Raw genomic sequence first — 55,186 nt, forward strand, 5'->3', positions numbered from 1 at the left:
ATGCATGCAGCAAGAACAATCGCAAGCTGATGGTCGCCTACAGAAGCCAGTACGAGCCAATGGATCGCATGATCGCGAACATGGCGAAGGAGAACAAGCTGGGTCCATTGCGCGAATTCATTGCCGGCAACTCGCAGAACCAGAGCGGTCCTTCGCAGTGGCGGTTGAACAAGGCGCTTGCCGGCGGCGGTGCACTGCCGGACATCGGGCTTTATGCGCTCAACGCTGCACGGTTTTTCAGCGGCGAAGAACCCTACGAAGTCTCGGCCTCGCTCACGCAACCCGCAGCCGATCCACGCTTCAAGGAAGTCGAGGAATCGGTGCACTTCATCATGCGGTTTCCGAGCGGTTTCACAGCGACATGCATGGCGAGTTACGGATGCCACGAGTCACGGTTTTTCCGCTTGCAAGGGACCGACGGCTGGGCAGAAATGGACCCGGCTTTCGGCTACAACGGTTTGCGCATGCGTTACGGCATGCTTGTCGACGGCAAGTCGGCGAACACGGAAATTACCACCGATCCGAATAACCAGTTTGCCCGCGAGATCGATCACATGTCGCTTTGCGTGATCAATGACAAGATCCCGCATACGCCCGGTGAAGAGGGTTTGCAGGACCAGCGGATCATGGAGGCGATCTACGAATCCGCGCGGACCGCACGCGTAGTGAAGATATCGAAACCACAAGCTTCGACCCGCGGCCCCGATCCTGAAGAAGAAACGTTTTGAGCGTTGCCTAGCCGTTCTGCGTGCTGCTCTTCAAAGTTCCCGTTGCGGTAAGTCCCTTGAGGACCAGCATCAGATGGAAATAAAGGCGTTTGTTGAGTCCATAGTCGTACGCATACAAATGTGAAAGCGCGATACCAAGCGCCAGTGCCGGTTGATGATTTCGCGCATATACCGAAACCACAATCGGCACGATCCGCTTGAGCGCGAGTTCGCGCGCCGGCTCAAGTTTCTTGTCAAGCTTGAGCGACTTGAGGAAGTCATAAGCGAGGACGGCGGCCGCTGTCGTTGAGCGCGCGGTCGTCTTCGACATCGATACATCCGTCTTGCGGTAATACGACACGTATTCCTTGAGGTAGAACACCTGCGCGGCCGCAATGCAAATCTGTGCGCCGAAGACGTATTCGCAACCAATGCCGTATTGCTTTCTATAGCTGATCTTCTTGACCAGGTCCGCGTTCGCGAGCCAGCCATTGTTTGGCATCATCTGAACCAGACCGGTTCTGCCGGGATCGGTTTGCAATCCGACTACTGCGTCCGTGCGATGGTAGTCCGTGTTGAGCTTCTTGCTGGCTTCAATATCCACTACGCCGTGGTCATTCATCTGATATTGATCGCCGAACGCAACATCGAGATCGGGATGGAGATCCCACGCCGAGAGCAGGCGCTCTATGCAATCGGTCTTGAGGGCATCGTCGTCGTGGATCAGCAGGATCTTGTCGCCGGTGGCGCGATCAAAGAGGCTGGCAATGTTATCCGCCTGTCCGAGCGCGGGTTCGTTGCGGACATAGATCACGCGCGGTTCATGCAGGTAAGTCGAATCGATCAACGCCTGCGTGCGGTGATCCGACGAATCATCGCCAATCAATATCTCTATGTTCTCGTGCGTCTGCGCAAGGCACGATGTGAGCGATTCGACCAGCAACTCGGGCCGGTTGCACGTCGGCAGGCATATGGATATTTTCGTCGTTTTCATGATGTCGTCACCGGAGGTTGCTTGGTGCAACTTTTATACGGACGGTGATTTTTTTCGTCAACGCGATTAAATCAAAGCAAGCCGGCAGCGATTTATTTTATTTATTATCCCGTGTCCGCTTAAAACTGGATGCGCTCATTCGCCTTCGAGGTTGTAGCCGCTAAAGCCCATCAGCGCCGACAATTGCGACGCCATGTCTCCCACCATCCGGCAGACATCGTCGAATACGGGATTGAGCTTTTGATCGATGCGTTCAAGATAAGGCACGTTCACCGCGGCGATTGCATCGCCGTTACTGCCTATCACGGGGAACGCAACGTTGGTTACGCCACGCATTTGCCGGCTCGGCACGATCTCGTGTCCGGTGGCGCGTATTTCATCGAGTAAAGCGAGCAAGGCCGATGGCTCTACATCGTTTTCGCCTTCCACGCGCGTATGCGCGGCGAGCATCCGTTCGCGCTCGGCGGGATCGCGAAACGCCATCAGCACGTGACCCGATGAAGTATCGGTCAGGCCCATGACGGCGCCCACTTTCAAGCCGAATGACCATCGCTCGGGGCTGTCGACTTGCGCGATCACCGCCACGCGCCCGCTATGGTAAATCGATAAATGGCACGACTGCCGCGTCACGTTCGCAAGATCGCGCAACAGCGGCAGGGCCATGGCGGTGAGCGAACGGATCGGCTGCTGCCGGTGCGCCATTTCGAACAGCTTGAGCGTCAGGGTGTAGCGGTCGTTGTGGTCGCCTTGCACGTAACCGCGCCGCTCGAGCGTCACGACCATGCGAAAGATTTCGCTGACCGTGCGCCCGAGCTTCACCGACAGTTCGTTGAGCGTATAGCCTTCGGCGGTATCGACCAGGACGTCGAGAATATCGAGTCCCTTCTCGAGCGCGGGGGCCGCGTAACGGGGGCTCTCGGCATTATCGGCGGATGCGTTCTTCGGTGGCTTCAGTACTGTGTTCATGGCAGGTCAAAAAAATTTCAAAGCGCTTGATCCCGGTTCGCGATCCGCGCCGGCAAGCCGAACAGAATCAGCAATGCAGCGAGGATCAGGACGGTGGCGATGGCATACAGGCCGCCCGACGTGGCGCCGGTGAGATCGACTACCTTGCCGACCAGATACGGACTGATAATCCCGCCCAGATTGCCGATGGAGTTGATCAGCGCGATGCCGCCCGCCGCTGCCGTACCGCTGAGAAACGCGGGCGGGAGGGTCCAGAAGACGGGCAGGCAGCCGATCGCGCCAACCGACGCAATCACAAGCGAGATCATGGCGAGCGTGGTGTCGTGCGCGAAGTACGCGCTCAGCGCATAACCGATACCGCCCACCGCCACCGCCAGCCCGAGATGCCAGCGGCGCTCGCCGTGCCGGTCCGAACTCTTTCCGAGCGCGACCATGCCGATGCCGGCCACCGCATACGGAATCGCTGTGAGCAAGCCGATGGTCATGGGGCTCGTGATGCCGGTGTTCTTGATGAGTTGCGGCATCCAGAAGGTGAGGCCGTACAAACCCATCAGCATGAAGAGATAGGTCAGCGAGAGCAGGAGGGTGCCGGGCTGGCGCATCGCATCGATGAATCTATGCGACGTGCCCTTGTCCTCACGATCGATATTCGCCTGCATGACGGCTTTTTCTTCGGCGCTGAGCCACTTTGCGTTGCTGATACGGTCATCGAGGATCGCGAGCACGAGCAAGCCGAGCAGCGCCGTCGGCAAGCCTTCGAGCACGAACAGCCATTGCCATCCGGCAAGTCCGCCGACGCCCGCGAAGCGCGTCATGATGAAGCCCGACAACGGGCCGCCGATCACGCCGGAAATGGATATCGACGTCATGAAAAGCGCATTGATTCGTGCGCGCCGCTTTGCCGGAAACCAGTACGTGAAGTACAGGATGATGCCGGGCAGAAACCCGGCTTCGGTCGCGCCAATCACGAAGCGCAGCACGTAGAACCATGTCTCCGATGTCACGAACATCATCGCCGCCGACGCAATGCCCCACGAGATCATGATCCGCGCAATCCAGACCCGCGCGCCGACGCGGCTCAGGATCAGGTTGCTCGGGATCTCGAAGATGAAATAACCCACGAAGAAGATGCTCGCGCCGAAACCATACGCAGCGTTCGAGAGGCCGAGATCGCCCTGCATCTGGAGTTTGGCGAAGCTGATGTTGACGCGGTCGAAGTACGCAAAGATGAAGCAGACGATCAGCAAGGGCACGATCCGCCAGACAGCCTTGCGATACGCGTTTTCTTCGAGCGCGCTGGCTTCTGCCGCGCTCCCGGCGAGTGGAATCGATCCCGACATGGGGCGGTCTCCTGAGGTGTGTAGTTGTTATCGGCAGGAGCGCGGATCAGTTCGACCAGCCGCCGTCGATCATATGGATTGTGCCGGTGGTGAATCCGGATTCGTCGGAGGCGAGATAGGTGACGAGCGCCGCCACTTCCTCCGCACGACCAACGCGTCCAATAGGCTGGCGCGCAACAAACGCTGCCCGAACCTTCTCTTCGTCCACGTTGGACGCCGCCGCCTGCGTCGCGATACGCCCGCGCAGCGACGGCGACTCGATGGTTCCCGGGCAGATCGCGTTGCACCGGATCGCCTGGCCGACGAAATCGGCGGCAACGGACTTCGTCAAGCCGATCACAGCCGCCTTCGATGCCCCATATGCGAAGCGGTTCGGCACGCCTTTCACGCTCGACGCCGCCGATGCCATGTTGATGATCGACGCGCCTTTGCCGCTTGCCAGCATGCCCGGCAGGTAAGCGCGAATGGTCCGGTACATGGCCTTGACGTTCAGGTCGAAGCTGAAATCCCAGTCCTTGTCGTCGCACTTCAGGATGTTGCCGTCGGCCACGAACCCGGCGCAGTTGAACAGCACGTCGATAGGGCCGGTCTTCGCGGCGAACGCGGCAATATCGGCGGCATCGAGCACATCCAGACGCGCGGTGCGCAAGGTCGAGCCCGCGCCGGCGTCACGCGCGAGTTCTGCGAGCGCTTCTTCGTTGATGTCGGTAGCCCAGACAGTTGCGCCCTCTGCCGCCAGCATCAGCGCTGAGGCCCGCCCAATGCCGTTTCCAGCCGCCGTCACCACCACATTCTTGCCTTCGACCCGCTTGACCATTGCCGCTCCTTTCACGTTGTCAGGTTCCATCGAACGCAGCATTCCGTTCGATTCCAACGCTGATTTTCACATATGAAAATGTTTTTTATAAGTGAAGGTAAACGCGGAGTTACGGCTTCTTCCCGAAAATCCGGCTTTTCCCGCCGATCCCGAACAGACACCATAATGTCGTTCGCCCGTTACTTCGCCGGACCTTCTGAATGACTGAAATCAAGCTGAACGCCAACCCGTCGCCGCGCCTGACAAGCCTTTCCCATGGCGGCGGCTGCGGCTGCAAGATCGCGCCGGGGCTCCTTGCCGACCTGCTCAAGCGCAGCACGCCCATGGCCTTGTTTCCCGATCTGCTGGTCGGCAACGACACGGCGGATGACGCGGCGGTTTACCGGTTGAACGACGAGCAGGCGATCGTCGCGACGACCGACTTCTTCATGCCGATCGTCGACGACCCCTACGATTTCGGCCGCATCGCCGCAACCAACGCGCTTTCCGACGTCTACGCGATGGGCGGCAAGCCGATCCTGGCTTTGGCGCTCGTCGGCATGCCGATCAACGTTTTACCGCACGACGTGATCGCAGCCGTCCTCAAGGGCGGCGAATCCATTTGCGCTGAGGCGGGCATTCCTGTTGCCGGCGGCCATTCCATCGATTCGGTCGAACCTATATATGGTCTTGCTGCAATCGGACTGGTGCATCCGAAGCGGGTGAAGCGCAACGCGGCGGCGCGCGCCGGCGACGTGCTGATCCTCGGCAAACCGCTGGGCGTGGGGGTTTTATCGGCGGCGCTGAAAAAGGATCAACTCGATGCCGCGGGGTACGCCGCCATGATCGCCGCCACGACCAAGCTCAACCGGCCGGGCGCGGATCTCGCGGCGCTGGACGCAGTCCATGCGCTGACCGATATCACCGGCTTCGGCCTGCTCGGCCATACGCTCGAACTCAGCCGGGGAGCGAGGCTGACCGCGCGGATCCGCTACAGCGATCTGCCGTGGCTGCCGGGCGTCGAGGCTTTCGCGAAGGCGGGGGTGTTCACGGGCGCATCGGGGCGCAACTGGGCGGCGTATGGCAAGGACATCCGGCTGGCGTCGTCGTTGCACGATATGGCACAAACCCTGCTCACCGATCCGCAGACTTCGGGCGGCCTGCTGGTATCGTGTGCGCCTGAAGCGGTTGACGAAGTCCTTGCCATCTTCCGCGCGGACGGCTTCGACGAAGCGGCTGTGATCGGAGAAATGATCGACGGCGAAAGCCGCGTCGAAGTGGTCTGAATCCGCGACTTCCACCCAAGTTCATCACGTTCAAAAAACCTGAACACTCGCCGGGAGCCCGATGAAAGAAGAATCGCCGAAGGCCATTTTTTACGCGCTCGCCGCCAACTTCGGCATTGCCGTGTGCAAGTTCGGCGCGGCGGCGTTCACGGGCTCCGGCTCCATGTTCGCCGAAGCGATTCACTCGACCGCCGATTGCGGCAACCAGCTTCTTCTCCTGTTCGGCCTCAAACGCTCGCAGGCGCCCGCCGACGTGCTGCATCCGCTCGGCTCGGGCCGCGAGATCTACTTTTATTCGATGCTCGTTGCGTTGCTGCTGTTTTTTGTCGGCGGCGCGTTCTCTGTTTATGAAGGCGTGCATCGGATCTCGGCGCATGAGCCGGTCACGAATCCCATTGTTGCGCTGGTCGTGCTTGGTATTTCCGTCGTGCTCGAAGCGTTTTCACTTGCCGGCGCGTTGAAGGAGATCCGCAAGACCTCCGGCAACAAATCGCTCTGGCGATGGTTCCGCGAAACGCGTGAGTCCGAACTGATCGTCGTGACGGGCGAAGATGTCGCGGCGCTGGCCGGTCTGGCAATCGCGTTCTGCGCGGTGCTGATGACCATGATCACCGGCAACTCCGTTTATGACGCAGCGGGTTCCATCGGCGTGGGTGTGTTGCTGATGGTGATCGCGTATCTGGTCGCACGCGAAGTCAAGTCGATGATCGTGGGTGAATCAGCAAGTCCGGAAGTGCGCAGGGCGATCGATGCACATCTGCGCGCGCGTCCGGAAATCGTCCGCGTGCTCAACCTGATCACGCTGCAGTGGGGCAAGCAGATCGTGGTCGCGGTGCAGGCCGAGATGGTGGAATACGAAAGCGGCCGCGCCATGGTCGATGCCATCAACGTGATCGAAGAGGACCTGCAGCGCGCGTTTCCTGAAGCGCGCTGGGTGTTTTTCGAACCGGACATTGCACGCGCGCCGGGAACGAAAACCGAAGACCGCACAGAAGCGCAGGCCTGACGCGACGGGCCTGCAAACGATCACGGCAAATGCGCCGGAGGGCGATCGTGGTGCGGCCGCGGCGTGTCCGGTGTATCGGGCAATTGCGTGTTGCCGGTTGCCGGAAGCTGCGTGGTGCCTTCATCGAGTGTCATCATGCTACCGGGGTCGCTTACCGACGCCCCCGCCGGCGGCGCGGTTTTCAGGTCCCTCGCGCTACCCGGGGTGTGGGCGGCAACTGCACGTCCGGGCGTGAGAAGTGCTAGCAGCAGCCCGGCCGCGGCAAGCGCGGCGGCCGTCAGAAGCCTGGCAGTTGGCTGGTTCTGGACTCGCATGCGAAGGTCCGGTAGTTTTGATCAGACCTTTCATGCACGAAGTATTCCAGCTTGTACTGCGATGACCGCAGGTTCAATCGTGCTCGAGGCCGAGCGCATCCGTTGCGGAATCCATAACAGAGTTCCTCATCCCGCCTATGCGCAAAATTGTCCTTTCCATTTCCCTTCTTTTCGCGTTTGCCCTGAACGGTGCTTTGTCTTTTCCGGCAATCGCCGCAACCAGCGCAAGCAGCGCTGCAAAGCAGGCGCCCGTGGCATTGACACCCGAACAGGCGCGCACCGCGCTGGCGGTGCTCAACGATCCCGCACGACGCAGCCAGATCGAAGATACCCTGCGCGCCGTCGCGGCGGCGGGGGCGCTTGCCGTGCCGATATCGGCGAGTGATGCCGCGGCGGCCTCCGGCGCAACCGCTGCGAGCGACGCGTCCGCAGCGTCCGGTGCATCGGGCGCGGCGGGCGTCCTGGCGAAGTCGCTGACGAGCAACGGACTTGCGTCGCAGATCACGCACCAGGCCAGCTCCTGGATGGTCGAGATCAGCACTGGCTTGCGCCGCTCGGTGACGGCGCTCCTCGACTATGGATCGGTCATCCAGTGGTGGCGTCAGCGCACCGCGACCGAAAGCGGCCGGGCGCTCGTGGGCGAGGTGTTTTGGGCCATCCTCGTATCGCTGTTGCCTGCATTGCTGCTCGAATACCTGAGCGCCCGGCTCGTGCGCGGGCAGCGTGCGCGGATTGCGGCGAGGGGAATCGTCGATGTCGATGACACCCAGCCCGAGCTCAAGAAGGACGAACGCGCGGCCGTGCATGCGGAAGCCGTGGCGGAACGCTCCGGCAACGAGGTTGCCATCCAGATTGCAGAGCAAAAGGCCGATACCGCCCGTGGCGTGCGCCACGCCGCGCGTCACTGGACCTTGCTGCAACGTTTGCCGAGCGCGATCCTGCACAGCCTGCTCGCGCTGCTGCCGCTGGTCGTCTTCACGATTGCGGCGACGGTGCTGATGTCCATCTTCATCGATGAGGGCACGCCCCAGGGCCGCTCCGTCGCAGCGCTCGTCGATGTCTATCTGATCTGCCGCGGCATCGTGATCGCGAGCGGGTTCTTCTTCGCGCCGCGTGCTCCGGGTCTGCGCCTCATTCAGATGAGCGATGAATCCGCCGCTTTTACACATCACTGGCTGGTCGCGATCGTCTCGGTCGCGGGTGCGGGCATTGCGCTTGCCGAGGGCGCCGCGCCACTGGGACTGACCAACGTCGCACATGATTCGATCATCAAGGCGGTTGCGCTGGTGGTCCACGTGCTGATTGCCATCGTGATACTGAAATGTCGCGTGACCGTCGCGCAATGGATTCGCGACAGCATGCGCGGACGCCGTCCGTTTGTGTTGTTCGGCAACTGGATCGCCGACATGTGGGCCGTCGCCGCCGTGTTCCTGGTGATGGCGCTGTGGTTCGTCTGGGCACTCGACGTACACAACGGTTACCGCACGCTGTTTCATCTTTTCGGGGTGTCGCTGCTCGTGCTCGTCGCCGCGCGCGTGATCGCGATCGTGGTGTTCGGCGCGCTTGGACACATGTTCCACACGGCCGCCGAAGAAGAGGATCTCGCAACGAAGTCGATCGCGCACCGGCATGCATACCGCTACTACCCGCTGCTGCGGCGCGTCCTGCAAACATTGATCATCATAGGGCTCGTCCTGACGCTGCTGCAGGTCTGGGGCCTGCACGTCTTCTCGCTGTTTTCATCGGGCGGCGTGGGACACAGGCTTGCTTCGGCGCTGATCACGATTGCCGTGGCTGCGCTATTCGCCGTGATCGTGTGGGAAGGCGCCAACGTGCTGGTCGAGCAGCGGCTCGAGCGCTGGACCGCGAGCGGCGACCGCTTGCGCGCGGCGCGGCTCCAGACCCTCCTGCCGATGATGCGCACGGCGCTTTTCATCGTGATCGCGATGGTCGTTGTCATGACCGGACTCAGCGAGATCGGCGTGAACACGGGGCCGTTGCTCGCGAGCGCGAGCATCTTCGGCGTGGCGCTTGGTTTCGGTTCACAAAAGCTCGTGCAGGATCTGATCACCGGTATCTTCCTGTTGATGGAAAACGCCATGCAGGTCGGCGATTCGGTCACGCTCGCGGGCGTGTCGGGAACGGTCGAGTATCTGTCGATACGGACCGTGCGTCTGCGCGGCGGCGACGGGTCGCTTTTCACCGTGCCGTTCAGTTCGGTATCGACGGTGAACAATACGAATCGCGGCATTGGCAATGCGGCGGTCCGCGTGAGCATTGCGCTCGGGCAGGATATCGGACTGGCATCGGATACGCTCAAGGAGATCGGCGCTTCGCTGCGTGAGGACGATGCATTCAAGGACGGCATTCTCTCGGACTTCAGCCTCTGGGGCGTCGACGCGGTCGATGGCTCGACCGTCACGCTCGCCGGCCAGATCCAGTGCCGCGATACCGCGCGATGGGGCGTGCAGCGCGAGTTCAACCGGCGCATCGTGGATCGCTTCACGCAAGCCGGTATCGAGATTGCCAATCCGCAGCGCAACTTCCTGATCTTCAACAGCGCGGACGGCGAGGAACTGGCCGCGCGCTCGAAGGGCAGCGAAGAGGGCGAGTTGCTGAATGCGCCCGCACAAGCGCAAGCAACGGACAGTGCAGGGCGTGATCCCTACAACGACGCGGCCGTCGACAGCGAAGCCGATCAATCCACTTTGCGCGGCGCACGTACGAGTACGGGCGAGCCTTCGAACTCGCCGCCTGATCGCTCGAAGCCGAGCCGCTCGTAGAACGCCTCGAGCGCCGCGCCGTCCGGCGCGGCGCGATCCACGCCATCGCCTTTCAGCGCCAGCGGCTTTGGCACGAGCGACAGCATCACGCCATGCCGGTCGGCCAGCGCGACCAGCCGTTCCATTGCCGCACGAGCATGTCCACGGTGATGCTCCCCCTCCGACCACACCGCTTCGAGCGCGACGGCGCAATCGCCGTTCGTCTCCAGCCACATCTCGACCTCTTGCCGTTCCTCTACATGACTCGCGTGAAACGCATCGATCATTTTTGAAGCCGCGGTGGCATGCATGGAGATCCTTGAAACCCGTGGAAGATGCCTTGCAGGGTAGTGCGTAATCCGTACTTGCAGCAATTTGTATTGCACGCGGCGCTTCTATAATGCTTTCGGCGAGTGATCCTTACAGTGTCTTACCTGGCATGCGCGTTACACGTCAACAATTCACCTCGCGTTTCACCTGTGTTTCCACATCCTCTTATGGTGCCGCCCAGATGAAATCAAATGTCCGTTCCTCGTGTCTTCCTCGCATCTTCAAACATTTCCCCGCATCGAGCTTGACCGCCGTCGCCGCGACGCTTGCTTTCAGCGCGTGTGCGTCAACGTTTGCGCAGGACTCCGACGACTTTCGCAGCAGCAATCATGGAGGGCAGGACGTCAAGGTCATGATCGTTTCCATGTTCGGGCCGGAAGGTCAGGTCTGGCTCGACAAACTCGGTCCTTGGAAGACGATCAGCGTGCCCGGCCTCTCGCCGGACTACCCGGTCGTGCATTGCAACCGGCAGGAGATTTGCGTCATGACCACGGGCATGGGGCACGCGAACGCCGCGGCATCGATGATGGCGCTGACCTTCTCCGATAAATTCGATCTGCGCCGCACGTACTTCATGATCGCGGGCATTGCCGGTATCGATCCAATACAAGGGACGGTTGGTTCGGCGGCGTGGGCGAAATATCTCGTCGACTTCGGAATCCAGTGGGAAGTCGATGCCCGCGAGAAGCCGGATAGCTGGCCGAGCGGTTATCTCGGCATCAATACCAAGAGCCCTGCAGAGAAGCCACCGCTCGACTACAAGACCGAGGTGTTCCAGTTGAACCCGGCACTCGCCGATGCGGCGTATGCGTTATCAAAGAATGCCGTGCTCTCCGACAGCGCCGAAGCCCAGGCTGCGCGCGCGGAGTTCGGCTATGCGCCGGCCAACCAGCCGCCAAAGGTGATCCAGTGCGACACGCTCGCTGGAGACACGTGGTGGTCGGGGAAATATATCGGCGAACGGGCCCGCGACTGGACCAGGCTGCTCACTGACGGCAAAGGCGTCTATTGCACGACGCAGCAGGAGGACAACGCGACGTACGAAGCGTTGAAGCGCGCGGCGAGCGCCCATAAGGTGGATTTGAACCGCGTGGCGGCGGTGCGGACAGGCTCGGACTTTGACCGGCCCTATGAAGGACAGACTGCCTCGGACAATCTGCTGAACTATGCCGCGCAAGGCGGTTTTACGCCGGCTATCGAAAATCTGTATCGGGCGGGTAATCCGCTGGTGCAGGACATTGCCATGCACTGGGGAGAGTGGCGCGAAGGCGTGCCGCAACGCTGATCAGCGTCAATTGTTTCAACGGCGCGGACGCATCATGCGTCGGCGCCGCTCAAGCCGGATAAAAAATTCCCGTCGATCCGGGACTGCCCTGTTGTTACAAACCGCCCGTAACAAGTTCGCCCATTCCCGTTTCGGTAATTTTTTTCTGCGAATCGAGCCCGGCAAACTGAAAGGCGGACGACAGAAGCGCCATGCGGGTTTTCCTTGTGGCGCATTCCTAAAATCCTGAGTCCAGTTGTAACAAATCCCGGCTAAACATAAACCTGTTAATTGTGAAATCGTGTCAACCGAGTGAATGGGGTCTGCGTTTTTTCCTTAATAAAATCAAAAGCCAAGCAATTTATCTGGCAAAAGCAGCGGCGCAAAAACAACGCTAAAAACCGGTCACTTTTTCCTGTTACAAAGTTAAGAAAAAACTACCGATCCGCAGTGTTGTTTTATGGAAATTTATTATTGAGATGAGCTTGATTTCCCGATGCACGCTACTTACAATCCGTTTCACAGTGTTGTTACAAGATGTAACTCGCTGAAACAAGTTTGAATGTAGCCCGACAGAACAAACGTTTGGCTAGGCAAAGAAAGCCGGTAAAAAATTCGGCACGGTGCTCGGGGTTTATATCGAACGCAGGAACATCATGAACGGTCGCGAAACGCTGGACTCGATTCGAGAAATCAACTTGTCGTACATCATGCTTGCGCAGCGCATGCTGCGTGATGACCGTGCTATCGGGATGTTTCGACTCGGGTTGTCAAAAGAACTCGCCGATCTTCTGTCAGGCCTCACGCTGGCACAGGTCGTCAAGCTGGCGTCTTCAGACCAGTTGCTGTGTTTCTTCCGCTTCAATGATCACGCGATGTTGACTGCACTGACGGCGCCCGCGAAGCATGCGGATATTGCGCCGACACACGCAGCCATCTTGCTGGCCGGCCAGCCGGCAGAACAGTTCGTTTAAGCACGAGAGCGCGCCATGCTTAAGAAAAGCCTCACCGAAGATGCACAAGAAGTTTTCCGCGCGATCGCATTGATCGAACTCGGGGCGCGGATGCAGGTGCTCGAAAGTGAACTGACACTGTCGCGTGACCGGATGATCCGGTTGTATCGCGAAGTGAAGGGTGTTTCGCCACCGAAGGGCATGCTGCCTTTCTCGGCGGACTGGTATATGACGTGGCTCGCGAACATCCATGCTTCGCTTTTCTACAACACATATGTGTTCCTGAAGAAAGAAGCAGGCTGCTCGCACCTCGATGCACTGACCAAGGGGTATCGGCTGTATCTCGAACATTGCAGGAATAGCGATGTCGAGGCGGTACTCGATTTGACGCGGGCCTGGACCCTTGTGCGCTTTTTCGATGCAGGCATGCTGCAGTTGACCAAATGCTGCCGCTGCACTGGAAAGTTCATTGCGCACAAACATGATTTGCAAGAAAACGTGGTGTGCGGGGCCTGCCAGCCGCCGTCACGCGCGGGGAAGACCAAAAAAGCGGCGGCCGCCAGACAGGCGAGCGAGCAGACCGCGCTGGTGGAGTTGAGTGTTGTGTCGACCAATGAAGTGCCGGAACCGACGGTACTCGAAAACGCGGCGATGCTACAGCCGCGCACAGAAAGCCTGATTGCACAGGCTGCTTAAGGTAGCGTCGTTGCAGTCCCGAGGACCGTCCTTGACGGTGTGGCTGCCGGCTTGCTGCTGATACATATAAAAAGAATTTTTGGGCTGCCGAGGTTTGGCAGCCCTTTTACTTTTCAGGCGTTCGGTGTGTCATTCGCATCCTTTGCATCCTTTGGGAAGGGCTTGCTGAGGAACTTCGATCCGGCGAGGCCAAAACGCCAGGGCACATCCATCGCTTTGGTGATGCCAATGCGCGGCCCCGCGATAACCGGACCTTCTTCTTCCGGCATTTCGATGTAAAACGGCGCCTCGAGCAGCGACATGCCATTGTTTCTATGAGTAATGCTGAGCGCCTGCGCCAGGCGGCCCGGTCCCGAACACAGCAATTTCGCCGGCTCCATACCGCGCCGTTGGCGCATCGCATCCAGTCCGGTCAGCGGTTCGACCGCGCGAATCAGCACCCCCGCGCCATGTCCGGCTTCCCGGCAAACAAAGTTCAAGCACCAGTGAATGCCGTAGGACCGGTATATATAAGCGTACGCGGGCGGACCAAACATCACGGCGTTGCGCGGTGTGGGCCCGGAGAAACTATGCGATGCCGGGTCCTCGCGATCGTAGGCTTCCGTTTCCACGATCCTGCCGCCCACGCCATCGACGCTCAGGATCGCGCCGATCAAACGGCGTGCGACCTGCTCGGACGGTGCATTGAAATCGTCGGGCGTCGCGGCGCGCAAGGTAGTCGATGTCATGAGCGATGAATTGGTCCGAGCGGATTCGACCGTCACATTAACAAGAATCGCGCCGCTTCATTGGTTTTCGCTTTTAGATTTCAACGCATTCACCGAAAAGTCACCGTCTCGAAGTCAGCCGATGTCCCCGCCGCCTGGCTCGCAAGGTCCCGGATCGCGATGGTCCGCGTGCTCGCCTCGTTCCATGGATTGGTGTACGTCAGCATCATGTTCGCCTTGTCGATACGAATGATCGCGAACGCGTGTCCGTCGCCCTTGGACCAGTCGCCGTTGCGCGCGGGTTTGCCGCCAAAGACCATGGCGTAGCGGCTGCCGGCGCCATTCGCGTGTTGCAATAAGTAGCCGGTGATCTGGTCGGGTGTGCTGTGGGCATCGGCGAGACGATCGTGATCGCCCGCATGGCCGGCGAGCAATTCCATGACCTTGTTCGTCGGCAGCGCGCCTTGCTTCGGGTCCTTGTGGAAATACTGGAACATTGCGCCGACCACGGCCGCCGCGCCCGGATCGCCTTTGCCGAATTGATCGAGCTCGCCCGGATTCAACCGGTAAACCGTCGCGGGATCGCCCGGCAGGCTGACGTTGTAGCTGCCATCGGAAGTCAGGGTGACTGCCCGGCGCAAGATCGTCGCGCCGGTTTGCGTATTGGAGAACGCCTTCACGACGGAAATGCCGACGCAATCGCCTTCGCTGCTTTGATTCAAATGCGTGCCGATGGGACTCGTGATCTGGCTTCCCGGCATCGACACACTCCACTTGCCGAACTCGATCACGCTGCCCTTGGCGTCGCGCCGAAGCGCATTGACGCTTGCGCCGGCGTTGAATGTTCCATCGGATAATGACGCGATGACGTTGTGCGCGTCCGTCATGAGGTTGTCCCGCGCGCCGCCGTCACGTTGCATGGCGTCCTGGAAATTCTTCGCAGCCTGGGTGATTTGCGTGCGCCCTGCGTTGCCGATGGAACCGTTACGGCTCTGCTGAAGCGCTTGAACAAGCTGGCGATACGTGCTTTCCATGTCGCCAGACTCCGCATGCGCGATGCCTGCAGCGCCGAAGGTCAGCGCGCACGCCAGGAGTGAAAGTCGCGACAGTGCAGCTCGGGTCATTGTTTCCTCTCAGGGACAGTGGTTCGTTGAGAGGGACAACAGTCTATGCCCGGGCTTTATTCCGTCGGTTCAGCCTTGGCGTCGCGATGATACGCGCGTTGATCGTCGCGGCTGATGACAAGCAGTTCGAAGTGACGACGGATGGCGTTCAATGGTTGAGCATCGATAAGCGATCCGTTCACTCAGCCCTGTAATTCCTACAACGAACTCAATGCTTCAGCTCGTTCTTCGTCAGCGCACCTGAACGCGGATCGACGTGGATGTCGTAGAACTGGCCTTGTTTCGTGGCTTCGCCTTCCCAGTGTCCATCGTCGGCTTCGAGGCGCACCGCGTCGTAACCCAGCGCCTTGACCTTCGCGATGGCCGCATCCTTCGATATCCAGTCGGCGCCCGGCTGGTCGTGCGCGAAGGCCGCACTGCTTGTTGCAAACATGAAAATACATGCGAGTGCAATACCTGCTTTCTTCAACATTGGCTGTCCTTAATGAATCAAATATGATGGCCTGCAAATCTAACATAAGGCTTACGTGCGAGTGTGTGATTCATTGTCGCGACATTCGGCCAGGGCGTTGGCATAGCCATTGCAAGGTTTTCCTCGTCGGACCAACGACGGTCTTTCATAGGAGTCCATCATGCCGGAGAAGAAAACCATCGAACGTGCGCACGCGGCGAAGCGCGCGGGTAAATCGTCGAGCACGCAGGCCGGTGCGTTCGTGAGGGAGCAAGTCGATCACGTTCGCGAAGGCAAGCATGGCGCGAAGTCCGCGAAGCAGGCGATTGCGATCGGGCTGTCGGAGGCACGCAGATCGGGTGTCGGCGTGAAGGCGCCGAAGAAAGGTACGACATCTGAAGGCGCACGCAAGAAAGCGGCGAAGGATACGCAAGCAGTTCAGCACAAGACGAAACGCAGCGCGAGCACGGAATCGAAGGCGAAACGCTCGGCCACGTCCACGCGCGTGCTCAAGCGCGAAAGCACAAAGGCGGCTTCGCGCACTGCGCTGTCCCGCCAGACGCATGCGAGCGCGAGCCGGCGTTCGGCGGCTGACCGTTCCGCATCGGCGAAAAAGGGCTGGGCCACGCGGCGTAAAGCGGCTTCATCGAAGGCGAGCACTGCAAGGCCCGCGCGTTGAAGCGGGTTTTTTGATGCGAAAAAGGCCGTTCCGGTCAATGCTGGAACGGCCTCTGTACTGTCACGCCAACCGCGTTACTTGACCGTTTCCAGTACCTTGCGAACCGTGCTGAAAATCTGCTCGATCTGGTCGTCTTCAATGATCAGCGGCGGCGAGAACGCCAAAATATCGCCCGTGTAACGCACGAGAACGCCTGCTTCGAAGCACTTCACAAATGCCTCATACGCACGCGCGCCCGGGGCGCCATCGCGAGGCTGCAACTCGATACCCGCAACCAGTCCGAGATTGCGGACGTCCTTCACATGCGGCGCGTCGCGTAACGCGTGGGCTGCTGCTTCGAACTTTCCGGCCTTCGATGCCGCGCGTTCGAACAACTGATCGCGGGCATACAGGTCGAGCGTGGCGATGGCGGCAGCGGCTGCCATGGGGTGCGCGGAATAGGTATAACCGTGGAACAACTCGATGCCATTCACCGCGCCCGCGTTGACGACCGTGTCGTGCACGTTGCGATGCGCGGCCACGGCGCCCATTGGAATGCTTGCGTTGTTGATGGCCTTGGCAAGCGTCATCAGGTCCGGCGTTACACCGAAGAACTCAGCGGCGGTTGCCTTGCCGAGACGGCCGAAGCCGGTGATGACTTCATCGAATATCAGCAGGATGCCGTGCTTCGTGCAGATCTCACGCAGCTTCTGCAGATAACCTTGCGGCGGCACGAGTACGCCGGTCGATCCCGCGAGCGGCTCGACAATAACAGCCGCAATGGTCGATGCGTCGTGCAGCGCGACAATGCGTTCGAGTTCATCGGCAAGATGGGCGCCCCATGCCGGCTGACCCTTCGAGAACGCATTGTGATCCGGCGCATGAGTATGCGGCAGATGATCGACGCCCGGCAGCAACGCGCCCGAGAACGTCTTGCGGTTCGGTCCAATCCCGCCGACCGAAATACCACCGAAACCCACGCCGTGATAACCCCGTTCGCGACCGATCAGCTTCGTGCGCTGTCCTTCGCCTCGCGCGCGGTGATAGGCGAGGGCGATTTTCAGCGCGGTATCGACTGATTCGGAACCGGAGTTCGTGAAGAAGATGCGGTCGAGCCCTTCGGGCATGATCGCCGCGACTTTCGTGGCTGCTTCGAATGCAAGCGGATGGCCCATCTGGAAGGTTGGCGCGAAGTCGAGCGTGGCGGCCTGATGCTGGATGGCGGCGACGATTTCGTCGCGGCAGTGGCCCGCATTCACGCACCAGAGGCCGGCGCAACCGTCGAGGATTTCGCGGCCATCGGTCGATTTGTAGTACATGCCCTTCGCACCTTCGATCAGGCGCGGCGCCGCTTTGAATTGCCGGTTCGAGGTAAAGGGCATCCAGAACGACGAAAGGTCGTCGATGACGGGGCGCGAAGTCATGTGAAATCTCCTGTTAGAACACGCAATGTAGTCCTCGATAAAAACCCGCGGCATAGACAGTTGTCCTGTCGCGCGAAGAACTGTGCTGGCAGAATGATGGAAACTGTATTGGTGACGCCGCCGCATGTGCTTCACACTGATCCGGCTGGTTCACTTCCTTGATCATCCTCTTTTCAGCGATTCATGATCGAACTTCAACTGGACCGCGACCGGGCGCAGGCGACGCTCGTCGAGCAGCTCGTGACTGCGTTCTCCGGCGCGATCGAACAGCAGACGCTGCGAGCCGGGGCGTTGCTGCCGTCGGTACGTCAGCTTGCACAAACCGAACGCCTCAGCACGTTCACGGTCACCGAGGCATATGGACGGCTTGTGTCGATGGGACTCGTCGTCGCGCGGCGCGGTTCCGGCTACAGGGTGGCGGCGCGCACGGCGGCCGCGCCCAGGCGCAGCGTCGCGTGGCAACCGCCGAGCCTGACCGCAACCTGGCTGCTGTCCGATGTCTTCGCCGATCACTCCGTGCCGATCAAGGCTGGCTGCGGCTGGTTGCCCAATGAATGGGTCAACGAAAGCGGCCTGCATCACGCGTTGCGGTCGGTGAGCCGCGTACCTGCCGCACGCATGGCGGACTACGGGCATCCGTATGGTTTCGCGCCGTTGCGCGAACGCATCGCCGAGCAGCTCGACAGGTACGGCCTGCCGGCGGACCCGGCCGCCAACGTGCTGTTGACCGCGGGCGCGACGCAAGCGCTCGACCTCATCGTGCGCACGCTTCTACGGCCCGGCGACAAGGTGATCGTCGAAGATCCCGGTTATTGCAATCTGCTGCAGATCCTGCGGCTCGCAGGGCTGACAGTGCTGGGCGTGCCGCGCACGCCGGCGGGTATCGATACCGATGTCCTCGAGCGGCTCGTCCTCGAACACAAGCCCAAGGCGATCTTCGTCAATACGACGCTGCAGAATCCGACCGGCGCGACCTTCGGCATGGCGGCGGCGTTCCGTCTGCTGCAGATCGCCGAACGCCACGGCTTGTGGGTGGTGGAAGACGATGTCAGCCGTGAACTCGTACCGCCCGGCGCACCGCTGCTGGCGGCGATGGAAGGCCTGAACCGTGTGCTTTATATAGGCGGATTTTCGAAGACCATCACGCCGGGATTGCGCTGCGGTTACGTAGTCGCGGAGCGCGACGTGTTGCGCGAACTGGCGCGCACGAAGATGGCGGTGGGGCTGACTTCATCGGCGGCGACGGAGCGCATTGTCGAGAAGGTGCTGACCGAAGGACGCTACGCGCGGCATGTCGAAGCGGTGACCGAGAAGTTGAAAGATGCGCACCTGGACGTGGAAGAACGCATGGATGCGCTCGGAGTGGAGGTGTTTTGCAGGCCACGCGCCGGGTTGTTCTTGTGGGCGCGCCTGCCGGTCGAAGCGGAACACGCCAATGAACTGGCCACGCAGGCGCTGGAACATGGCATCTGGCTCGCTCCTGGCTCCTACTTTCGTCCAGACGATGCCGCCAGCGAGTGGTTTCGGTTCAATGTGCCGTATTCAATGGAGGATGCGTTGTGGCGGTTTATCGAAGGGTGGAAGGGGAGGTCGCGCTGATCTCTGCCCACGCCACACGCAAAAAAGCGCGGGCATCCCCGCGCTTTTTTGCGTCTGTCACAACGGTGTTCCCGGTTCAGGAACACCGCGGCTTCATCGCCTGAATACGCCGAGCAGCAACGTAGCCAGGAAGATCACGATAAAGATGAAGAACAGGATCTTCGCGATCTCGGTTGCGCCACTTGCGATACCGCCGAAGCCGAAAAATGCCGCGATGATCGCGATGATGAAAAAGATGACAGCGTATCGAAGCATGAAGCCCTCCAAAGGGTCGATTTATCGGATTGGTTTGCGTGCTGGCTTGACGCCCGGCCGCTTTGATTGCTTGAAATGCCGCTGTGTCCTGCAGCGCGGTACTTAGAGCAACCCTCGTGCCCAAAATGCGCATCCCGCTAAAAAAGGGCGCGATAAACAACCAGGCCGCAACGGAGCCGCAAAAAAACCGCACTGCGTTGCGCAAGTGCGGCTGATAGGGAGCGCCGGCAGGCGCTGCAAACGTGAGAGACGTGTTATCGGCGGGGCGTGCCGGAGTCGGGTTCGTCGTCGAGATCGTCCTCGTCGGCGTGGTTTAGCGCGTCCGGCAGGTTGTTCTCGAGTTCATCGCGTTCAATCTGATCGGCGAGGTCGAGGGACTTGCGTGTTGCGGGACCGGACGGGCGGTTAGCTCCAGACATGGCGACTCCTTGGGAGATTTCAAAGCCGCGCCAACAGGGCGCGAGTTGATCGGGAAGCAAGCTTCATACGTGCCTGTCGATCCCCCGGTAGGGCGGAATGAGCGCAGTTCTTGCCGCTTTGAACGGCTAAAGTTGCAATGAGGCTGCATATTTTGCGCGGCGGCAGGCAGGTCCAGTATGCGCCGCCTTGAGCAAAATAGGCTGAATACGAAAACGCGAAGCGTCAAATACGGCGTCCTCTGCGCAACGTATGGCTCGCTGATTACACGAACTAAGCCAGCGCGCGCTCCACGATCGGGTACAGGGACAACACAAGCAAGGCGGCCATCGTCCAGTTGAAAAACCGTAGCGAACGCGGATTCGTAAGCACCTTGCGCATCGACGTGCCGAACGCCGCCCACAAGATAATGCAGGGCATCCCGACCACGATGAACACCAGCGCCATGAGCACGGCGTTCATGGAGATGCTCGAATGCAGATGGATGGTCGTTGCGGCGGTCAGTACCATCATCCACGCTTTCGGGTTGATCCACTGGAACGCGGCGGCTTCGATGAAGCGCATGGGGCGGCGCTCGCCTTCACGGACTTGCACGGCCGATGAAGTCGCGATCTTCCACGCCAGGTACAACAAATACGCCACGCTGAGCGTTTCCAGCAGCGTGTAAGCCCAGGTGAAGTGCGCGAATGCCTGCGCCACGCCGAGTCCAGCCAGAATCATCAGAATTGCCACGCCCACGCTGATGCCCAGCACGTGGGGCATGGTGCGGCGCAAGCCAAAGTTCACGCCCGATGCAAGCAGCATGGTGTTGTTCGGGCCAGGTGTGATGGAAGTGACGAGCGCGAACAACAACGCGGCGGGCAGTGCGGTCATCAAGGCGGCATCGAGATGCATGGCATTCCTGGTCGGACGGTTCTCAGGTTCAGAGCACGAGTGTATGAGGACTGATCGGTACAGTACCGGTACAGAACGGCAGTTCGTTCCCTGTACGGTGTTTTCCGGAACGCCATGCTGTTTTGCCGCGCTGCAGCGCCAGGCACGGTGCTTGCAAAAATCTTTCGATGAGCCTCGACCTATCTTGTCGTGCCCTATCGCCAGGCCAACGCATGACAGACGACGCGTTTTTCCAGCCGGGCCGCAATTGCGACAGTGTTCGCCATGCTGACCGATTCAGTCTGCTGATCGACGGCTCGGATTATTTCCGCGTGCTGCGTGAAGCGATTACGCGAGCGCAGCGGACCGTGTTCATTCTCGGCTGGGACATCGACAGCCGCATGAAGCTCACGCCCGAAGGCGCCGACGACGGTTATGCCGACGCCCTCGGCGATTTCCTGCACGATGTCGCGGCGACACGAAAGCGCCTGCGCATTTACATTCTCGCGTGGGATTTCGCGATGCTCTACGCGTTCGAGCGCGAGTGGCTGCCGGTCTACAAAATGGGTTGGCGCTCGCATCGGCGGGTCGCGTTCCAGATGGACGGCAAGCATCCGATGGGCGCATCGCATCATCAAAAGGTCGTGGTGATCGACGACAAACTGGCGTTTGTCGGCGGCATGGACCTGACGCGTTCGCGTTGGGACACGCCGCGGCACGACGCCAATGATCCGCTGCGCCGCGACGCGAACGGCGAGCCCTATCAACCGTTTCACGATGTCCACACGATGTTCGACGGCGACGCCGCGCGGTCAATCGGCCTTCTGGCGCGCGAGCGCTGGCAACGTGCATGCGGCCGGCGTTTTGCGATCCGCTCGCATCGATCGATGAGCGAGAACGACCCGTGGCCGCCGTCGCGCAAGGTGGATCTGCAGAACGTCGAGCTCGCGATTTCGCTGACCGAACCCGCGTTCGACGGACGGCCTGCCGTGCAGCAGATTCGCCAGCAGTATCTCGACGCCATCGAGCGCGCGCAGCGCTCTATCTATATAGAGAACCAGTATTTCACTGCAGGTTCTGTCGGCGGGGCGTTGAAGGGAATGCTCGAGAAGCCGGATGGCCCCGATATCACCATCGTTTCCCCGCGCATGCAAAGCGGCTGGCTGCAGGAAATGACGATGGGCGTGTTGCGTGCGCGATTACATCGGATGCTCAAGGGCGCGGACGCGCACGACCGCTACCGGCTGATGTCGCCTTGCGTGCCGGGGCTGGAAACCGGTTGCGTGAACGTGCACAGCAAGCTGATGTTCATTGACGACGATTTGCTGCTGGTCGGATCGGCGAACCTCAACAACCGGTCGATGGTGCTCGACACTGAATGCAACATCGCCATCGATGCCGACGGCGACCCGCGCATCCAGGCCGCGCTTGCCGGCATGCGCAATACGCTGATTGCCGAACATATCGGCTGCGAGACTGCCGAGTTTGCCCGCGAATTCGACGCGCGCCACAGCATGAACGACGCAATCGCAGCATTGATGAAAGATGCTGGCGAACATCGCACCCTGGAGCGTTTGAACCCGACCGTGACGCCGGATGTCGACCGGCTCGTGCCGCCGGAAGCGTTGATCGATCCGGAGAAGCCGGTGGAGGCTGATCAGCTCGTGGGTCAGTTCGTGCCGATGGAAAAGCCGCATCGGCTGATCGGCAGGTTTGCGTTGCTCGGCGTGCTGGCATTCCTGATTGTCGGATTCGCGGCCGCCATGCATTGGACGTCGCTTGGCGACTACCTCAATCTCGCCGCGCTCGCACGCCAGACGCGCCGAATCGATACGCTGCCGCTCGCGCCGCTTTGGGTCCTGCTTGCGTATGTGCTGGCGGCGGTCGTATCGATACCCGTCACGCTCCTGATTGCGACTACCGGCCTTGTTTTCGGCGCGGCATGGGGCAGTTTTTACGCGCTCATTGGAACGCTGGCCGCGGCGGCCGTGACGTATCTGTTGGGCGAATGGCTTGGCCGTGATGTGGTGCGGCGCGTGGCCGGTGCGCGCGTGAACAAGCTCAGCGAACGCGTCGCGAAACGCGGGCTGGTCGCGGTCGTCATCCTGCGGATCTTGCCGGTTGCGCCTTTTACGATCGTGAATCTGGTTGCGGGCGCATCCATGATCGGCCTGCGGGATTTCATGCTTGGTACATTGATTGGCATGGGGCCGGGTATCTTGCTGACAGTCGCGTTCGCGCATCAACTGGTGGCGTCGCTGCGGCATCCGACCGCCGGGTCCTTTGGCGTGCTGATTGGAATTGGCGTGGTGCTGGTGGCGGTATCGGTGTTGCTGCAGCGGTTCCTCGGCCGCAAAGAGCGTGCGGAGGAAGGCGAGCGCCAGCGCCAGCGTGACGCGCAACCGCCGCATGAACGTGTTGTGGATGTCGAAGTCGAGGCGCCCAAGGAAGCGGCTCGCGAGGTAAGCCCATGACGTCGATGCACGAAGTTCGCATGGAACCGCCTTCGCCGTTGTCGTTGTCCCCGCTCTCTTCGCGCGGTCTCCGGATCGCCACATACAACGTTCATGGTGCGGTCGGCGTGGACGGCAAGCTTGCGCCGGAACGGATCGCGGCGGTGCTTGCCGAAATCGATGCCGATATATTCGCGCTCCAGGAAGTGCCGTTAGGCGGCAGCGCCGCGCCCGATGTGCTCTCGATCCTGCAACGTTTGACGGGTCTTCATGCCGTGGAAGGTCCCACACTCGATACCCCTGCGCGCCGTTACGGCAATGCAGTGCTCACGCGCTTCCCGGTGCGCGCGGTCCGCACGCTCGACCTTTCGTTCAAGAGCCGCGAACCACGCGGCGCCCTCGATGCGGATATTGATTGCGGCGGGGAAACATGGCGCGTTGTCGCGACGCATCTCGGGCTGGCATCGAGTGAAAGACGCGCGCAGGTCGAGCAGGTGCTGCAACGCTTCGATACGCCGGATCTTCCCGTGATCCTTTTAGGCGACCTCAACGAGTGGTTCATTTACGGCCGGACGCTGCGCCGGCTGGTTTCGCATTTTTATCGCGCGAGTTCGCCGAAGACTTTTCCCACGCGATATCCCCTGTTCGCACTGGATCGCATCTGGGTGCATCCGGGCGAGCGGCTCATGAAGGTCGAGGTGCATAGAAGCGCGCTGGCGCGCGTGGCGTCGGACCACTATCCGCTGATCGCATATTTGTCGGCGCCGCTTCATGCACATACTCTCGCGCCAAACGTCAGACCGAATCTTCCAGAATGACACTCGTTGTTCCTGGCTCGCTTTGAAAGCCGGCCTCGTAATTGACGGTATGCGCATCGAAATGCTGGATCGCACGAAGCAGCCGCGGCGAGAACGTGGCGCCGAAATGAGCGATCAGCTTCTGGCGTTCGGCGGCGTCCGCATGGGCCACGGCTTTCAGCTCCGCAAGCGGAATGCCGACAAAAAGATCGAGCGGGAAGGGCGGAGGATTATCGTCCGGGGAAGGCGGCATGCGGATACGCAGACCGGGCAGGAGATGCGACTCGAGTTCCATGGAGAAAACAAAATCCTTGTTCTCGGGCGACGCAGTTTTGGCTTCGCTCAGAAGGCTCGGTACGACGTCTTGAAGTGCGGATATTTCTTGTTCGCTAAGCATGACAAAATCCTTTCAGAACGCGGGGAAAAACGAATTGCCGTTTGTAAATCCGGTAATCGCAGCATCCCGGATACCAATGAAAAGAGCACGAAAACCGGAGGCATGATGTTTGCTGCAGCACTCCGCTTGCGCTGAACCGCTTGCGGGTAAGACACCATCGGCGCCCGAACCCCTATCTGTCGACCTCTTGCCTGGCGTGAGGAACTGGTCCTGCGCGCTTCAGGCTTGAACGAGTGAGAGAAGCCTGATGCCTGATCAAGACGAAAAACCTGACCACGACGCCGAGCATTCCGACGATAAAAAGGAAGACTCAAAAAAAGACGATGCGGGCGACGACAAAGACAAATCCGGCGACGATAAAAAACAGGGCGATGACAAGGACAAAAAGACGACAAGAAGAAAGGCCCTGGAAAAAAGCCGCTCATCATTCTCGGCGTCATCGTCGTCCTGATCATCATCGCGGGGCTGATCTGGTGGTTCGCAACCCGCAATCAGGTGAGCACGGACGATGCCTACACCGACGGCGATGCGGTCACCATCGCGCCGAAGGTTTCGGGTTATGTCGTGGTCATGAATCTCGGCGACAACAAGTTCGTCCATAAGAACGACCTCCTGATCAAGATCGATCCCCGCGACTACCAGGCGCAACTCGATCAGGCAAATGCGCAACTCGGCCTCGCCAGGGCGCAGCTCAACGCGGCGCAAGTGCAACTGGCTATTGCGCGAGTGCAGTATCCGGCGCAACTCACGCAGGCCAAGGCACAGCAACAGTCTGCACAAGCGAATCTCACGCAGAGCCGGGCCGCGTATGAACGCCAGCATTCGGTGGACGTTCGCGCAACGTCGCAACAAAACATCGATACCGCCAACGCGCAGCAACAAAGCGCGCTTGCCAATGTCGCGCAGGCTCGCGCGCAGGTGAAGACTGCGAGCCTCGTGCCGCAACAGATCAGTCAGGCCCAGGCTACCGTCGACGAACGCCGCGAGCAGGTCCACCAGGCAGAAGCGCAAGTCGAAGCGGCCGCGCTCAATCTCTCGTACACCGAGTTGCACGCCCCCGCCGATGGCTGGGTCACAAAACGCAATGTGCAATACGGGACCTTCCTGCAGGCAGGCACGTCGATCTTTTCGCTCGTGACCACGACTGTCTGGGTTACCGCCAACTTCAAGGAGTCGCAGCTCGAGCGCATGCGTCCGGGCGACGCGGTGGACGTTGCCGTCGATGCCTATCCGGACCTGAAACTGCATGGTCACGTGGACAGCATCCAGCTTGGCAGCGGCTCGCGCTTCTCGGCATTCCCTGCGGAAAACGCGACGGGTAATTTCGTGAAAATCGTGCAGCGCGTGCCGGTGAAAATCCTGATCGATAACGGCCTGCAACCCGACTTGCCGTTGCCGCTTGGTCTTTCCGTCGTGCCGAAGGTGATGCTGAAATGAGCGAGCGCGCCGACTGGAAGCCGAAGTCCAACCCGTGGCTGATCGCGGTGGTGGTCACGCTCGCGGCGTTCATGGAAGTGCTCGACACAACGATTGTCAACGTCGCGCTGCCGCACATTTCGGGCGCGATGTCCGCAAGCTACGACGAAGCCACGTGGACGCTGACCGCGTATCTGGTGGCGAACGGGATCGTGTTGCCAATCTCCGCGTTCTTCTCGAAACTGCTGGGACGCAAGCGCTATTTCCTGATTTGCATAGCGGCTTTTACAATGTGCTCGCTGCTGTGCGGCCTCGCCACCAACCTGTGGCAACTGATCATTTTCCGCGTGCTTCAAGGTTTCTTTGGCGGCGGTTTGCAACCCAACCAGCAGTCCATCATCCTTGACACGTTTCCACCCGAGCAACGGGGGCGCGCGTTTTCGATATCCGCCGTGGCGATCGTGGTCGCGCCCGTGGTCGGCCCGACGCTCGGCGGGTGGATTACCGATAATTTGACCTGGCGCTGGGTGTTCCTGATCAACGTGCCAATTGGCGTGATCACAACCATCGCGGTGATGCAGTTTGTTGAAGACCCGCCGTGGGAGAAGAAAAAGGATCGTAAGGAACTCGGGCTGGATTACATCGGCATCGGCCTGATTGCGCTGGGCCTGGGGTGCCTGCAAGTGTTCCTCGATCGCGGCGAGGATGACGACTGGTTCAAGTCCGGCTTCATCACCACGTTCGCGATCCTGTCGGCGATCGGCATTGTCGGCGCGATATTCTGGCTGCTCTACGCGAAGAAACCGGTCGTCGATCTGCGCGTGCTGAAGGATAAAAACTTCGCGCTGAGTTCCATTTGCATGGTCGGCTTCGCCAGCATTCTCTATGGCAGTGCGGTGCTCGTTCCGCAGCTTGCGCAGCAGCAACTCGGGTACACCGCCACTCTTGCAGGGCTCGTGTTGTCGCCCGGGGCGATGATGATCGTCGCCATCATTCCCATTGTCAGCAAGCTCATGCCGATCATACAAACGCGCTTCCTGGTTGCGTTCGGTTTCTTCCTGATGTCGTGCGCGTTGTTCTTCACACATCACCTCGTGCCGAATATCGACTTCAAGACGCTGACCATCATGCGAAGTTCGCAATCCATTGCGATTGCTTTCCTCTTCGTACCAATAACAACCCTCGCGTATCTGACGCTCAAGCCGTCGGAGAATGCGGACGCTTCCGCGCTCTTCACAATGTTTCGCAACGTCGCGGGATCGATCGGCATTTCGCTTTCCACCGCGATGATCGTCGAGCGCACGCAGGCGAACATGGCCCACATGTCCGTGCACATGACAACGCTCAATCCCAATTACAACGATTCTGTACAACGCATGACGCGCACACTGATGGACATGGGCCAGACCATGCAACAGGCCATGACGACAGCAACCGGCCTCATGTACAAGCAGTTCATATCGCAGTCCACGATCCTGGCTTATCTCGATGTGTTCGGCGCCGTCGCGATCTTTGCGTTGTGCTTCGTCCCGGTGACGTTCTTCTTTTCACCGGTGAAAGCTTCGGGCGGCGGAGGAGGGCACTGAGATGAACAAACGCCTGACTTCGTTATCGATTGCATTGCTTGCGCTTTTTACGAGTGCCTGTTCCGTCGGCCCGAATTTTACGGAGCCCGACGCAAAAGCGCCTGATAACTGGCGTGATTTGCAACGCGTGCAAAATCCGCCGGACGATATGCGCATCCCGCACGCGGGCGTGCCGACCATCATCGATACAAACGCCGATCCCGATCCGCGCTGGTGGCGCGGATTCAACGACGCCACGCTCAACTCACTGATCGATCGCGCCATTGCGGGGAATCTCGATTTGCAGAGCGCGGTGCTGCGCATCACGGGGGCGCGCGAACAAGCCGTGGCTGCAGGCGCACAAGGTTTGCCGCAAGTCAGCGCAAACGCGAGTTATATGCGTGAGCAACTCGGTCTCAAGGGCATCCTCGAATCGCAAGGTGCGTTCGACCAGATCAATGGGCTCGGGGCGAACGCACCGCGTGTTCGCAACGCAATCGATTCCGCGACCGGGCCGGTCAATCTCTTCCAGGACGGCTTCGATGCATCGTGGGAACTCGATCTGTTCGGCCGCGTGCGACGCTCGGTGGAATCGGCCAATGCGCAGACGCAGTCGGCTATCGAAAATCGTAACGATGCGCTCGTCTCGCTCGAAGCCGAAGTCGCGCAGACCTATTCGCAACTGCGCGGCGCGCAGTTGCTCAAGCAGATCACGCTGGCAGAAATCGATTCCGAGCAACAGATTCTAGACCTCACGCGGGAACAGGCACGCGTCGGCCTGACGAGCCAGAGCGATGTTCAAAGCGCAACGGCGCAAGTCGGCTCGCTCCAGTCGCAGCTTCCCCAATTCGATGCGCAGATCGCGCAAGCCATGAACGGTCTTGCCGTGTTGACCGGCAGCGTGCCGGGCGCGCTCGATGCCGAACTCGAAACGCCCGGCGCAGTGCCGCCAGCGCCGCCGAGCGTGCCGATCGGCTTGCCATCGACACTTGCTCGGCGGCGTCCGGATATTCGTCGCGCGGAAAGCGATCTGCATTCGGCGACGGCGGAAGTCGGCGTGGCGGTCGCGCAGATGTACCCGGATATCTCGCTGACGGGCAGCGTCGGGACGCGTGCCACGCGCGCCCGTTATCTCGCGCACTGGTCGAGTCTTTTCTATTCGGTGGGCCCGAGCATTTCCCTGCCGATCTTCGAGGGCGGCGCGCTGCGGGCGAACGTGCGGATCGCGAAATCGCAAGCCGCGGAGGCGGCGCTGCAATACCGGTCGACCGTGCTGAAGGCGCTGCAGGACGTGGATAATTCGCTGGTCTCATATAGGACCGATCAGGACCGGCGCGAGGCTCTCATGCGAACCGTGGAGGCAAACCGCATCAGCCTGCAGCTCGCCACCGACAGCTACAGGAAAGGGCTCGTGACGTTCATCACGGTTCTCGATGCCGAACGGCAACTCGCCTCCACGCGCCAGCAACTCGCGCAATCGACGGTCAGCGTGACGACCGATCTGATCGCGGTGTACAAGGCACTCGGCGGGGGATGGGACGAGGGCGGAACGGGCTGAGGCTCCGTTCGCTCGGGCGATTGTGCCTGCAAATTTGCTTGCATTGGGCGTCGTCGTGAGTTCTGCTGTGGGTCCTTTGCACGCTCGCCAACTGCTTCCGTCATGAAGACCATCCTGCTTTATGTGCTCACCGCGATCGCCGAGATTGTCGGCTGTTATCTTCCGTATCGATGGCTGAAGGAAGACGGCTCGCCGTGGCTCCTCGTGCCCGGCGCGCTATCGCTGGCGCTCTTCGCGTGGCTGCTCACGCTGCATGCAAGCGCCGCCGGACGTGTGTATGCGGCGTACGGCGGCGTGTATATCGCGGTGGCGATCATGTGGCTGTGGGCCGTTGAACGGATCCGGCCGTCGAGCTGGGACTGGGCCGGGATGGCGATCGCGCTGGTCGGCATGAGCGTAATCGCATTCCAGCCGCGTGGTTGAAGCTTTGCGCTTCGGGCTTACAAAACCTCAGGCTTCCAGCGCCAGCAGCGCGAAGGTCGCAAGCCAGTGTTCGCCCATGTAGTCGCCGGCTACGTGCGCGAGTCCGGCCGCAAGGTGATCGTGGGCCGTGGCTTCGAGCGCGCTGATCCGGGCATCGCCGGGTTTCAGTGAACGTGCGAGCGAGCGCTGGCACCAGGCGCGGCTCAGGTTCAAGCCATCGAGGTGCGCAAGCTTGCCGTCGCTTCTGTCCGTGACCGTTGCGGGCGTGAAAAGCGTCGCCGGTTCGCGCGCAACAAGCCGTGGCAGGAAGCGGTCGAACCATCCTTCGAACTCGACCGGCGGCAGCACGCGCCGCATCAACTCGGCTTCAATCAGCGACGGAGACAGGAACTCATCGCCGGCTGGTTCCCACGCCTGGCAAGCGGCATCGTTCAAGTACCAGCGACGGGCGGTATCGATGATCAACGTCTCGAACGCCGCGTTGCCAACCTGGCGCGCATACCCCACTGACAATGTCAGCGCAAACGCCGTATTGAAGTGCGTACCCACGCGCAGCGGATACGTGGACTTCGGCAGGAACTCCGTAAAGCGATCCACGAAGGCCGACGCGAGCGGCCTGAGCGTATTCGCCCAACGCTGGCCGTCCGGCGTTTTCATCGATTCAAGCTGTCCGGCGAGCGCGAGCAGCCATGCCCAGCCGTAAGGACGCTCGAAGCCGCGCGCCTCCGGACGTTCCAGATACGCGACTTCGGCGGCGACGTTGGCGGCCGTGAAATGGTCGTCGATCAACGCGCGGATTCGCGATGCTTCCGGAAAATCCGGAAACCGGTCGATCAGCCTTGCAATCAGCCAGTAACCGTGAACGCAGGAGTGCCAGTCGAAGCTGCCATAGAAGATGGGATGCAGCGCGCGCGGACCTTTGACATCGGCGGCGCTGCCCATCACGTGTTCGAGTTTGTTCGGATATTCGCGCGTGAGGTGGCCAAGCGCGAGCGCCGCAAATTTGGATGCAAGGGCGGCGTCGAGCGTCGGGTTCGATGACTGCGGGTTCATTGCGGTTCTCCAGAAAAATCGAGCGTCCGCAATTATGGCAATAGTTGGGCTCGCCGTTTGCCTTGTCTTTTCGCCCGGTCAGGGTAATTACCAAGCGCTTGCAGAGCGCTTGTCTGTAAGCTTCGCTCGGGCGCGGCCGCACATTCGAGTGACCGGCCGGTAACCGTTGATATGGCTGCAATCCTTGCTGCGAAAGGCACCTGCGTGAAGCCGATCATGACACCCGTCTTGTGTCTTGAATCTAACTGTAAGCACAAAAACGGGTAACTGTCATCACGCGCCAAGCCGGGCCGCGTCGTATAAACTTGCGCCCGAACGCCCTGGCTTACGCAGGCGTCATCTTTTCCACCGGCACCCGACCGGTTCAAGAGCGGCCACGAGCCGCCGTTTTTCCGCTGTTTTCATTACGCGACAGGAGTCCAATCAGCATGGCCGAACTAGCCCTCTCCAAATCCGCGGATACCCGGCGCCGCGTTCTCGCGATCGTCGGTGCGTCGTCGGGGAACCTCGTCGAGTGGTTCGACTTTTATATCTACTCGTTCCTCGCGCTGTACTTTGCGCCGGCGTTTTTCCCGAGCGGCAATCCGACCACGCAGTTGCTCAACACGGCCGGCGTATTCGCGGCGGGCTTCTTGATGCGGCCAATCGGCGGCTGGATGTTCGGCCGTATCGCCGACAAACACGGCCGTCGCACCTCCATGATGATCTCGGTTTTGATGATGTGCGCGGGCTCGCTTGTCATCTGTTTCCTGCCTACCTATTCGAGCATCGGCGCATGGGCGCCATTTTTCCTGCTGATCGCGCGGCTGTTCCAGGGTTTGTCGGTGGGTGGCGAATACGGCACGAGCGCTACTTATATGAGTGAAGTGGCGCTGCAGGGACGACGGGGGTTTTTCGCGTCATTCCAGTATGTGACGCTGATTGGCGGACAGCTCGCAGCGTTGCTGGTGCTTGTCGTCTTGCAACAAGTGCTGAGCACGGATGAGCTGAAGGCATGGGGATGGCGCATTCCGTTTGGCATTGGCGCGCTTGCGGCACTCGTCTCGCTGTACTTGCGCAAATCACTCGATGAAACCACGACCGCCGAAAGCCGCAAGCTCAAAGAGGCCGGCACGCTGCGCGGCCTGATGCAGCACAAGACCGCATTTTTGACCGTGCTGGGATTCACAGCGGGCGGGTCGCTGATCTTCTACACGTTCACCACTTACATGCAGAAGTATCTGGTGAACACAGCCGGCATGCACGCCAAGACAGCGAGCAACGTCATGACCGCTGCGCTCTTCGTCTACATGATCATGCAGCCGGCGTTCGGCGCGCTGTCGGACCGGATCGGCCGGCGTACATCGATGATCTGGTTCGGCGTGCTCGCGACCATCTGCACCGTGCCCATCCTGCATGCGCTGAAGGATGTCACGAGCCCGATCGTGGCGTTCGTGCTGGTCGTGGTCGCATTGGCTATCGTGAGTCTCTACACATCGATCAGCGGATTGATCAAGGCCGAAATGTTCCCCGCCGAAGTGCGTGCGCTGGGCGTGGGTTTGTCGTATGCGGTGGCCAACGCCGTGTTCGGCGGCTCGGCCGAGTACGTGGCGCTGTTCCTCAAGTCCATTGGCAGCGAGTCGACGTTCTACTGGTATGTGACGGCGCTGTGCGCGATTGCGGGGATTGTCTCGTTCCGCATGCGCGATTCAGCGAAGGAAGGTTATCTGCGCGACGTGCCTTGATCACCGGGTAACGAGCCGGATAATGGGCAGCAGGACCTTCGGGTCCTGCTTTTTTATTTGTCCGGCATCGCTTCGAGCGCGGCGACGGTCTTGCGAAGTCCATCGAATATGCGGTCCGAGACTTTTGCCGGAAAACCGTCCGGCAATTGCGCCGCCACTTGCGCGATCACGCGCGGCGTGTCTGCAATCAGACGCTGGATGATCGGTTCTGCAGTATTGCCGTACGAACACCTCGGCGCCATGGCGTTGAAGTGCCGGCGCTGGATATCGCGAAACGCATAATGACGATGCTTGCCGGCAATGGCCATCGCGAGTTTCGCCTTGAACCACGACCACTGGCTTGCGCCTTTGCCCTCCACGGGCCAGATCGACATGACATCGTAGAGCGGCGTCAGCCTGAACTGGCCGCGCGGCAGGATCCGGATGCTGAAGTTTTTCGCGTGGCCATCGGGCGCGGCAAGCAGCCAGAACAGAATCTGCGCGGTCAGCAAGGTTTCGACGTCGTCGCTTGCCTCGTTGGATTGCTGAAGCACGCGGGCCAGATCGATCACGCCCGGACCGCCTTCGTTTTCATATTTCTTGTGCGACGGCAGCCCCATCACCTGGCAGAAATCTTCTTGCGGCAAACGCAAAAGCCACTTGCCGCTCGAATGCATCTGGCGATCGAAACGCTTCACGCTCAGCACGCGTTGCTTGCCGAACGTCTCGATGCTCGTCTCCGCCACCGGCAAACCATAGGCGCGCAGCAGATGCATGCAGAGCCATTCGTTCTCCACTGACGTAGTCAGATCCGCGCGCCGGTTTCCGACCAGACCGAGCGGAAGTTTCAGGATGTGCGTAGTGGGCGTCGCGCCGTGGGGTTTCATCCATTGGCCGTCGTGCCAGAGCAGCGCGGTTTTTTCCTGCGCGCCGGCGAGCGAGATGCGGAAGTCATCTTCGTCATCCTGAGCACCGAAAGCGAAGTTGCCACCCGTCTGGGTCAGCAAGGTCTCGATTTCGCGCTCGGAGAGCGGCGTTCCGTCGATTTGCTGCACACCCGCCGGTTCTTCATCGATACCCAGAAGCTGGACCGCGCCCACGCAATCGCGGCCGATCGCCTGCAACAGGTCGAAGGTATCGAGTGTCTCGGTCCGGAAGCGCCGGCCGATGCGCTGGCGGATGGCTTCACTGTCGGGCAGCAGGTTATCGAAGTAGTTCAGCACGCGCTCGCCTTTGAGCGGGGCGTTGTCGAGCGGAATGGGAAGCGACAGCGACAACGGCCGCCCGATGTCGGAAACCGCCCACGCGGCGTCGTACTCGAACTCCATGGGTCCGCGATTGGGAATTTGCCAGACGCCCATGCGCACACCGTTGGCCCATACGGACAACGCGCGGGAATGCGATTTGCGCCCGGTCATCACCATTCCGGTGTTGATTCCTGAGTGATTTGGACCGTGGCGTCGCCCCGGTTTTCGACCTGCAATTGCAGGCCGTATGCGCCGAAAAGCGCCAGCAACTGGTTGAGCGTCAACGCGCCGGAGTCGGCTTCGAGCGTCGAGATACGGCTTTGGCTCACCCCTATCCGGATGGCAGCTTCAGTCTGTGTAAGGCCAGCGCGCCGCCTTCCTGCTGCAAGGATTTCGCCCATTTGATGGGAGGTAGCAATAGGCTGCCGCATGGCGATTTATCTGTGACACGAATAAACGCATTTTATTCGTGTAGCGAATATTTGTCAAATATGCGTGTGGCGAATAAACGCCCATTATCTGCCAAACGAATAATTTTCATTTATTCGTTTGGCAGATATCGGCTTGCCAGAGGGGGCGGGGTGGCTCTAAAAGCGAAAAACCCGTCAAATTGACCGATTTTTTCCACCGCTGCGGGTTTTCACGCTTCTTCAGACAAAACGCACAATAATGAGATGACGGTAAGATGCGGTCAGATGCCCACAGGCGACGCCATTGCTTACATTTTCGGCAGCGTCGCTGCAATGACGGGCTCGCCAGGACCCGAGCGTCGAGCGCATGTGCCCCGCTGCGCGACGCTTGCGAGTCCGTCTGCTTGGAGACTAGCCCATGGAAGATTTCGATGAAACGTTGTATGTAGTATGGCGGAGCAACCTGAACGTGCTCGCGGGATCGCCGGCGGGCGGCGCGAGGATTGCGCGCATGATGAGTTTTTCGCCGTCGCATATGAAGCTGATTCTGGCCGGACGACGCGACTTCAGCGAAGAGTTCATCCGCGGCGTGGAAACGGTAACTGGCCTGCCGCCGCGCTGGATGGACGACCGTCACGACGGACGCGACATTCCGCCTGAAACGCAGCGCGCGATGGATGAGGAAGCGCCGGCGGCGGTCTTTCGCGGCAATGCCCACCCAGCGCCCAAACGGCCGGTGTTACGCGGGCCTGAACCGCTGCTGTCGCAGACGGAAGCCACACGGCGCATTGCCGACCAGGCGCTGCAGCAAGGCGAGACGCTGCGTCGCGACCAGATATTCCGGCGCAACCGTGATTTGCTGCTGACCGATCTGCGTCGCGTGGAGCGGCAATTGTCGATGGTGCAGCTCGACAGCATCAATGCGCGCGCGGAGGATATGGGTGCATCGGGCAAGCTTGACGGGCCCGTGCGCGCCGATCTCGCAGGGCGTATCGAACAGATCGACAAACATCGGGCCATGCTGATGCAGCACGTCGAAAAACTCGCGACCTTGCTGACCAGTCTGGAAGATTAGCCTGGCAGCTTTTTACGCAACTCGGCTTCGGGCTCGAACGAGATGGCGACCGGGTCGCTTGCAGGGAAGCTTTCGTCCAGTGCTTCGTCGAGGGCAGACTCGACGTGTTCGGCCTCCACGGACGCGGGCTCCGACTTTTGAGGCGGCTTGACTTTCGATTTCGGCATGGCGGCTCCTTGAGTGAATCAGCAGGTTTTCACTATAGCGGTTCTGTCATGCCTCGCACGACCCGATAAGCCGCCGGCCGCACGCCTGTCCATTTCCTGAACGCGCGATGAAACGCGCTCGGCTCGGCGAACCCCAGCGCATGCGCGATTTCCGCGATGGTCTCGGTGGTATCGGCAAGGCGCGCGATGGCGATGTCACGGCGCAGTGCATCGCGAATGGCCTGGTAGGTCACACCTTCCTGCTTGAGACGCCGGCGCAGCGTGGCTTCTGCCATGTTCAACGCCGTGGCGAGCTGCTCGCTGCCCGGCCATTCGGCGGGCGGCATCTGCCGCAACTTGCGGCGGACCTGTGCGGCCAGTGAATCCACGTTGCGATACTTCACGATGAAATTTGCCGGCGCCGCCCGCAGGAACACCTTGAGCGAGGCGCCGGTCTGGACCACCGGCAAGCGCGCAAAATCCGGCGCGAGATCCACATACGATGCCGATTGCCCAAAGCGCATGTCGTCGCAGAACATCAGCCGGTATTCGGCGGCGGCGCGCGGCTCGGGACAGCGCAGATGCGCCGCCAGCACCGGAATACGCCGGCCCACGAGCCAGCACAACAAACCGTAGATCATGATGAACGCGGTCGCATAGGCGAACATCGGGTGCGGGGCGTCGGCGTCAGTATCTGCAAGCCGGATTCGTACGCGCGTGGCGCTGACCTCGAATTCGCATCGCAGGTCGTCCAGCACCAGCCGCAGGAAACCGGCAATGCGTGTGAGCGCCTGGGCGCCATCGCGTGAGCCGATCGCAGCGTGACAGAGCAGTGCGAAACTGCCGCGGCGCATCGGGTGGCTGTCCTGGCCGAAGAATTCATCGTCGAGAGCGTCCGCAATCGCGCTCCATAAACGCCCGTATTGCGCTGCCGACACGCGCGCAAGCGGCGCTGCCAGCGATGCAGTGTGAATACCCGCTTGCTCGAGCAGGACATCGCGCCCGATGCCGCCACGCTCGGCGCAACGCAGCGCTTCTTCGACGAGATCGACTGCGATCGTCCCGCGTTCATCATGTTTGCCGCTGGCTGTTTTCAGCCGGGGTCTGTCCACAGTTCGGGTAGTCACTAGGTGGCGGAATCGCTCAGGAAGCTTGATCGTTTCAGGCATCGCCGAAGCGGATTGCAGCGCATACACTCCGGTTCGATGGCGCATTTTAAACCCGCGCCTCTTCAAGTATTCCACACGAGCCAGACCGCCATGATCGACAGCTTCCTGACCGATGACCAACGCATGATCCGCGACGCCGCGCGCGACTTTGCCACCGAAGTGCTCGCGCCACATGCGGGCGAATGGGACCGCGCAGCCCGATTACCCGACGCAGTCGTGCGGCAACTCGGCGAGCTCGGCCTGCTCGGCATGATCGTGCCGGCGGAGTGGGGCGGCACATTCAGCGACTACGTGGCGTACGCGCTGGCTATCGAAGAAATCGCGGCGGGATGCGCGTCGTGCTCGACGTTGATGGCCGTGCACAACTCGGTGGGTTGCGGTCCGATACTCGCGTTCGGCACCGAGGCGCAGAAAGCCGAATATCTGCCGAAACTGGCGACGGGCGAGATCATCGGCGCGTTTTGCCTGACCGAGCCGCAGGCCGGATCGGAGGCGAACAATCTGAAGACCCGCGCGGTGGAACGCGACGGCCAATGGGTGATATCAGGCGCGAAGCAGTTCACGACCAACGGCGCGTGTGCCGGCATGGCGATTGTCTTTGCGGTGACTGATCCGGAACTTGGCAAGAAGGGCATATCGGCGTTCATCGTGCCGACGAACACGCCGGGCTTCAACGTCGGGCGGCCCGAACACAAGATGGGCATCCGCGCTTCCGATACCTGCCCGATAACCCTCGACGACTGCACCATTCCCGCGGGCAACCTGCTGGGTGCGCGCGGCGAGGGTTTGAAGATTGCGCTGGCGAACCTGGAAGGCGGACGCATCGGCATCGCGGCGCAGGCGGTGGGCATCGCGCGGGCCGCGTTCGACGCCGCGCGCGCTTACTCGCATGACCGCGTGCAGTTCGGCAAGCCGATCAAGGAACATCAGTCGGTCGCCAATCTTCTCGCCGATATGCAGACTAACCTGAACGCCGCGCGTTTGCTGGTGCTGCATGCGGCCCGCATGCGTACCGAGGGTTTGCCGTGTCTGAGCGAGGCGTCGCAGGCGAAGCTGTTTGCATCGGAAATGGCGGAGCGCGTCTGCTCGCAAGCCATCCAGATCCATGGTGGTTATGGGTACCTGGAGGACTATCCGGTGGAACGTCATTATCGCGATGCGCGTATCACGCAGATCTACGAAGGCACGAGCGAAGTGCAGCGTATGGTGATTGCGCGCCAGCTTTGAGTGGCTGAGAATTCATAAGCGGGTTTGGTGATTCCGCTCCCGCAAAGGCTCACCCTTTCTCACGTCCCGATCAAAAAGAAAACCCCGCGCCGTAACTGCCGCGGGGTTTTTCTACTGCTTGCCGATCAACGACTTCCAGCAATTACGGACGGTTGTAATCAACCCCACCGCCTACCGATGCAGCCGGTGCGCCCGACGCCGACGTACCGCTCACCGACGATCCATAGCTGCTTTGCGCCACGCCGTCTCGCGCAGAAACACGTTGCTCGGCGGCCTGGATGTTCGCCGGGTATTGGGTGCGATCCGATGCCGGGTTATAGCCGGCCTGTTCCAGTTGCACTAGCTCGCTGCGAACCTGCGCGCGAGTAACCGGGCTGTTGCTCTGCGCGAACGCGAAGCTCGGTGCGGCCAATGCTGATGCGATGACAACTGCGGGAATGAGTGCCTTGAACATGATGAACCTCCAATGGTTATCGATTACGAAGCTTGCGGTGTCGGCGTTCCGGTGGGCTGGAAGCTGATCGGCATCGCTTGTTTCGATCCGTGAAAAGATCTTATTCCTCGGCGATCTAGGTAGAAACCCTTAAATAGTAAATACACTGTTGTGATCCGACGAATAAAGCGATCCGGGCTTCAAAATGACCGCTTACATAGGCAGCGGCAAGCGTGCGGACGCGGCGCGTTTATGGGGAACCCCATTCCCCATCGGTGGATATACGCTTCATTCCGTCGCGGGAAGCATTGTTTCCTGCATCCACTGTTGAAGATCAGGAGCTCGCCATGTCCAAGCTTTTTTCGCCGTCCAAACTCGGCCGTTATGAACTCAAGCATCGTGTCGTGCTCGCACCAATGACGCGATTGCGTTCGGACCCGGACGACAGTCCGAGCGAGATGATGGTCGAGTACTACAGCCAGCGTGCATCCGAAGGAGCGCTGATGATCACCGAGTCGTCGCACGTGATGAAGAGCGGCCGCGGTTACGCCGGTGGTCCGGGGATCTACGACGATCACCATATCCAAGCCTGGAAGAAGATCGCCGACGCGGTACACGCAAAAGGCGCGCGCATCTTCATGCAGCTCGTTCACGATGGCCGCCAGTCCCACGTCGACCTGACCGGCGGTTCGCCGCCGATAGCGCCGTCCGAAGTACCGTTCGAAGGACTCGCAATGACGCAGGACGGCTGGGTGCCGGTATCGATGCATCGGGCGGTGGGTATCGATGAAATCCCGGGACTTGTCGAAGCCTTTCGCCAGGGTGCGGAGCGTGCGCTCGCAGCGGGGTTCGACGGCGTCGAGATTCATAGCGCGAACGGTTATCTCATCGATACATTCCTGCAGGACGGCACCAACAAACGCACGGATGCCTACGGCGGTTCAGTCGAAAACCGCGCGCGCTTCCTGCTGGAACTGACCGAGGCGGTGAGCTCGGTGTGGGGCGCGGATCGTGTGGGCGTGCGTGTATCGCCCAGTGGTCAGTGGGGTGAAATCTCCGACAGCAACCCGGAAGCGACTTTCGGTTACGTCGCCGAACAACTGAACCGCTTCGGGCTGGCGTATCTGCACATCATCGAACCGCGTGTGAAGGGCGTCGAGACACTGCATGAGGATCAGGCGCCGGTCGCGTCCGTGTTCCTGCGCAAGATCTTCAAAGGGCCGATCATCGCGGCGGGCGGTTTTGATCGTGATGGCGCAGAAGCGATCCTGCAAAAAGGCGACGCAGATTTCGTTGCGTTCGGGCGCTGGTTTGCATCGAATCCGGATTTGCCCAAACGGCTCAAGGACAACTTGCCGTTGAACGACTACGACCGTTCGGCGTTCTGGGGTGGCACGGAGAAGGGCTACACCGACTATCCGTTTTACAGCGAAGAGGCCATGGCCTGCGCGTGAGCATGGATCACGGGGCGAGATCGCGATCCCATGGGGCGATTTCGCCCCAGGTCCGGGTCAGCAAATCGATGAAGATCCGCACCTTCGGTGAGAGATGCCTGCGTGTCGGATACATCGCGCGGATAGGTTGGGTCTCTGGCTGGAATTCGCACAGCATGGGTACGAGCTTGCCTGCGCGTACGTTGTCTTCGAGCAGGTACGTCGGCATGTTGATGATGCCGAAACCGTGCACGGCGGCCGCGACCAATGCTTCTGCGCTGTCCATTTGCAGGCGCGTCGCGTGGCTCACTTCGTTCGTGGCGGGATCGTTGAACGTCCAGGGTTGCGGCCGTCCCGCGCTCATGAAAAACAGGCACTCGTGGCCAAGGAGATCGCCGGGCGTTTTCGGCGTACCGTGCGCCTTCACGTAGTCTGGCGATGCGCACGTCAGCAAGCGCTGCTGCGCGACCGTGCGGGCAATGAGACGTGAGTCGGGACGCGGATCGCCGATGCGCAACGCAATGTCGATTCCTTCATCGATCAGGTCGACGAACCGGTCCGTGAAGCTCACTTCGGCGCGCACATCGGGCCATGTCTGCAGGAACGATTCGATGACCGGCATCACATGCCGATGTCCCAGGCCCGAAGGCACGCTGAGCTTCAACACACCGGTGGGCTTCGCGCTGCGTACGGCCATTGCGAGTTCGGTTTCCTCGAGGTCATCCAGTATCTGCGTGCAACGCGAAAAGAACACCTCGCCGTCATCGGTGAGGCTCAGGCTGCGTGGCGTGCGGTTGAGGAGACGCACGTTCAGGCGCTGCTCGAGACGCACGATGCTTTTGCCCACTGCCGAGCGCGTGAGCCCGAGCTGCTTTGCGGCGATCGTGAAGCTTCCCGCCTTCACCACGGCGACGAACATGGCGATATCGTTGATATTTCCGAGTGCCATGGGGCGAAGCTCCAGAGGATGGATTGCGCGAAGCCGGACGGCGTTTGAGCTGCGCCATTGTATTTTGATTCACCGGGGGCGGGGCTACGGGACGATCCAACCCGCATGCAACCCGCATGCAGCAGCCCGTACACGGCAGAAAAATCCGCTTTCCGATACGCTGCAACACACGGCATCACCTAACCCGCAGTCCAGGAGCAGAAGCCATGACGAAGACAGTGAAGATTCCAGGGCCCGATCATCCGATCACGATCGAGCCGAATCCGTCGCGTATCACGGTGTCCATAGGCGGGCGCGTACTCGCCGATACCCGCGAAGCGCTCACCGTGCATGAGGCATCGTATTCGCCGGTCTATTACATTCCTCGCAAGGACGTCGACATGTCCTTGCTCGAACGCACGGACCATGCAACGTACTGCCCTTACAAAGGCGAATGTTCGTACTACAGCATCCCGCTTGGTGGCGAGCGTTCGGCGAATGCGGTGTGGACTTACGAGGACACGTATCCGGCGGTGGCGGAGATCAAGGGTCATCTCGCGTTCTATCAGGATCGTGTCGATGCATTCGAAGTGCATGCCGCCTGATCGTGGCCGGCGGCTTTTGCGTTGAACGCCGTTTGTGCACGTTTTTGCCAGCCGACGTATTTTACGGATGGTGATCGTCCATGAACCATGTGCCTGCCTCTCTTGAACAAAAGACAAAAGACGCAGGGGCATCTCAATCAACGCTCGAGCGGAGCTTTATGACCACGCAACGTCGCTTGCGGCTGGGCGCTTTCATGCGCCCGGCCACCATTCACACCGGGGCGTGGCGTTACCCCGGCGCCTTCCCCGATGCCAACTTCAATTTCGCGCATCTCAAGCGCTTCGCGCAGACGCTGGAACGCGGGCGTTTCGACGCGTTTTTCATGGCCGATCATCTCGCGGTGCTCAACATGCCTACCCAGGCATTGAGGCGAAGCCACACGGCGACCTCGTTCGAACCGCTCACGTTGCTCTCGGCGCTTGCCGCGGTGACCGAGCACATCGGATTGATTGCAACGGCGTCCACCACGTTCGAAGAGCCGTACCACGTAGCGCGGCGCTTTGCGTCGCTCGATCATTTGAGCGGCGGCCGCGCCGGCTGGAACCTGGTGACGACAGCGAATCCCGATGCCGCGCTCAACTTCGGACTGGACGAACACGTCGAACACGGCGAACGCTACAAGCGAGGCCGCGAGTTTTTCGATGTCGTGACCGGACTCTGGGATAGCTGGGCCGACGACGCCTTTGTCCGCGATGTTGAAAGCGGCACTTTCTTCGATCCCGCGAAGATGCACGTGCTGAACCACAAGGGCAAGAGCCTCTCGGTGCGCGGCCCGCTCAATATCGCGCGGCCGGTGCAGGGGTGGCCGGTCATCGTGCAGGCGGGGTCATCGGAAGCGGGACGCCAGGTCGCGGCCGAAACCGCCGAAGCCGTCTTCGCCGCGCCGAAGACACTTGCCGAAGGCCAGTGCTTTTATGCCGACGTCAAAGGCCGCATGGCGCGCCTTGGCCGCGATCCCGAACACCTGAAGATCCTGCCTGCCGCGTTCGTCGTGATCGGCGATTCGCTCGAGGAAGCGCAGGAAAAACGCGCGCTCCTCGATACCTTCGTGCACTACGACAGCGGTATTGCATCGCTTTGCATCATGCTCGGCCACGATGTCTCCGGCTTCGATCCCGATGGTCCGCTGCCCGAGATTCCCGAGACGAATGCGAGCAAGAGCAGCCGGGAACGCGTGATCGAATGGGCGGCGCGCGACAACCTCACGATTCGCCAGCTCGCGCAGCGCGTAGGCGGTTACTCGGGGCTTGAGATGGTGGGCACGCCCTCCATGATCGCCGACCAGATGGAGCAATGGCTCGTTGAAGGGGGCTCGGATGGTTTTAACGTGATGTTCCCGTACCTGCCCGGCGGCCTGGACGATTTCGTCGATAAAGTCGTGCCGGAACTGCAGTCTCGCGGCATTTTCCGGCGTGAATACGAAGGCCGAACGTTGCGGGAAAATCTCGGCCTGCCGCGGCCGGAAAACCGCTTTTTCAAAGCAGGGGGCGTGAGGTGACAGGAACCGGTTGGAAGGCCGCGCGAAACTCCAGACAAGACAGCGTATAAAATCAATTCCCTGGGGCGCGTTTCCAGGCGCCCCGCCAAAGGACGAACGCAACTCATGGGACATTCACAAGCAGAGAAGGCGGCAACGCACCAGCGCATTGTCGAAGTGGCGGCGCGGCGCTTCAGGGAGCTTGGACTCGATGGTATCGGCGTCGCCGATGTGATGAAGGAAGCCGGCATGACCGTCGGCGGTTTCTACAAGCACTTCGAATCGCGCGACGAGCTGGTAACCGAAGCGCTCGACGTCGCGTTCGAAAGCCTTGACGCATGGGAAGCACGGGTCAAGTCTCTCGAGATGGGCGTGCGCGATTATCTGAGCGAAGCGCACCGGGATTCGCCAGGCAGGGGCTGTGCGCTGGGGGCGCTCCTGGGCGACGTCGCGCGCAGCAGCGACGCCACGCGCGACGTGTACACCGAGCGCGTCAAACACAACATCGGATTCTCGGAAAGTTTGCTCGATATTGCCGACCCCGCCGCACGCCGCGCTCGCGCCATTCTGCAGTTCACTGCGTGCCTTGGCGCAATCGGGCTGGCGCGGGCGGTGTCGGACCCGGTTTTATCGAAGGAAATACTCGACAGCGTCGCGGGGCAGCTCATTACCCTGCTTCCCGGGCCGCCGGCGTGACTTCATGCGCCTAAACCAGCGTTGTCGGTAGAAACTAGTGTTGAAGCGGTGCGGGCAATCCATTACATTCGACGCGTTGTCCAGATGTCGATCATCGGGCGCAAAACCGGATGATCCGCAAACCACTACAAAATGACGTTCCTTGGAGATTTACAATGAAAGCGATCGCACTGGTTTCCTTATCCGCGCTGTTGATGGCGGCATCCGGCCTGGCCATGGCCCAGAGCGGCGGCGGCAACGGCAACGGTGGCGGCGGTGGTGGTAATGCGCACGGCGCGGCAACGGCCGGACCGACCACGGGCGGCGACAACTCATCGACGCCGGGCAGCTCGCGCGGCAAGCCGCATCTGTTCAAGCACAAGCAGAAGAAGGCGGCCCCGGCTCCGGCCCAGTAATTCTGGACCGGGCAACGCGGCAGGTTTGCCGCGTGCTGCCTTCAGTAAGCGTGAACGACAAAGCTGTCATGACCAACGCATTTGGCCATGACAGTTTTTTTCCGCCTGCGGTTTGTCGGCGATCGTTTCGAAAGGCGTTGAACAGAGAGACTTTGTCCGTTTTTATATTGCCGTTGTCGAACGACAATGTGCGCGGGAAATTCCAGCGGGGTAGTATGGGACCACGATTTCAGTGAAATTTGAACTCCATGCACCGAACACGCTCGAATGGGGGCAAACAATGCGACGGCCGATGATCTGGCATCATTGACCCATGTTTCGGCGGATGTCTGCCGAAATGAGCCCGAAATACTAACGTCAGGTCGAATAAGAATGGCTACAGAATCCCAGCAGCAAAGTCAGAGCGATGTCTTGAACGCGGCTCGCAAGGAGCGCAAGCGTGTCGCAATTTTCCTCGTGAACGGGGTGCGGCTGGTTGGTCACATCGAATCCTTTGATCAGTACCTGGTCATGCTGAGCTCGGCTGCCGGCATTCAGGCGGTCTACAAGCATTCCATCTCGACCATCCAGGAAGACACCGGCAAGGCGTTCACCGCGGGCGCGGCGCGCACCAGTTCGGGCAGTTCGCGCGATGGGGATTCCAAGCGCCCGGTCGCGATCTCGCACAAACGCCGTTTGCCGACGAACGTCGGCGGCGAATAACGAAAAGCTGCACCGCATTTGCATCAGGCAAATGCTTGCTGCGCCGTAAAGCGAAAAAAGGCGAAGCCCGTAGGGGCTTCGCCTTTTTGTTTTGGTCAAATTCACAAATTCGTCACAATCCGATCATGCGATTCGGAAAGCTCACCGTCCGGACGATGTTTTCTTATGCATCACCAGAATCGGATGATGGTCGACTCGCACGATCTCATTCGAATGTCTCGTCTCGGCCGCTGGCGGCATCGCAAGATCGAGTACGTCGGCAACGGATTCCAGCCGGGTATCCACCAGCACGCCGCTCTTCACGTTCGTAGTCCCGACGACATCAGCGACGACTGAGTCAGGTGCTGTGGCATGCCGCACATCTACTGTGCGGCAGCGGACATCGAACCCCACCGCGCGGATGATTGTCTCGCGCGTCTTCCAGAACGCCTCCGCGGTACGTGTCATTGGCCGCATGGCGACATATTCGATGATCACCGGATAACCTCGCACGCGTGGGTAAGCCGCCAGCAACTGGCCGGAGCGGACGTACTGCGTGTAACGATCTATCTTTTTCGTCAGCAACGAAAAATGCGTGGCTTCATCATCCCAGTCGAGGTCGTCGAAGATGCCGACGTACACGCGCTTGAACAGGATGTTCACGCCGACGTAATCGATAGTGTCCACGTCGAGAAGTGACATGGTATTTCCCCATCGCCCGATGCCGGGCAAAGATTGCAGGCGCGTATTGTAATGGACTGCGTCATCCTAAATAAGTACGCGGGGCGTGATTGCAACAGTGTACGACGCTCGAAAGCAATGTCATTCATCGCGCTGTGAAATTGACTGTTTTAAAGTGGCTCCTATTCGACAGTCGTGAATAGGAGGATACCTAAAAATACCCCGGTTCAATTGACATCGCTCATCTCGAAAAACAAACTGGGTTCACGTTTTTGAACAGTTTGTGCGATTGAACACCGGACAGCGCACGAGCAGACCCTCAGTGTCCGGCAGGAGCAGCAAAATGAAATCGAAGTCCAGTAAATCCATCAAGATCGCCATGATCGCGGCGGCATCCTCCGTCCTGATGACGAGCGCGTTTGCAGCGTCTATCGACGGCACCACGAACGTACGCATTGGCGGCAAGGTGCAATCGGTGGATACGGCCACACACAGCGTTACCGTGATAAACGCTCAGGGCGTCACGGAATCGTTCCAGGTCGGCCCCAACATCCCTAACCTCGACAGGCTCAAGGCAGGCACCGCAGTGTATGGCACGACAGCGCGACCGGTTCGTCTTACCGTGCTCGAATCTTCCAGACTCGCCGCAGTGCCCACGCAAGATGGCAGGGAGACTGTCGCCCAGGTAACGAGCGTGGATAGCCAGCGCGGCTCAGTGACACTCCGTGACACGCAAGGCGCCGAGTTGACCGTGCAGGCCAACTCGCCGGGAGCGGTTGCGGCGGTCGTGCCGGGTACGCGCGTTCTCGTCAATGCAGTGAATCCCGCTGCGCCGGCAAGTGGCCAGGTCCCCCGCTGAGCAGTCGGATTCGTCCGATAGCTCTACGCGTGTCAGGTCTTCATCATGCATGCTTCGTTGGTGATCCAGATCCCCGCTGGATGACGAATGGTGAGTGGGCCGGTTCCATACCGACTCGCTTAGCTTCCTCGGAAGCGCGGCGGCGCAGCAGTCAAGGTACCTCTGAGATCCAAGCGTAGTCGCAAAGAAAAATCCACCCGGCGGGAGCCGGGTGGATTTTTTTGCCCGCAATCTTTGAAAAGGGCACGTGCACGGAATCGCATTTCAATAAGGATTGCATAATAATTTTGATAGCAGGATTACTTCCCGAACGCAATCGACAAGCGCCCAACGCGGAAGTCTCGTGCTTTCGTTCCTGACCGTGCGCTCAAACTGAATTGTGCAAAGAAGCATTCGCGTCATTTCTATCATCGCGAATGCTGATTTGCATCTTACGTTTGTGCTACACGGAGGCACAAAGAGTTGGTTAATATACGTTCGCGTATCAGTTACCCGCACATAAAGATTACAAGGCTTACGAAGACCGATGCGCGGATAACCGGCACGTAACGAAACATGCAGGTCCAGCACGACAAACGCGGAAGACGCCACCGGCGCTGCCGCACAAAAAAACCGCTTTTCGTGGAGAATCTCGATATGTACCGAATCCGCATGGCTGCATTGGCTCTCGTCGTATCAGTGGCAACTGCTGGAATGACCGCCCCGGTCGCAATGGCGCAAACCACCGATACCGCCGCTTCCACCCCGAAGCAAGTGCAAAAGGCGCAACGCAAGGCCGATCGGAAAGCAGCGCGCACCAAGAAAAATGCGGAACTGAAGGATCTGGAGAAGAACGGCTACAACCCGGCCGGCGACCAGACCAACTATCCGCAAAACATCCAGAACGCAGAGAAGAAGTCTGCGGCTGCAAAGGCTGCATCGGCCCCTTGAGCGGCGTTCAAGGTCTGTTCGATTGAAAAATAACCCGCTTCTTGCGGGTTATTTTTTAACGCACAAGAAGTTGGCAGCAACACCCAGTACGATGCGTCGGCAGGCTTTTTGGTGAACCGGTAGAATCGGATGCCGTTTTGCATCGGCCAATTCTCGGTCGATGCGCATGTCGGACATCGCGACGATTGCTCCGCGCCCTACGCCGGCCAGAAGCCGGCCTCACTTTCTACCAGGCGGCCTATGCGACGTTCCGCATTTTTCATCCGCATAATCGGCATCGGGATTCTGTTTCACGTGTATATCGGCGTGCGCCTCATTCCTGCGGCGCCCGTGGGGACCGCGCTCAAGATACTGGCGGTACTTGCGCTGGTGGTGTCGGTGATGTTGATTCCGCTCGGCATGATCGCGCGCAACATCGGGCAGCAGCCGCTTTCCGATCGCCTGGCGTGGATCGGGCTGCTGATAATGGGTTTCTTCTCTTCGCTGCTCGTGCTGACGTTTCTTCGGGACATCGTGCTGCTGGTATTGCACCTGGCGAGCAGCAGTGAAAATGCTGTAAACCCCTGGCCGGCATTCAGGGCATGGAGCGCCCTCGGCGTTCCGGTGCTGGCCGTGCTGGTGACGGTGTTCGGCATCTACAGCGCGCGCCGCCGGGCGGCAGTCAAGAACGTGGACGTGCCCATCGATAACCTGCCTGCAGCGCTCAATGGCTTCACCATTGTCCAGATCAGCGACATCCACGTCGGGCCGACCATCAAGCGCCAGTACGTGGAAAAGATCGTGGCCGCCGTCAATGCGCTGAAGCCCGACCTGATTGCCGTGACTGGCGACGTGGTCGACGGTTCCGTGCCGCATCTTGCTGCCCACACACGCCCGTTGTCCGAATTAAAGGCGCGTCACGGCGCGTTTCTGGTGACTGGGAATCACGAGTATTACGCGGGCGCCGACAAGTGGATCGCTGAATTCCGCCGGCTTGGGCTCACTGTCTTGCTCAACGAACATGTGGTGGTCGACCACGATGGCGCGCGCGCGATCGTGGCCGGCGTGACCGACTACGGCGCAGGCAGCTTCGATCCCGCGCACAAGAGCGATCCAGCCAAGGCGATGCTCGGTGCACCCGCCGACATCATGTTCCGCCTGCTCCTCGCGCATCAGCCACGCAGCGCGCCGGCGGCATCGAAGGCAGGTTTTACACTGCAGTTGTCGGGTCACACCCACGGAGGCCAGTTCCTGCCGTGGAATTTCTTCGTACGGCTGCAGCAGCCGTTTGTGGCGGGCCTCGAAAAGCTCAATGACCTATGGGTGTACACAAGCCGCGGAACCGGCTACTGGGGACCGCCTATCCGGATTGCCGCACCGTCCGAAATCACGCGCCTGCGCCTTTTGAGCGGCACGCGTCCCGCCTGAGACAACCGTCGCTTAACGCCGCCCGGCTATGGAAAGGATTAACGACTCTACGTCGATAACCTTTCCTATTATTTTAATTATTGAATTGATTCAGTTATCAAAATACAAGACACAATCTCCGGTTAATCTGTAATTGACGCGGATCAATGGACAGTGACGCAAGCGTCGCGGTATAAATATCGTTAGCGCTTTAGTGCGTTTGCGCTTCTGATTCGAAATTAAATTGATTTGAAGCGCGATTAACTATTTCATCGTCCGGAGAAATGCATGAACGCAAAATGGATTTTGGCTGCATCGCTGGCTGGCTGCTTGGCGATCGTAAATGTCAGCGCGCAAACCGATGATCAGCTTTCCACCGACGCCATTAAAACCGCGCTGGCCTCGGCGCCACGCCATCTCCAGGCGCAGATCGTGGGGATTGATATCGGTTCACGAACCCTTTCTCTCAAAGGATCCAAAGGACATGTCGTCCCGGTGGCGGTCAGTCCCCAGGTTACCAACTTCGATTCGCTCAAAATCGGTGATCGCGTTGATGTACTGATCAAGGAAGCCCTGTTGTTGAGAGCGGTCAAATCAACAGTTGCGGATGCCGGTCTGAGAAAGCGCGTCGATACGACGGCATTCGCCTCTGCGTCCGACGCATCGGGTTTCGGCGCGGCAAAGGAAATCGAGATTATTGCGACTGTGCAAAGTATTGATCAAAAGAAGAAAACGATTACGCTACGCGGACCGTGGCATACCGAAACGTTTGGTATCCCGCCGGAATTGGCCGCAAAAAAGCTCAAGGCCGGGGACACTGTTCACGTGGTATATATTTCTGCCACAGCGGTTGAAGTGACTCCGGTTGCAAAGTAGATCTTAAATCCTGATCAGAACCGCGCCGGCCGTAACGAGCGCGCACGCCACTACGCGTCGCGCGGTCAGCTTCTCGCTCAGGAACATCCAGCCGATCAGCACCGCAAAAATTGAGCTGAGCTCGCGCAACGCGGAGACCATCGCGATCGGCAGGTAGCGAAACGCGATGACCACAATCCCGTACGCCACCATTGCAATTGCGCCGCCCACCATGCCCTGCATTGAACGGCGCGGGTCGCTCAGAAATAGTCGGCGCGGACCGCCGTATCGGTACAGCGCGAACACCGCGAACGGCACGTTGAAGAGCAGATACACCCATGCAATGTACGCAAAGCTGTTTCCCGCGACACGCACGCCAAGGCCATCAACGATCGTATAAGCCGAGATGAACGCACCTGTCAGAAGCGCGGCCGGCACGCTTGCGGCGGCGAAACGGCGCTTGCGGAATGCGAGTGAGATGATGCCTGCCGATACCAGCGTCACCCCTGCCAGCGCCAGCGGCCGAAGATGTTCCCCCGCGAACACGAACGCGCCGGCGAAAACGAGCAGGGGCGAAAGCCCCCGCGCGATCGGATAGATCTGTCCGAAGTCCCCGGCTTTATAGGCTTTTGCGAGCGCCACGCAATAACCGAACTGCAATACTGCCGAAGCGCCGATGTACGGCCAGCTCTCGCGCGCCGGTGGCGGCACGAGCAGCAGTGCAACAGCGGAACACACGATATAGGGGAACGACATCATCCCGAACTGCCAGACGCGGTCCGCGCTGGAATGGAGGAATGCGTTCCAGGTTGCGTGCAGCAGCGCGGAAAACAGGACGAGCAAGACGATGAAAGGCTGCATCAGAAGGTGCGGGGACGGGGATGCGCGAACTCGGTTCGTGGCAATGTAAGGCGTTGATTGGCGAAAAGTGGCGGTCGGAAGCGCCTCATTATGACAGAGAACGGGCCGGGGCGACACGTGCCTCTCCTGGGGCATTTCAGACGGCACAAGCCTTGAGTGCGCCAAAAGCCGCCAGGAAATTCCGCATATCGATCCCCGACTCCTGCTGCTCGATGATCCCGCCGCCGGCCTGACGGCGCCCAACCTCAAGGAGCTCGTGGCGAACGTCGAGGCGCGAGCTGAATATCGCGCCATGCATCAGTTCTCAGGCGGCCGTGGCCGGCGTCCCGCACAACCACGCCACGTCGACCCTTAAAAGCCTGGAAAGACGCCGGCATTGTCCGCTGCCCGGCAGTGTGATCCCGGCCCGCCAAAAGTGGACCTCGTGCTCCTTCACGCCCATATACGATGCAACCAGCCGGGTCGTGAACCGTGCCCGCTTGATCGTCATATCCAGTTTCGTTGAAAACAATTTTCGGAAACGGTCCGAATGCGTGTTTCTGTCCAGATGGACTTCCAGTTCGTTTGCGCGTCGCATGTTGCTTAACCTCGCTAACAGGTCCGACATGACTATCGTGTTTCGGCTTCCGGCACATCGGCATGACTGTTGCCGCGAATGTAGTGCTCCAGTTGATGTATCGTGAACTGCTGCTCCGCGATCAGGTTCTTCACCAGATCGCCGATCGACACCATCCCGATCAGCAATCCTCCATCGATAACCGGAAGATGGCGGATGCGGTTGTCCGTCATGAGCGTCATGCAATGCTCGGTCGTCTGGTTGAGACGAACATAACGAACCGCCCTCGACATCACGTCACCGACCGGCGTCACCCTGGACGAGCGGTCGAGCAACACGATCTTGCGTGCGTAGTCGCGCTCCGTGAAGATGCCGGTGATCTGGTCGCCAGACGTCACCACCAACGCGCCAATCTGCTTGTGGGCCATCAGCTTGATGGCGTCGAACACGCTCGCCGTGGCCTCTATTGTGTGAAACGACTGATCCGGTTTGGAACTCAGTAACTGCGCAACGGTTGTCATTCAGAACCTCGCTGATATCCGGCCGTTCAACGAAGGGCCGTGTTTGATTGATCGAAAAATCCGAAGCTTAGGGGCTTCAAGGCTTCAAGGTCAGCCGAAGTCGAACAGCTCGCCGAGCATCGACTTCTTCTTTTTGTATGGATGACGGCGCTTGCGATATTCGTCGTCGCGGCGATCATGGTCGTCGTAGCGGATGCGCTCGTCCCGCCTGCGTTCAGTGCTGGCGTTCGTCAATATCGCAGCGGGCTGCGGCGCAGCGCTCTGCACGCGGCCTTCTTCCGGCGCACGCTCGATCAGTTTGTCGAGCTCCCCACGATCCAGCCATACGCCGCGACACGTCGGGCAATAGTCGATTTCGATGCCTTGCCGGTCTGTCATCAACAGCTCCGGGGTCTTGCACATGGGACATTTCATTCTCTTGGCTCCTTCGTTTTCGTCGCTACCGAAGTCCCAATGTATAGTAAGTAAGCATAATGTAATATACGTATTTTCAACGTCGATCGTTCGGGAATATCGATGTATCGGGTGTCGCTTACAGGGCCAGGATGAACTTCAAGCACTTGTATTATTTTTGGGTCGCGGCGCACGCGGGTGGCATCGCCCGAGCGGGTGCGCAGTTGCACATCACGCCGCAAACCCTCAGCGGACAGATCAAACTGCTCGAGGAAACGCTCAACAAAAAGCTTTTCAAGAAAAGCGGCCGCAATCTGGAGCTGACCGACGCCGGCAGGCTCGCGCTCGATTACGCCGATGAGATCTTTTCCCTGGGTGCCGAACTCGAGAGCGCTGTCCGGCAGGAGAGGGAAGCAGCGCGTACGCAACTGCGCGTGGGTGTGGCGGATTCGGTGCCGAAAACGGTTGCTTACCGGTTGCTCGAACCGGCCTTGAACTTGTCGACCTCGCTGAAACTGATCTGCAACGAAGGCAAACTGCATTCGCTGTTATCGCAGCTTGCAGTGCACAAACTCGATTTGATCATCGCCGACGCGCCGATTCCCCCTGATGTGAACGTAAAGGCCTTCAATCATTCGTTGGGCCGCTCCACGCTGAGCTGTTTTGCACCCAAGGCGCTGGCAACCCGCGGCGCGAGGTCATACCCGGCATCGCTCAGCGACATGCCCATGTTGCTGCCCGGAACGGAATCGGCCGTGCGAAGGAAGCTCGATCACTGGCTCAAGTCTCGCGGAATAGCGCCGCGCATTGTCGGAGAATTCGATGACAGCGCGCTCACGCTCGCTTTCGGCCGCGAAGGCCGCGGTGTGCTGTTCGCCCCCACGGTCCTGGCGGCGCAACTCAAACGCGAACATGGACTGGTGGCGATCGGGCATATAGAGACGATCGTTGAGGAGTTCTTCGCGATTTCCATCGAAAGACGTATCAGCCATCCCGCGATTTCATCGATCATGAATGCGGCGCGGAGTACGCTGTTCAACGGCTGAAAACCCGTCCTCCTTCCATCGCGATGTATGCGGTCAATTCTTTCAAATAAATAACAAAAATAACTTACATTACGTTTAGCTTTCGACTATAACGGTCATACGTGTTGCGGACTGCCATGTCGCGCACCACGCCTCAGCCCGTCAGGCATGCCTGCGGGCTTTTTTTGGCCCTTGAAAAGTCGTCGAGAAAATGTGAGGCGTTCTTTCATATTCCATTCAGTAATAACCCGATCTGGTGAAAACCCCGTCATTTCTTTCACTTGACTTACTTGATATATCACATATTGTGTATCCCATTGCTACCTCTCAAACGAGACGGCAATGAGGCAGACGTCAATTCGGCGTCCCGAATACAAGGCAGCAAATGCCAAGGAGACAGTGATGGAAACGAATCGCCCGGTAGGAGAGTCGCGCCTGGCATCGCCGTGGGTGCAGCTCGTGTTCGGCGTGATCTGCATGGCCATGATCGCGAACATGCAGTACGGCTGGACGCTGTTTGTCAATCCGATCGATGAAAAGCATCACTGGGGCCGCGCGGCCATCCAGGTCGCGTTCACGATTTTCGTCGTGACCGAAACATGGCTTGTTCCAATCGAAGGTTATCTCGTCGATAAATACGGCCCGCGTCCGGTAGTCGTCGTTGGCGGCTTGTTATGTGCGGCTGCGTGGGTGCTCAATTCGATCTCGGCTTCCTTGCCAATGCTGTACTTCGCGGCCGCGGTCGGTGGCGTGGGCGCGGGCGCTGTGTACGGCACGTGCGTGGGCAACGCGCTCAAGTGGTTTCCGGATCGTCGAGGGCTGGCAGCGGGTATCACCGCGGCGGGTTTCGGCGCCGGGTCGGCCGCAACGGTCGTGCCTATTGCGCACATGATCAAGAACAGCGGCTATGAAGCGACCTTCCTGTGGTTCGGCCTGGGTCAGGGACTGGTCGTGTTCTTCCTCGGCATGGCGCTGTTCGCACCGCCGGCGAGCTTGCTGGCAAACGCCAAGAGCGCGTTGAAGACTGCCGTCTACAACGCCACCCCCAGGCAGGTAATGAGTTCGCCGATCTTCTGGGTGATGTACCTCATGTTCGTGATGATGGCGGCCGGCGGATTGATGGCGACTGCGCAACTGGGTCCGATCGCGAAGGACTTCGGCTTGCACGACTCGCCCGTTTCGATTCTCGGGCTGACCTTGCCTGCGCTCACATTCGCGCTGACCATCGACCGGGTGCTCAATGGTTTGACGCGGCCGTTCTTCGGATGGATTTCCGACAGGATCGGGCGAGAGAACACCATGTTCATGGCGTTCGCCATCGAAGCAGTCGGAATCCTGGCGTTGTCGAAGTACGGGCAAAGTCCCGTTGCCTTTGTGATACTGACCGGGATCGTGTTCTTTGCTTGGGGTGAGATCTACAGCCTGTTTCCGGCCACATGCGGCGACACCTTCGGTCCGAAGTTTGCCGCGACCAATGCCGGTCTACTTTATACGGCGAAGGGAACGGCCGCGTTGCTGGTGCCGTTCAGCAGCGTGATCACGGCGGCCACGGGAAGCTGGCACGCGGTGTTCATGCTGGCGTCCGGCATGGCGGCGCTTTCTGCGCTACTGGCTCTGTTCGTGCTCAAGCCGATGCGGCAAGCGCACAAGCAGAAGCATGCAGCGGCGCCGATGGACATGCCGTTTGCGTCGGTGGTGAAGGAGTGATGCAGCGTTGAGTTGCACAATGCCCGATGGCCGGCCATATAGCCGGCCATCGGTCGTTTCAGGTCAAGCCTGTTTCCGGCCGACCAGATAAGACACGCCCTCGGGGCCATATCGTTCGCTGTGCGCTTCATTCGTCATGAGATGAAACACATCGCCGATCTGATAGCGCGTTTGTTTTCCCGCGACGTCCAGCGTCAGCTCACCTTCCAGGATCAGCGCCTTCGCTTCGAACGCATGCGTATGGTTGTCCAGGGAAGCGCCGGCTTCCCGTTCGACCAGCACGGTTGTCTGAAAACCCTCGCGCGCAAGCATTTCTATGAAATCATCGCGTTCCATGATCGTTCCTTTGGGATTCGAGGCCACACCAGTCACTAATATAAGTTGAAACGCATGTTCTGCGGCCAAACGGGAAAACGCGTAAAATATGAGACTGTCCTCACATTTTCACGCGCATTGTCCTGCGCACGCTTTCAATTGGAGCCGTCATGTCTAGTCTCGATCTCAATCCTGAACGCACCGCGCTGGTAGCCATCGATTTGCAACACGGCATTCTGGCGCGTCCGCTCGGCCCGCATGCCGCCGCCGATGTCGTAGCAAACAGCGTGCAACTCGCCAACGCGGTGCGTGCGAAAGGCGGCCTGGTCGTCTGGGTTCGCGTCGACCTGACGGCGATCCTGCACCTTTCCGCGGATGCACCCACTGCGCCTCCTAAGGGCTCGCCCCCGCCGCCCGCGAGCGCGTCGGAGTTATCGGCGGAACTTGGGATTCAGAGCGGGGATGTAGTCGTGACCAAGCGCCAGTGGGGCGCGTTTTATGGCACGGATCTGGAGCAGCAACTGCGCCGCAAGGGCATCCGGACAGTGATCATGAGCGGCATTGCCACGAATTTCGGCGTGGAATCGACGGCGCGCGGCGCATTCGATCGCGGCTATGAACTCGTGTTTGCGGAAGATGCGATGACGTCGCTGAGCGCCGAGGCCCATGCGTTCGTAGTCGGGAACATCTTCCCGCGCATGGGGCGGGTGAGGGCGACTGCGGATGTGGTGAAGGCGCTGCAGGAAGGTTAAGACAGGAACGGTCCGATACACGTGTTGTGCCGGACCGTTTGGGATTTCAAACCTCGAGCCGCGACTCCTTCGCTGCTTCCATCTCCTGCGTCGATCCCTTCGCCGGCCGTCCGGCCCAATAGCCGGCCAGCAACG

60 protein-coding genes and 1 pseudogene (2 of these 61 only partly in view) are annotated in these 55,186 nt (G+C 60.0%); 31 read left to right on the forward strand and 30 right to left on the reverse strand.

The genetic code is table 11. From position 1 onward, the window contains the following. Nucleotides 1-728: the 3' portion of a Gfo/Idh/MocA family protein gene (locus tag AXG89_RS21285; RefSeq protein WP_062172316.1), read on the forward strand. It extends 592 nt beyond the left edge of the window; the window shows 728 of its 1,320 coding nt (coding positions 593-1,320); its start codon lies beyond the left edge, outside the window; it ends in the stop codon at nt 726-728. 7 nt (nt 729-735) lie between these two features. On the opposite strand, the gene AXG89_RS21290 is transcribed toward AXG89_RS21285, so the two are convergent. From AXG89_RS21290 to AXG89_RS21305, 4 genes are all read right to left on the reverse strand, one after another. Then, complete coding sequence (locus AXG89_RS21290) at nt 736-1,701, reverse strand: glycosyltransferase family 2 protein (RefSeq protein ID WP_062172631.1); 966 nt, start codon at nt 1,699-1,701, stop codon at nt 736-738. Nucleotides 1,702-1,836: 135 nt separating this feature from the next. Beyond that, complete coding sequence (locus AXG89_RS21295) at nt 1,837-2,667, reverse strand: IclR family transcriptional regulator (RefSeq protein WP_062002556.1); 831 nt, start codon at nt 2,665-2,667, stop codon at nt 1,837-1,839. 17 nt (nt 2,668-2,684) lie between these two features. Further along, nucleotides 2,685-4,007, reverse strand: coding sequence for an MFS transporter (locus tag AXG89_RS21300; protein WP_062172317.1), 1,323 nt, complete (start codon nt 4,005-4,007; stop codon nt 2,685-2,687). 46 nt (nt 4,008-4,053) lie between these two features. Further along, nucleotides 4,054-4,824, reverse strand: a complete 771-nt coding sequence (locus tag AXG89_RS21305; protein ID WP_062172632.1) for an SDR family oxidoreductase — start codon at nt 4,822-4,824, stop codon at nt 4,054-4,056. Nucleotides 4,825-5,024: 200 nt separating this feature from the next. Between AXG89_RS21305 and selD the strand changes: the two genes are divergently transcribed. Continuing rightward, on the forward strand, nt 5,025-6,089 hold the full coding sequence (gene selD / locus AXG89_RS21310) for a selenide, water dikinase SelD (RefSeq protein WP_062172318.1): 1,065 nt from the start codon (nt 5,025-5,027) through the stop codon (nt 6,087-6,089). 61 nt (nt 6,090-6,150) lie between these two features. Next, complete coding sequence (locus AXG89_RS21315; RefSeq protein ID WP_062172319.1) at nt 6,151-7,095, forward strand: cation diffusion facilitator family transporter; 945 nt, start codon at nt 6,151-6,153, stop codon at nt 7,093-7,095. 20 nt (nt 7,096-7,115) lie between these two features. Here AXG89_RS21315 and AXG89_RS21320 read toward each other — a convergent pair whose 3' ends face one another. Continuing rightward, a complete protein-coding gene (locus AXG89_RS21320; RefSeq protein ID WP_062002560.1) occupies nt 7,116-7,409 on the reverse strand; it encodes a hypothetical protein in 294 nt (97 codons plus the stop codon). A gap of 137 nt (nt 7,410-7,546) precedes the next feature. On the opposite strand from AXG89_RS21320, the gene AXG89_RS21325 reads away from it, so the two are divergent. Beyond that, the gene (locus tag AXG89_RS21325; protein WP_062172320.1) at nt 7,547-10,192 is read left to right on the forward strand and encodes a mechanosensitive ion channel domain-containing protein; all 2,646 of its coding nucleotides are present in this window, start codon (nt 7,547-7,549) and stop codon (nt 10,190-10,192) included. Here the strand turns inward: AXG89_RS21325 and AXG89_RS21330 are convergent. After that, entirely contained in the window at nt 10,108-10,482 is a 375-nt protein-coding gene (locus AXG89_RS21330; protein WP_062002562.1) for a hypothetical protein, read from the reverse strand. The genes AXG89_RS21325 and AXG89_RS21330 overlap by 85 nt on opposite strands. A gap of 200 nt (nt 10,483-10,682) precedes the next feature. Here AXG89_RS21330 and AXG89_RS21335 point away from each other — a divergent pair, with 200 nt between their 5' ends. From AXG89_RS21335 to flhC, 3 genes are all read left to right on the forward strand, one after another. Then, the gene (locus tag AXG89_RS21335) at nt 10,683-11,786 is read left to right on the forward strand and encodes a purine-nucleoside phosphorylase (RefSeq protein WP_062172321.1); all 1,104 of its coding nucleotides are present in this window, start codon (nt 10,683-10,685) and stop codon (nt 11,784-11,786) included. 635 nt (nt 11,787-12,421) lie between these two features. Beyond that, on the forward strand, nt 12,422-12,739 hold the full coding sequence (gene flhD / locus AXG89_RS21340) for a flagellar transcriptional regulator FlhD (protein WP_056362507.1): 318 nt from the start codon (nt 12,422-12,424) through the stop codon (nt 12,737-12,739). Nucleotides 12,740-12,754: 15 nt separating this feature from the next. Further along, complete coding sequence (gene flhC, locus AXG89_RS21345; protein WP_056362504.1) at nt 12,755-13,414, forward strand: flagellar transcriptional regulator FlhC; 660 nt, start codon at nt 12,755-12,757, stop codon at nt 13,412-13,414. Nucleotides 13,415-13,527: 113 nt separating this feature from the next. On the opposite strand, the gene AXG89_RS21350 is transcribed toward flhC, so the two are convergent. From AXG89_RS21350 to AXG89_RS21360, 4 genes are all read right to left on the reverse strand, one after another. Next, a complete protein-coding gene (locus AXG89_RS21350; RefSeq protein WP_062172633.1) occupies nt 13,528-14,142 on the reverse strand; it encodes a DNA-3-methyladenine glycosylase in 615 nt (204 codons plus the stop codon). A gap of 89 nt (nt 14,143-14,231) precedes the next feature. Beyond that, the gene (locus tag AXG89_RS21355; protein ID WP_062172322.1) at nt 14,232-15,245 is read right to left on the reverse strand and encodes a hypothetical protein; all 1,014 of its coding nucleotides are present in this window, start codon (nt 15,243-15,245) and stop codon (nt 14,232-14,234) included. Between the two features lie 56 nt (nt 15,246-15,301). Next, entirely contained in the window at nt 15,302-15,427 is a 126-nt protein-coding gene (locus AXG89_RS44180) for a hypothetical protein (protein WP_256701201.1), read from the reverse strand. 26 nt (nt 15,428-15,453) lie between these two features. Next, nucleotides 15,454-15,717, reverse strand: a complete 264-nt coding sequence (locus AXG89_RS21360) for a PepSY domain-containing protein (protein WP_062172323.1) — start codon at nt 15,715-15,717, stop codon at nt 15,454-15,456. Nucleotides 15,718-15,877: 160 nt separating this feature from the next. On the opposite strand from AXG89_RS21360, the gene AXG89_RS21365 reads away from it, so the two are divergent. Then, entirely contained in the window at nt 15,878-16,375 is a 498-nt protein-coding gene (locus AXG89_RS21365) for a DUF6496 domain-containing protein (RefSeq protein WP_062172324.1), read from the forward strand. A gap of 74 nt (nt 16,376-16,449) precedes the next feature. Here the strand turns inward: AXG89_RS21365 and AXG89_RS21370 are convergent, their stop codons facing one another. Continuing rightward, entirely contained in the window at nt 16,450-17,778 is a 1,329-nt protein-coding gene (locus tag AXG89_RS21370) for an aspartate aminotransferase family protein (RefSeq protein ID WP_062002567.1), read from the reverse strand. 183 nt (nt 17,779-17,961) lie between these two features. Between AXG89_RS21370 and AXG89_RS21375 the strand changes: the two genes are divergently transcribed. Further along, nucleotides 17,962-19,377 carry an aminotransferase-like domain-containing protein gene (locus tag AXG89_RS21375; protein WP_062172325.1) on the forward strand — a complete coding sequence of 472 codons (1,416 nt, stop codon included), beginning with the start codon at nt 17,962-17,964 and terminating at the stop codon, nt 19,375-19,377. A gap of 93 nt (nt 19,378-19,470) precedes the next feature. Here AXG89_RS21375 and AXG89_RS21380 read toward each other — a convergent pair whose 3' ends face one another. The 3 genes from AXG89_RS21380 to AXG89_RS21385 form a co-directional block, all read right to left on the reverse strand. After that, nucleotides 19,471-19,632 (reverse strand): DUF1328 family protein, encoded by a 162-nt coding sequence (locus AXG89_RS21380; RefSeq protein WP_031363615.1) that lies wholly within the window; start codon nt 19,630-19,632, stop codon nt 19,471-19,473. 254 nt (nt 19,633-19,886) lie between these two features. After that, entirely contained in the window at nt 19,887-20,051 is a 165-nt protein-coding gene (locus AXG89_RS42235; protein WP_155524323.1) for a hypothetical protein, read from the reverse strand. Between the two features lie 271 nt (nt 20,052-20,322). After that, nucleotides 20,323-20,943: a LysE family translocator gene (locus AXG89_RS21385; RefSeq protein WP_062172326.1), complete on the reverse strand. Its 621-nt coding sequence runs from the start codon at nt 20,941-20,943 to the stop codon at nt 20,323-20,325. 212 nt (nt 20,944-21,155) lie between these two features. Here AXG89_RS21385 and AXG89_RS21390 point away from each other — a divergent pair, with 212 nt between their 5' ends. Beyond that, nucleotides 21,156-23,396 (forward strand): VTT domain-containing protein, encoded by a 2,241-nt coding sequence (locus tag AXG89_RS21390; RefSeq protein WP_062172327.1) that lies wholly within the window; start codon nt 21,156-21,158, stop codon nt 23,394-23,396. A gap of 5 nt (nt 23,397-23,401) precedes the next feature. Beyond that, complete coding sequence (locus AXG89_RS21395) at nt 23,402-24,193, forward strand: endonuclease/exonuclease/phosphatase family protein (RefSeq protein ID WP_442861752.1); 792 nt, start codon at nt 23,402-23,404, stop codon at nt 24,191-24,193. Here the strand turns inward: AXG89_RS21395 and AXG89_RS21400 are convergent. Next, on the reverse strand, nt 24,171-24,569 hold the full coding sequence (locus AXG89_RS21400) for a hypothetical protein (RefSeq protein WP_062172329.1): 399 nt from the start codon (nt 24,567-24,569) through the stop codon (nt 24,171-24,173). The genes AXG89_RS21395 and AXG89_RS21400 overlap by 23 nt on opposite strands. A 247-nt stretch (nt 24,570-24,816) precedes the next feature. Here AXG89_RS21400 and AXG89_RS21405 point away from each other — a divergent pair. The 4 genes and pseudogenes from AXG89_RS21405 to AXG89_RS21420 all read left to right on the forward strand — a co-directional run bounded on the left by AXG89_RS21405 (nt 24,817) and on the right by AXG89_RS21420 (nt 29,531). Then, nucleotides 24,817-26,006 (forward strand): annotated as a pseudogene (locus AXG89_RS21405) (HlyD family secretion protein). Continuing rightward, nucleotides 26,003-27,571 carry a DHA2 family efflux MFS transporter permease subunit gene (locus AXG89_RS21410; protein ID WP_062002574.1) on the forward strand — a complete coding sequence of 523 codons (1,569 nt, stop codon included), beginning with the start codon at nt 26,003-26,005 and terminating at the stop codon, nt 27,569-27,571. The pseudogene AXG89_RS21405 and the gene AXG89_RS21410 overlap by 4 nt, the downstream one beginning before the upstream one ends. Nucleotide 27,572: 1 nt before the next feature. Further along, a complete protein-coding gene (locus AXG89_RS21415; RefSeq protein ID WP_062172330.1) occupies nt 27,573-29,108 on the forward strand; it encodes an efflux transporter outer membrane subunit in 1,536 nt (511 codons plus the stop codon). A gap of 102 nt (nt 29,109-29,210) precedes the next feature. After that, nucleotides 29,211-29,531 carry a YnfA family protein gene (locus tag AXG89_RS21420; protein ID WP_062172331.1) on the forward strand — a complete coding sequence of 107 codons (321 nt, stop codon included), beginning with the start codon at nt 29,211-29,213 and terminating at the stop codon, nt 29,529-29,531. A gap of 27 nt (nt 29,532-29,558) precedes the next feature. Here AXG89_RS21420 and AXG89_RS21425 read toward each other — a convergent pair whose 3' ends face one another. Further along, on the reverse strand, nt 29,559-30,584 hold the full coding sequence (locus AXG89_RS21425; protein ID WP_062172332.1) for a DUF2891 domain-containing protein: 1,026 nt from the start codon (nt 30,582-30,584) through the stop codon (nt 29,559-29,561). Between the two features lie 428 nt (nt 30,585-31,012). Between AXG89_RS21425 and AXG89_RS21430 the strand changes: the two genes are divergently transcribed. Continuing rightward, the gene (locus AXG89_RS21430) at nt 31,013-32,308 is read left to right on the forward strand and encodes an MFS family transporter (protein ID WP_062002578.1); all 1,296 of its coding nucleotides are present in this window, start codon (nt 31,013-31,015) and stop codon (nt 32,306-32,308) included. Between the two features lie 53 nt (nt 32,309-32,361). On the opposite strand, the gene AXG89_RS21435 is transcribed toward AXG89_RS21430, so the two are convergent. Both AXG89_RS21435 and AXG89_RS21440 read right to left on the reverse strand, forming a co-directional pair. Continuing rightward, nucleotides 32,362-33,705, reverse strand: coding sequence for a type II toxin-antitoxin system HipA family toxin (locus AXG89_RS21435; protein WP_062172634.1), 1,344 nt, complete (start codon nt 33,703-33,705; stop codon nt 32,362-32,364). Beyond that, nucleotides 33,705-33,965 (reverse strand): helix-turn-helix domain-containing protein, encoded by a 261-nt coding sequence (locus AXG89_RS21440; protein WP_062172333.1) that lies wholly within the window; start codon nt 33,963-33,965, stop codon nt 33,705-33,707. Before AXG89_RS21440 ends, AXG89_RS21435 begins: the two co-directional genes overlap by 1 nt. 397 nt (nt 33,966-34,362) lie before the next feature. Here AXG89_RS21440 and AXG89_RS21445 point away from each other — a divergent pair, with 397 nt between their 5' ends. Then, entirely contained in the window at nt 34,363-35,019 is a 657-nt protein-coding gene (locus AXG89_RS21445; RefSeq protein ID WP_062172334.1) for a hypothetical protein, read from the forward strand. Here the strand turns inward: AXG89_RS21445 and AXG89_RS42245 are convergent. Both AXG89_RS42245 and AXG89_RS21450 read right to left on the reverse strand, forming a co-directional pair. Beyond that, nucleotides 35,016-35,186 (reverse strand): hypothetical protein, encoded by a 171-nt coding sequence (locus tag AXG89_RS42245; RefSeq protein ID WP_162916098.1) that lies wholly within the window; start codon nt 35,184-35,186, stop codon nt 35,016-35,018. The two genes, AXG89_RS21445 and AXG89_RS42245, sit on opposite strands and share 4 nt — an antisense overlap. Before the next feature lie 32 nt (nt 35,187-35,218). Beyond that, entirely contained in the window at nt 35,219-36,277 is a 1,059-nt protein-coding gene (locus tag AXG89_RS21450) for an AraC family transcriptional regulator (RefSeq protein ID WP_236873436.1), read from the reverse strand. A gap of 150 nt (nt 36,278-36,427) precedes the next feature. Between AXG89_RS21450 and AXG89_RS21455 the strand changes: the two genes are divergently transcribed. Next, entirely contained in the window at nt 36,428-37,561 is a 1,134-nt protein-coding gene (locus AXG89_RS21455) for an acyl-CoA dehydrogenase family protein (protein WP_062172636.1), read from the forward strand. 142 nt (nt 37,562-37,703) lie between these two features. Here the strand turns inward: AXG89_RS21455 and AXG89_RS21460 are convergent, their stop codons facing one another. Next, nucleotides 37,704-38,015: a DUF4148 domain-containing protein gene (locus tag AXG89_RS21460; protein ID WP_062172335.1), complete on the reverse strand. Its 312-nt coding sequence runs from the start codon at nt 38,013-38,015 to the stop codon at nt 37,704-37,706. Between the two features lie 326 nt (nt 38,016-38,341). On the opposite strand from AXG89_RS21460, the gene AXG89_RS21465 reads away from it, so the two are divergent. Next, nucleotides 38,342-39,448, forward strand: a complete 1,107-nt coding sequence (locus AXG89_RS21465; protein ID WP_062172336.1) for an alkene reductase — start codon at nt 38,342-38,344, stop codon at nt 39,446-39,448. A gap of 7 nt (nt 39,449-39,455) precedes the next feature. On the opposite strand, the gene AXG89_RS21470 is transcribed toward AXG89_RS21465, so the two are convergent. Beyond that, a complete protein-coding gene (locus AXG89_RS21470) occupies nt 39,456-40,376 on the reverse strand; it encodes a LysR family transcriptional regulator (protein WP_062172337.1) in 921 nt (306 codons plus the stop codon). A gap of 206 nt (nt 40,377-40,582) precedes the next feature. Between AXG89_RS21470 and AXG89_RS21475 the strand changes: the two genes are divergently transcribed. The 5 genes from AXG89_RS21475 to hfq all read left to right on the forward strand — a co-directional run bounded on the left by AXG89_RS21475 (nt 40,583) and on the right by hfq (nt 44,231). Then, on the forward strand, nt 40,583-40,960 hold the full coding sequence (locus tag AXG89_RS21475; RefSeq protein WP_062172338.1) for a DUF427 domain-containing protein: 378 nt from the start codon (nt 40,583-40,585) through the stop codon (nt 40,958-40,960). A gap of 158 nt (nt 40,961-41,118) precedes the next feature. Further along, on the forward strand, nt 41,119-42,459 hold the full coding sequence (locus tag AXG89_RS21480; protein WP_062172339.1) for an LLM class flavin-dependent oxidoreductase: 1,341 nt from the start codon (nt 41,119-41,121) through the stop codon (nt 42,457-42,459). A 105-nt stretch (nt 42,460-42,564) separates the two neighbouring features. Beyond that, on the forward strand, nt 42,565-43,134 hold the full coding sequence (locus AXG89_RS21485; protein ID WP_062172340.1) for a TetR/AcrR family transcriptional regulator: 570 nt from the start codon (nt 42,565-42,567) through the stop codon (nt 43,132-43,134). A 155-nt stretch (nt 43,135-43,289) separates the two neighbouring features. Next, on the forward strand, nt 43,290-43,529 hold the full coding sequence (locus AXG89_RS21490; RefSeq protein ID WP_062002587.1) for a hypothetical protein: 240 nt from the start codon (nt 43,290-43,292) through the stop codon (nt 43,527-43,529). Nucleotides 43,530-43,901: 372 nt separating this feature from the next. Then, on the forward strand, nt 43,902-44,231 hold the full coding sequence (gene hfq, locus AXG89_RS44685; RefSeq protein ID WP_062002588.1) for an RNA chaperone Hfq: 330 nt from the start codon (nt 43,902-43,904) through the stop codon (nt 44,229-44,231). Nucleotides 44,232-44,372: 141 nt separating this feature from the next. Here the strand turns inward: hfq and AXG89_RS21500 are convergent, their stop codons facing one another. After that, nucleotides 44,373-44,912 carry a DUF6572 domain-containing protein gene (locus AXG89_RS21500; protein WP_062002589.1) on the reverse strand — a complete coding sequence of 180 codons (540 nt, stop codon included), beginning with the start codon at nt 44,910-44,912 and terminating at the stop codon, nt 44,373-44,375. Nucleotides 44,913-45,234: 322 nt separating this feature from the next. Between AXG89_RS21500 and AXG89_RS21505 the strand changes: the two genes are divergently transcribed. From AXG89_RS21505 to AXG89_RS21520, 4 genes are all read left to right on the forward strand, one after another. Next, a complete protein-coding gene (locus AXG89_RS21505; protein WP_143325588.1) occupies nt 45,235-45,750 on the forward strand; it encodes a hypothetical protein in 516 nt (171 codons plus the stop codon). 636 nt (nt 45,751-46,386) lie between these two features. Beyond that, nucleotides 46,387-46,680: a DUF4148 domain-containing protein gene (locus AXG89_RS21510; protein WP_062002603.1), complete on the forward strand. Its 294-nt coding sequence runs from the start codon at nt 46,387-46,389 to the stop codon at nt 46,678-46,680. Between the two features lie 240 nt (nt 46,681-46,920). Then, complete coding sequence (locus AXG89_RS21515; protein WP_062172342.1) at nt 46,921-48,087, forward strand: metallophosphoesterase; 1,167 nt, start codon at nt 46,921-46,923, stop codon at nt 48,085-48,087. Between the two features lie 267 nt (nt 48,088-48,354). Continuing rightward, entirely contained in the window at nt 48,355-48,942 is a 588-nt protein-coding gene (locus AXG89_RS21520) for a DUF1344 domain-containing protein (protein ID WP_062172343.1), read from the forward strand. A gap of 3 nt (nt 48,943-48,945) precedes the next feature. On the opposite strand, the gene AXG89_RS21525 is transcribed toward AXG89_RS21520, so the two are convergent. From AXG89_RS21525 to AXG89_RS21540, 5 genes are all read right to left on the reverse strand, one after another. Then, nucleotides 48,946-49,782 carry a DMT family transporter gene (locus AXG89_RS21525; RefSeq protein ID WP_062172344.1) on the reverse strand — a complete coding sequence of 279 codons (837 nt, stop codon included), beginning with the start codon at nt 49,780-49,782 and terminating at the stop codon, nt 48,946-48,948. A 136-nt stretch (nt 49,783-49,918) separates the two neighbouring features. Further along, nucleotides 49,919-50,080: a hypothetical protein gene (locus AXG89_RS42250; protein ID WP_162916099.1), complete on the reverse strand. Its 162-nt coding sequence runs from the start codon at nt 50,078-50,080 to the stop codon at nt 49,919-49,921. Between the two features lie 6 nt (nt 50,081-50,086). Continuing rightward, nucleotides 50,087-50,359 (reverse strand): hypothetical protein, encoded by a 273-nt coding sequence (locus tag AXG89_RS21530; protein ID WP_069638416.1) that lies wholly within the window; start codon nt 50,357-50,359, stop codon nt 50,087-50,089. Between the two features lie 32 nt (nt 50,360-50,391). Then, complete coding sequence (locus AXG89_RS21535) at nt 50,392-50,859, reverse strand: CBS domain-containing protein (protein WP_062002606.1); 468 nt, start codon at nt 50,857-50,859, stop codon at nt 50,392-50,394. Between the two features lie 90 nt (nt 50,860-50,949). Continuing rightward, entirely contained in the window at nt 50,950-51,273 is a 324-nt protein-coding gene (locus tag AXG89_RS21540; RefSeq protein WP_062172345.1) for a TFIIB-type zinc ribbon-containing protein, read from the reverse strand. A 131-nt stretch (nt 51,274-51,404) separates the two neighbouring features. On the opposite strand from AXG89_RS21540, the gene nhaR reads away from it, so the two are divergent. Together nhaR and oxlT are read left to right on the forward strand one after the other, a co-directional pair. Then, a complete protein-coding gene (nhaR, locus tag AXG89_RS21545; protein ID WP_062172346.1) occupies nt 51,405-52,298 on the forward strand; it encodes a transcriptional activator NhaR in 894 nt (297 codons plus the stop codon). 381 nt (nt 52,299-52,679) lie between these two features. Beyond that, the gene (gene oxlT / locus AXG89_RS21550; protein WP_062003629.1) at nt 52,680-53,984 is read left to right on the forward strand and encodes an oxalate/formate MFS antiporter; all 1,305 of its coding nucleotides are present in this window, start codon (nt 52,680-52,682) and stop codon (nt 53,982-53,984) included. 63 nt (nt 53,985-54,047) lie between these two features. Here oxlT and AXG89_RS21555 read toward each other — a convergent pair whose 3' ends face one another. Continuing rightward, nucleotides 54,048-54,320: a cupin domain-containing protein gene (locus AXG89_RS21555; RefSeq protein ID WP_062172347.1), complete on the reverse strand. Its 273-nt coding sequence runs from the start codon at nt 54,318-54,320 to the stop codon at nt 54,048-54,050. Nucleotides 54,321-54,469: 149 nt separating this feature from the next. On the opposite strand from AXG89_RS21555, the gene AXG89_RS21560 reads away from it, so the two are divergent. Next, on the forward strand, nt 54,470-55,051 hold the full coding sequence (locus tag AXG89_RS21560) for a hydrolase (protein ID WP_062172348.1): 582 nt from the start codon (nt 54,470-54,472) through the stop codon (nt 55,049-55,051). 46 nt (nt 55,052-55,097) lie between these two features. Here AXG89_RS21560 and panS read toward each other — a convergent pair whose 3' ends face one another. Beyond that, nucleotides 55,098-55,186, reverse strand: partial view of a ketopantoate/pantoate/pantothenate transporter PanS gene (gene panS / locus AXG89_RS21565; protein ID WP_062172349.1) — the 3' portion only. The gene runs 871 nt beyond the window's last position; only the last 89 of its 960 coding nucleotides appear in the window; the start codon falls outside the window, past its right edge; its stop codon occupies nt 55,098-55,100.

The sequence above is a fragment of the Burkholderia sp. PAMC 26561 genome (genome assembly GCF_001557535.2).
GTDB lineage: Bacteria > Pseudomonadota > Gammaproteobacteria > Burkholderiales > Burkholderiaceae > Caballeronia.

Coding starts and splice junctions, on each gene's coding strand:
- AXG89_RS21290 (WP_062172631.1), bottom strand. CDS start 1,701: ATGAAAACGACGAAAATATCCATATGCCTGCCGACGTGCAACCGGCCC.
- AXG89_RS21295 (WP_062002556.1), bottom strand. CDS start 2,667: ATGAACACAGTACTGAAGCCACCGAAGAACGCATCCGCCGATAATGCC.
- AXG89_RS21300 (WP_062172317.1), bottom strand. CDS start 4,007: ATGTCGGGATCGATTCCACTCGCCGGGAGCGCGGCAGAAGCCAGCGCG.
- AXG89_RS21305 (WP_062172632.1), bottom strand. CDS start 4,824: ATGGTCAAGCGGGTCGAAGGCAAGAATGTGGTGGTGACGGCGGCTGGA.
- selD (WP_062172318.1), top strand. CDS start 5,025: ATGACTGAAATCAAGCTGAACGCCAACCCGTCGCCGCGCCTGACAAGC.
- AXG89_RS21315 (WP_062172319.1), top strand. CDS start 6,151: ATGAAAGAAGAATCGCCGAAGGCCATTTTTTACGCGCTCGCCGCCAAC.
- AXG89_RS21320 (WP_062002560.1), bottom strand. CDS start 7,409: ATGCGAGTCCAGAACCAGCCAACTGCCAGGCTTCTGACGGCCGCCGCG.
- AXG89_RS21325 (WP_062172320.1), top strand. CDS start 7,547: ATGCGCAAAATTGTCCTTTCCATTTCCCTTCTTTTCGCGTTTGCCCTG.
- AXG89_RS21330 (WP_062002562.1), bottom strand. CDS start 10,482: ATGCATGCCACCGCGGCTTCAAAAATGATCGATGCGTTTCACGCGAGT.
- AXG89_RS21335 (WP_062172321.1), top strand. CDS start 10,683: ATGAAATCAAATGTCCGTTCCTCGTGTCTTCCTCGCATCTTCAAACAT.
- flhD (WP_056362507.1), top strand. CDS start 12,422: ATGAACGGTCGCGAAACGCTGGACTCGATTCGAGAAATCAACTTGTCG.
- flhC (WP_056362504.1), top strand. CDS start 12,755: ATGCTTAAGAAAAGCCTCACCGAAGATGCACAAGAAGTTTTCCGCGCG.
- AXG89_RS21350 (WP_062172633.1), bottom strand. CDS start 14,142: ATGACATCGACTACCTTGCGCGCCGCGACGCCCGACGATTTCAATGCA.
- AXG89_RS21355 (WP_062172322.1), bottom strand. CDS start 15,245: ATGACCCGAGCTGCACTGTCGCGACTTTCACTCCTGGCGTGCGCGCTG.
- AXG89_RS21360 (WP_062172323.1), bottom strand. CDS start 15,717: ATGTTGAAGAAAGCAGGTATTGCACTCGCATGTATTTTCATGTTTGCA.
- AXG89_RS21365 (WP_062172324.1), top strand. CDS start 15,878: ATGCCGGAGAAGAAAACCATCGAACGTGCGCACGCGGCGAAGCGCGCG.
- AXG89_RS21370 (WP_062002567.1), bottom strand. CDS start 17,778: ATGACTTCGCGCCCCGTCATCGACGACCTTTCGTCGTTCTGGATGCCC.
- AXG89_RS21375 (WP_062172325.1), top strand. CDS start 17,962: ATGATCGAACTTCAACTGGACCGCGACCGGGCGCAGGCGACGCTCGTC.
- AXG89_RS21380 (WP_031363615.1), bottom strand. CDS start 19,632: ATGCTTCGATACGCTGTCATCTTTTTCATCATCGCGATCATCGCGGCA.
- AXG89_RS42235 (WP_155524323.1), bottom strand. CDS start 20,051: ATGTCTGGAGCTAACCGCCCGTCCGGTCCCGCAACACGCAAGTCCCTC.
- AXG89_RS21385 (WP_062172326.1), bottom strand. CDS start 20,943: ATGCATCTCGATGCCGCCTTGATGACCGCACTGCCCGCCGCGTTGTTG.
- AXG89_RS21390 (WP_062172327.1), top strand. CDS start 21,156: ATGACAGACGACGCGTTTTTCCAGCCGGGCCGCAATTGCGACAGTGTT.
- AXG89_RS21395 (WP_442861752.1), top strand. CDS start 23,402: ATGCACGAAGTTCGCATGGAACCGCCTTCGCCGTTGTCGTTGTCCCCG.
- AXG89_RS21400 (WP_062172329.1), bottom strand. CDS start 24,569: ATGCTTAGCGAACAAGAAATATCCGCACTTCAAGACGTCGTACCGAGC.
- AXG89_RS21410 (WP_062002574.1), top strand. CDS start 26,003: ATGAGCGAGCGCGCCGACTGGAAGCCGAAGTCCAACCCGTGGCTGATC.
- AXG89_RS21415 (WP_062172330.1), top strand. CDS start 27,573: ATGAACAAACGCCTGACTTCGTTATCGATTGCATTGCTTGCGCTTTTT.
- AXG89_RS21420 (WP_062172331.1), top strand. CDS start 29,211: ATGAAGACCATCCTGCTTTATGTGCTCACCGCGATCGCCGAGATTGTC.
- AXG89_RS21425 (WP_062172332.1), bottom strand. CDS start 30,584: ATGAACCCGCAGTCATCGAACCCGACGCTCGACGCCGCCCTTGCATCC.
- AXG89_RS21430 (WP_062002578.1), top strand. CDS start 31,013: ATGGCCGAACTAGCCCTCTCCAAATCCGCGGATACCCGGCGCCGCGTT.
- AXG89_RS21435 (WP_062172634.1), bottom strand. CDS start 33,705: ATGACCGGGCGCAAATCGCATTCCCGCGCGTTGTCCGTATGGGCCAAC.
- AXG89_RS21440 (WP_062172333.1), bottom strand. CDS start 33,965: ATGCGGCAGCCTATTGCTACCTCCCATCAAATGGGCGAAATCCTTGCA.
- AXG89_RS21445 (WP_062172334.1), top strand. CDS start 34,363: ATGGAAGATTTCGATGAAACGTTGTATGTAGTATGGCGGAGCAACCTG.
- AXG89_RS42245 (WP_162916098.1), bottom strand. CDS start 35,186: ATGCCGAAATCGAAAGTCAAGCCGCCTCAAAAGTCGGAGCCCGCGTCC.
- AXG89_RS21460 (WP_062172335.1), bottom strand. CDS start 38,015: ATGTTCAAGGCACTCATTCCCGCAGTTGTCATCGCATCAGCATTGGCC.
- AXG89_RS21465 (WP_062172336.1), top strand. CDS start 38,342: ATGTCCAAGCTTTTTTCGCCGTCCAAACTCGGCCGTTATGAACTCAAG.
- AXG89_RS21470 (WP_062172337.1), bottom strand. CDS start 40,376: ATGGCACTCGGAAATATCAACGATATCGCCATGTTCGTCGCCGTGGTG.
- AXG89_RS21475 (WP_062172338.1), top strand. CDS start 40,583: ATGACGAAGACAGTGAAGATTCCAGGGCCCGATCATCCGATCACGATC.
- AXG89_RS21480 (WP_062172339.1), top strand. CDS start 41,119: ATGACCACGCAACGTCGCTTGCGGCTGGGCGCTTTCATGCGCCCGGCC.
- AXG89_RS21485 (WP_062172340.1), top strand. CDS start 42,565: ATGGGACATTCACAAGCAGAGAAGGCGGCAACGCACCAGCGCATTGTC.
- AXG89_RS21490 (WP_062002587.1), top strand. CDS start 43,290: ATGAAAGCGATCGCACTGGTTTCCTTATCCGCGCTGTTGATGGCGGCA.
- hfq (WP_062002588.1), top strand. CDS start 43,902: ATGGCTACAGAATCCCAGCAGCAAAGTCAGAGCGATGTCTTGAACGCG.
- AXG89_RS21500 (WP_062002589.1), bottom strand. CDS start 44,912: ATGTCACTTCTCGACGTGGACACTATCGATTACGTCGGCGTGAACATC.
- AXG89_RS21505 (WP_143325588.1), top strand. CDS start 45,235: ATGAAATCGAAGTCCAGTAAATCCATCAAGATCGCCATGATCGCGGCG.
- AXG89_RS21510 (WP_062002603.1), top strand. CDS start 46,387: ATGTACCGAATCCGCATGGCTGCATTGGCTCTCGTCGTATCAGTGGCA.
- AXG89_RS21515 (WP_062172342.1), top strand. CDS start 46,921: ATGCGACGTTCCGCATTTTTCATCCGCATAATCGGCATCGGGATTCTG.
- AXG89_RS21520 (WP_062172343.1), top strand. CDS start 48,355: ATGAACGCAAAATGGATTTTGGCTGCATCGCTGGCTGGCTGCTTGGCG.
- AXG89_RS21525 (WP_062172344.1), bottom strand. CDS start 49,782: ATGCAGCCTTTCATCGTCTTGCTCGTCCTGTTTTCCGCGCTGCTGCAC.
- AXG89_RS42250 (WP_162916099.1), bottom strand. CDS start 50,080: ATGCATGGCGCGATATTCAGCTCGCGCCTCGACGTTCGCCACGAGCTC.
- AXG89_RS21530 (WP_069638416.1), bottom strand. CDS start 50,359: ATGCGACGCGCAAACGAACTGGAAGTCCATCTGGACAGAAACACGCAT.
- AXG89_RS21535 (WP_062002606.1), bottom strand. CDS start 50,859: ATGACAACCGTTGCGCAGTTACTGAGTTCCAAACCGGATCAGTCGTTT.
- AXG89_RS21540 (WP_062172345.1), bottom strand. CDS start 51,273: ATGAAATGTCCCATGTGCAAGACCCCGGAGCTGTTGATGACAGACCGG.
- nhaR (WP_062172346.1), top strand. CDS start 51,405: ATGAACTTCAAGCACTTGTATTATTTTTGGGTCGCGGCGCACGCGGGT.
- oxlT (WP_062003629.1), top strand. CDS start 52,680: ATGGAAACGAATCGCCCGGTAGGAGAGTCGCGCCTGGCATCGCCGTGG.
- AXG89_RS21555 (WP_062172347.1), bottom strand. CDS start 54,320: ATGGAACGCGATGATTTCATAGAAATGCTTGCGCGCGAGGGTTTTCAG.
- AXG89_RS21560 (WP_062172348.1), top strand. CDS start 54,470: ATGTCTAGTCTCGATCTCAATCCTGAACGCACCGCGCTGGTAGCCATC.